This window comes from Nisaea sp., assembly GCF_017640745.1.
Taxonomy (GTDB): domain Bacteria; phylum Pseudomonadota; class Alphaproteobacteria; order Thalassobaculales; family Thalassobaculaceae; genus Nisaea.
Window position 1 is genome coordinate 20,852 of sequence record NZ_JAEPQA010000001.1, and the last position, 55,821, is coordinate 76,672.

The 55,821-nt window shown below is 63.1% G+C and carries 54 protein-coding genes and 4 tRNA genes (1 of these 58 running past the window's edge); 41 read left to right on the top strand and 17 right to left on the bottom strand.

What is annotated here, in order from left to right:
- The first annotated feature begins 35 nt into the window (after positions 1–35).
- From JJ959_RS00115 to JJ959_RS00130, 4 genes are all read left to right on the top strand, one after another.
- Positions 36–112, top strand: a tRNA-Pro gene (locus JJ959_RS00115).
- A gap of 130 nt (positions 113–242) precedes the next feature.
- Positions 243–791: a hypothetical protein gene (locus JJ959_RS00120; protein ID WP_292879244.1), complete on the top strand. Its 549-nt coding sequence runs from the start codon at positions 243–245 to the stop codon at positions 789–791.
- Positions 792–902: 111 nt separating this feature from the next.
- Positions 903–1,217, top strand: coding sequence for an ETC complex I subunit (locus JJ959_RS00125; protein WP_292879245.1), 315 nt, complete (start codon positions 903–905; stop codon positions 1,215–1,217).
- A gap of 16 nt (positions 1,218–1,233) precedes the next feature.
- Positions 1,234–1,310: transfer RNA gene (locus JJ959_RS00130), tRNA-Arg, on the top strand.
- Between the two features lie 12 nt (positions 1,311–1,322).
- On the opposite strand, the gene JJ959_RS00135 is transcribed toward JJ959_RS00130, so the two are convergent.
- The gene (locus JJ959_RS00135; protein ID WP_292879246.1) at positions 1,323–2,909 is read right to left on the bottom strand and encodes an AMP-binding protein; all 1,587 of its coding nucleotides are present in this window, start codon (positions 2,907–2,909) and stop codon (positions 1,323–1,325) included.
- 310 nt (positions 2,910–3,219) lie between these two features.
- Here JJ959_RS00135 and JJ959_RS00140 point away from each other — a divergent pair, with 310 nt between their 5' ends.
- Positions 3,220–3,465 (top strand): helix-turn-helix transcriptional regulator, encoded by a 246-nt coding sequence (locus JJ959_RS00140; RefSeq protein ID WP_292879247.1) that lies wholly within the window; start codon positions 3,220–3,222, stop codon positions 3,463–3,465.
- Here the strand turns inward: JJ959_RS00140 and JJ959_RS00145 are convergent.
- Positions 3,454–4,437: a DMT family transporter gene (locus JJ959_RS00145; RefSeq protein WP_292879248.1), complete on the bottom strand. Its 984-nt coding sequence runs from the start codon at positions 4,435–4,437 to the stop codon at positions 3,454–3,456. The genes JJ959_RS00140 and JJ959_RS00145 overlap by 12 nt on opposite strands.
- A gap of 126 nt (positions 4,438–4,563) precedes the next feature.
- Between JJ959_RS00145 and abc-f the strand changes: the two genes are divergently transcribed.
- Both abc-f and JJ959_RS00155 read left to right on the top strand, forming a co-directional pair.
- Entirely contained in the window at positions 4,564–6,438 is a 1,875-nt protein-coding gene (gene abc-f, locus JJ959_RS00150; RefSeq protein WP_292879249.1) for a ribosomal protection-like ABC-F family protein, read from the top strand.
- Between the two features lie 25 nt (positions 6,439–6,463).
- Positions 6,464–8,053, top strand: a complete 1,590-nt coding sequence (locus JJ959_RS00155; RefSeq protein ID WP_292879250.1) for a rhodanese-like domain-containing protein — start codon at positions 6,464–6,466, stop codon at positions 8,051–8,053.
- A gap of 12 nt (positions 8,054–8,065) precedes the next feature.
- Here the strand turns inward: JJ959_RS00155 and metC are convergent, their stop codons facing one another.
- Complete coding sequence (gene metC, locus JJ959_RS00160; protein ID WP_292879251.1) at positions 8,066–9,391, bottom strand: cystathionine beta-lyase; 1,326 nt, start codon at positions 9,389–9,391, stop codon at positions 8,066–8,068.
- Positions 9,392–9,633: 242 nt separating this feature from the next.
- Here metC and JJ959_RS00165 point away from each other — a divergent pair, with 242 nt between their 5' ends.
- The 4 genes from JJ959_RS00165 to JJ959_RS00180 all read left to right on the top strand — a co-directional run bounded on the left by JJ959_RS00165 (position 9,634) and on the right by JJ959_RS00180 (position 14,167).
- Positions 9,634–10,677 (top strand): amino acid ABC transporter substrate-binding protein, encoded by a 1,044-nt coding sequence (locus JJ959_RS00165; protein ID WP_292879252.1) that lies wholly within the window; start codon positions 9,634–9,636, stop codon positions 10,675–10,677.
- An 84-nt stretch (positions 10,678–10,761) separates the two neighbouring features.
- A complete protein-coding gene (locus JJ959_RS00170; protein ID WP_292879253.1) occupies positions 10,762–11,964 on the top strand; it encodes an ABC transporter permease subunit in 1,203 nt (400 codons plus the stop codon).
- Positions 11,965–11,967: 3 nt separating this feature from the next.
- Positions 11,968–13,323, top strand: coding sequence for an amino acid ABC transporter permease (locus tag JJ959_RS00175; RefSeq protein WP_292879254.1), 1,356 nt, complete (start codon positions 11,968–11,970; stop codon positions 13,321–13,323).
- A gap of 58 nt (positions 13,324–13,381) precedes the next feature.
- Positions 13,382–14,167 carry an amino acid ABC transporter ATP-binding protein gene (locus JJ959_RS00180; protein WP_292879569.1) on the top strand — a complete coding sequence of 262 codons (786 nt, stop codon included), beginning with the start codon at positions 13,382–13,384 and terminating at the stop codon, positions 14,165–14,167.
- 78 nt (positions 14,168–14,245) lie between these two features.
- Here the strand turns inward: JJ959_RS00180 and JJ959_RS00185 are convergent, their stop codons facing one another.
- The 4 genes from JJ959_RS00185 to JJ959_RS00200 form a co-directional block, all read right to left on the bottom strand.
- On the bottom strand, positions 14,246–15,316 hold the full coding sequence (locus tag JJ959_RS00185; RefSeq protein WP_292879255.1) for a GNAT family acetyltransferase: 1,071 nt from the start codon (positions 15,314–15,316) through the stop codon (positions 14,246–14,248).
- Between the two features lie 15 nt (positions 15,317–15,331).
- Positions 15,332–16,186, bottom strand: a complete 855-nt coding sequence (gene sseA, locus JJ959_RS00190) for a 3-mercaptopyruvate sulfurtransferase (RefSeq protein WP_292879256.1) — start codon at positions 16,184–16,186, stop codon at positions 15,332–15,334.
- 23 nt (positions 16,187–16,209) lie between these two features.
- Positions 16,210–17,211, bottom strand: coding sequence for a cysteine synthase A (locus tag JJ959_RS00195; RefSeq protein WP_292879257.1), 1,002 nt, complete (start codon positions 17,209–17,211; stop codon positions 16,210–16,212).
- Between the two features lie 105 nt (positions 17,212–17,316).
- Entirely contained in the window at positions 17,317–17,886 is a 570-nt protein-coding gene (locus JJ959_RS00200; protein WP_292879258.1) for a GNAT family N-acetyltransferase, read from the bottom strand.
- Positions 17,887–18,104: 218 nt separating this feature from the next.
- On the opposite strand from JJ959_RS00200, the gene JJ959_RS00205 reads away from it, so the two are divergent.
- Both JJ959_RS00205 and JJ959_RS00210 read left to right on the top strand, forming a co-directional pair.
- Positions 18,105–18,623, top strand: a complete 519-nt coding sequence (locus JJ959_RS00205) for a histidine phosphatase family protein (RefSeq protein WP_292879259.1) — start codon at positions 18,105–18,107, stop codon at positions 18,621–18,623.
- Positions 18,620–20,197, top strand: a complete 1,578-nt coding sequence (locus JJ959_RS00210) for a CYTH and CHAD domain-containing protein (protein WP_292879260.1) — start codon at positions 18,620–18,622, stop codon at positions 20,195–20,197. Before JJ959_RS00205 ends, JJ959_RS00210 begins: the two co-directional genes overlap by 4 nt.
- Here the strand turns inward: JJ959_RS00210 and JJ959_RS00215 are convergent.
- The 4 genes from JJ959_RS00215 to JJ959_RS00230 form a co-directional block, all read right to left on the bottom strand.
- Positions 20,194–21,282, bottom strand: a complete 1,089-nt coding sequence (locus JJ959_RS00215; protein WP_292879261.1) for a CaiB/BaiF CoA-transferase family protein — start codon at positions 21,280–21,282, stop codon at positions 20,194–20,196. The two genes, JJ959_RS00210 and JJ959_RS00215, sit on opposite strands and share 4 nt — an antisense overlap.
- A gap of 117 nt (positions 21,283–21,399) precedes the next feature.
- Positions 21,400–21,474, bottom strand: a tRNA-Asn gene (locus JJ959_RS00220).
- Positions 21,475–21,650: 176 nt separating this feature from the next.
- Positions 21,651–21,724 (bottom strand) — tRNA-Cys (locus JJ959_RS00225).
- Positions 21,725–21,785: 61 nt separating this feature from the next.
- Positions 21,786–22,862, bottom strand: a complete 1,077-nt coding sequence (locus tag JJ959_RS00230; RefSeq protein ID WP_292879262.1) for a tartrate dehydrogenase — start codon at positions 22,860–22,862, stop codon at positions 21,786–21,788.
- A 135-nt stretch (positions 22,863–22,997) separates the two neighbouring features.
- Here JJ959_RS00230 and JJ959_RS00235 point away from each other — a divergent pair, with 135 nt between their 5' ends.
- The 4 genes from JJ959_RS00235 to JJ959_RS00250 all read left to right on the top strand — a co-directional run bounded on the left by JJ959_RS00235 (position 22,998) and on the right by JJ959_RS00250 (position 28,617).
- Positions 22,998–23,657 (top strand): protein-L-isoaspartate O-methyltransferase, encoded by a 660-nt coding sequence (locus JJ959_RS00235; RefSeq protein ID WP_292879263.1) that lies wholly within the window; start codon positions 22,998–23,000, stop codon positions 23,655–23,657.
- 59 nt (positions 23,658–23,716) lie between these two features.
- Positions 23,717–25,096 carry a TolC family outer membrane protein gene (locus JJ959_RS00240; RefSeq protein ID WP_292879264.1) on the top strand — a complete coding sequence of 460 codons (1,380 nt, stop codon included), beginning with the start codon at positions 23,717–23,719 and terminating at the stop codon, positions 25,094–25,096.
- Positions 25,097–25,190: 94 nt separating this feature from the next.
- A complete protein-coding gene (locus tag JJ959_RS00245) occupies positions 25,191–25,841 on the top strand; it encodes a DUF2497 domain-containing protein (protein ID WP_292879265.1) in 651 nt (216 codons plus the stop codon).
- 133 nt (positions 25,842–25,974) lie between these two features.
- On the top strand, positions 25,975–28,617 hold the full coding sequence (locus JJ959_RS00250; protein ID WP_292879266.1) for a valine--tRNA ligase: 2,643 nt from the start codon (positions 25,975–25,977) through the stop codon (positions 28,615–28,617).
- A 12-nt stretch (positions 28,618–28,629) separates the two neighbouring features.
- On the opposite strand, the gene JJ959_RS00255 is transcribed toward JJ959_RS00250, so the two are convergent.
- On the bottom strand, positions 28,630–29,076 hold the full coding sequence (locus tag JJ959_RS00255) for a thermonuclease family protein (RefSeq protein WP_292879267.1): 447 nt from the start codon (positions 29,074–29,076) through the stop codon (positions 28,630–28,632).
- Positions 29,077–29,094: 18 nt separating this feature from the next.
- Positions 29,095–30,000, bottom strand: a complete 906-nt coding sequence (locus JJ959_RS00260) for an HAD hydrolase-like protein (RefSeq protein ID WP_292879268.1) — start codon at positions 29,998–30,000, stop codon at positions 29,095–29,097.
- A gap of 141 nt (positions 30,001–30,141) precedes the next feature.
- On the opposite strand from JJ959_RS00260, the gene JJ959_RS00265 reads away from it, so the two are divergent.
- Together JJ959_RS00265 and JJ959_RS00270 are read left to right on the top strand one after the other, a co-directional pair.
- Positions 30,142–30,318: a hypothetical protein gene (locus JJ959_RS00265; RefSeq protein WP_292879269.1), complete on the top strand. Its 177-nt coding sequence runs from the start codon at positions 30,142–30,144 to the stop codon at positions 30,316–30,318.
- Positions 30,319–30,356: 38 nt separating this feature from the next.
- Positions 30,357–31,859, top strand: a complete 1,503-nt coding sequence (locus tag JJ959_RS00270; RefSeq protein WP_292879270.1) for a M81 family metallopeptidase — start codon at positions 30,357–30,359, stop codon at positions 31,857–31,859.
- Positions 31,860–31,915: 56 nt separating this feature from the next.
- On the opposite strand, the gene xth is transcribed toward JJ959_RS00270, so the two are convergent.
- Positions 31,916–32,686 carry an exodeoxyribonuclease III gene (xth, locus tag JJ959_RS00275; RefSeq protein WP_292879271.1) on the bottom strand — a complete coding sequence of 257 codons (771 nt, stop codon included), beginning with the start codon at positions 32,684–32,686 and terminating at the stop codon, positions 31,916–31,918.
- A 100-nt stretch (positions 32,687–32,786) separates the two neighbouring features.
- A complete protein-coding gene (erpA, locus tag JJ959_RS00280) occupies positions 32,787–33,176 on the bottom strand; it encodes an iron-sulfur cluster insertion protein ErpA (RefSeq protein WP_292879272.1) in 390 nt (129 codons plus the stop codon).
- Between the two features lie 168 nt (positions 33,177–33,344).
- On the opposite strand from erpA, the gene JJ959_RS00285 reads away from it, so the two are divergent.
- The 15 genes from JJ959_RS00285 to JJ959_RS00355 all read left to right on the top strand — a co-directional run bounded on the left by JJ959_RS00285 (position 33,345) and on the right by JJ959_RS00355 (position 47,383).
- The gene (locus JJ959_RS00285) at positions 33,345–34,553 is read left to right on the top strand and encodes a deoxyguanosinetriphosphate triphosphohydrolase (RefSeq protein WP_292879273.1); all 1,209 of its coding nucleotides are present in this window, start codon (positions 33,345–33,347) and stop codon (positions 34,551–34,553) included.
- Positions 34,553–36,310: an arginine--tRNA ligase gene (gene argS / locus JJ959_RS00290; protein ID WP_292879274.1), complete on the top strand. Its 1,758-nt coding sequence runs from the start codon at positions 34,553–34,555 to the stop codon at positions 36,308–36,310. Before JJ959_RS00285 ends, argS begins: the two co-directional genes overlap by 1 nt.
- Positions 36,307–37,227 carry an SPOR domain-containing protein gene (locus tag JJ959_RS00295; RefSeq protein ID WP_292879275.1) on the top strand — a complete coding sequence of 307 codons (921 nt, stop codon included), beginning with the start codon at positions 36,307–36,309 and terminating at the stop codon, positions 37,225–37,227. The genes argS and JJ959_RS00295 overlap by 4 nt, the downstream gene beginning before the upstream one ends.
- Positions 37,228–37,240: 13 nt before the next feature.
- Complete coding sequence (gene nagZ, locus JJ959_RS00300) at positions 37,241–38,260, top strand: beta-N-acetylhexosaminidase (RefSeq protein ID WP_292879276.1); 1,020 nt, start codon at positions 37,241–37,243, stop codon at positions 38,258–38,260.
- A complete protein-coding gene (locus JJ959_RS00305) occupies positions 38,260–38,967 on the top strand; it encodes a site-2 protease family protein (protein ID WP_292879277.1) in 708 nt (235 codons plus the stop codon). The genes nagZ and JJ959_RS00305 overlap by 1 nt, the downstream gene beginning before the upstream one ends.
- Before the next feature lie 8 nt (positions 38,968–38,975).
- Entirely contained in the window at positions 38,976–39,776 is an 801-nt protein-coding gene (locus JJ959_RS00310; RefSeq protein WP_292879278.1) for a ScpA family protein, read from the top strand.
- Positions 39,773–40,426, top strand: a complete 654-nt coding sequence (gene scpB / locus JJ959_RS00315; protein ID WP_292879279.1) for an SMC-Scp complex subunit ScpB — start codon at positions 39,773–39,775, stop codon at positions 40,424–40,426. Before JJ959_RS00310 ends, scpB begins: the two co-directional genes overlap by 4 nt.
- Before the next feature lie 142 nt (positions 40,427–40,568).
- Positions 40,569–41,651: an ABC transporter ATP-binding protein gene (locus JJ959_RS00320; RefSeq protein ID WP_292879280.1), complete on the top strand. Its 1,083-nt coding sequence runs from the start codon at positions 40,569–40,571 to the stop codon at positions 41,649–41,651.
- Between the two features lie 106 nt (positions 41,652–41,757).
- On the top strand, positions 41,758–41,997 hold the full coding sequence (locus tag JJ959_RS00325) for a twin-arginine translocase TatA/TatE family subunit (protein WP_292879281.1): 240 nt from the start codon (positions 41,758–41,760) through the stop codon (positions 41,995–41,997).
- A gap of 96 nt (positions 41,998–42,093) precedes the next feature.
- The gene (gene tatB, locus JJ959_RS00330; protein WP_292879282.1) at positions 42,094–42,543 is read left to right on the top strand and encodes a Sec-independent protein translocase protein TatB; all 450 of its coding nucleotides are present in this window, start codon (positions 42,094–42,096) and stop codon (positions 42,541–42,543) included.
- 3 nt (positions 42,544–42,546) lie between these two features.
- Positions 42,547–43,368, top strand: a complete 822-nt coding sequence (gene tatC / locus JJ959_RS00335; protein WP_292879283.1) for a twin-arginine translocase subunit TatC — start codon at positions 42,547–42,549, stop codon at positions 43,366–43,368.
- 114 nt (positions 43,369–43,482) lie between these two features.
- Entirely contained in the window at positions 43,483–44,772 is a 1,290-nt protein-coding gene (gene serS / locus JJ959_RS00340) for a serine--tRNA ligase (RefSeq protein ID WP_292879284.1), read from the top strand.
- 14 nt (positions 44,773–44,786) lie between these two features.
- Positions 44,787–45,584 (top strand): 5'/3'-nucleotidase SurE, encoded by a 798-nt coding sequence (surE, locus tag JJ959_RS00345; protein ID WP_292879285.1) that lies wholly within the window; start codon positions 44,787–44,789, stop codon positions 45,582–45,584.
- Between the two features lie 6 nt (positions 45,585–45,590).
- Positions 45,591–46,235: a protein-L-isoaspartate(D-aspartate) O-methyltransferase gene (locus tag JJ959_RS00350; protein WP_292879286.1), complete on the top strand. Its 645-nt coding sequence runs from the start codon at positions 45,591–45,593 to the stop codon at positions 46,233–46,235.
- A gap of 107 nt (positions 46,236–46,342) precedes the next feature.
- Positions 46,343–47,383, top strand: coding sequence for a LysM peptidoglycan-binding domain-containing M23 family metallopeptidase (locus JJ959_RS00355; RefSeq protein WP_292879287.1), 1,041 nt, complete (start codon positions 46,343–46,345; stop codon positions 47,381–47,383).
- Positions 47,384–47,393: 10 nt separating this feature from the next.
- On the opposite strand, the gene JJ959_RS00360 is transcribed toward JJ959_RS00355, so the two are convergent.
- Positions 47,394–48,251: an ATP-binding protein gene (locus JJ959_RS00360; protein ID WP_292879288.1), complete on the bottom strand. Its 858-nt coding sequence runs from the start codon at positions 48,249–48,251 to the stop codon at positions 47,394–47,396.
- A gap of 257 nt (positions 48,252–48,508) precedes the next feature.
- On the opposite strand from JJ959_RS00360, the gene yajC reads away from it, so the two are divergent.
- From yajC to JJ959_RS00390, 6 genes are all read left to right on the top strand, one after another.
- Positions 48,509–48,880, top strand: coding sequence for a preprotein translocase subunit YajC (yajC, locus tag JJ959_RS00365; RefSeq protein WP_292879289.1), 372 nt, complete (start codon positions 48,509–48,511; stop codon positions 48,878–48,880).
- A 70-nt stretch (positions 48,881–48,950) separates the two neighbouring features.
- Entirely contained in the window at positions 48,951–50,525 is a 1,575-nt protein-coding gene (secD, locus tag JJ959_RS00370) for a protein translocase subunit SecD (RefSeq protein ID WP_292879290.1), read from the top strand.
- 12 nt (positions 50,526–50,537) lie between these two features.
- On the top strand, positions 50,538–51,500 hold the full coding sequence (gene secF / locus JJ959_RS00375) for a protein translocase subunit SecF (RefSeq protein WP_292879291.1): 963 nt from the start codon (positions 50,538–50,540) through the stop codon (positions 51,498–51,500).
- A 4-nt stretch (positions 51,501–51,504) separates the two neighbouring features.
- Positions 51,505–51,882 carry an Mth938-like domain-containing protein gene (locus tag JJ959_RS00380; RefSeq protein WP_292879292.1) on the top strand — a complete coding sequence of 126 codons (378 nt, stop codon included), beginning with the start codon at positions 51,505–51,507 and terminating at the stop codon, positions 51,880–51,882.
- The gene (locus JJ959_RS00385; protein WP_292879293.1) at positions 51,875–52,810 is read left to right on the top strand and encodes a squalene/phytoene synthase family protein; all 936 of its coding nucleotides are present in this window, start codon (positions 51,875–51,877) and stop codon (positions 52,808–52,810) included. Before JJ959_RS00380 ends, JJ959_RS00385 begins: the two co-directional genes overlap by 8 nt.
- Positions 52,807–53,655 carry a squalene/phytoene synthase family protein gene (locus tag JJ959_RS00390; RefSeq protein ID WP_292879294.1) on the top strand — a complete coding sequence of 283 codons (849 nt, stop codon included), beginning with the start codon at positions 52,807–52,809 and terminating at the stop codon, positions 53,653–53,655. Before JJ959_RS00385 ends, JJ959_RS00390 begins: the two co-directional genes overlap by 4 nt.
- 1 nt (position 53,656) lies before the next feature.
- On the opposite strand, the gene trmFO is transcribed toward JJ959_RS00390, so the two are convergent.
- A complete protein-coding gene (trmFO, locus tag JJ959_RS00395; RefSeq protein WP_292879295.1) occupies positions 53,657–55,039 on the bottom strand; it encodes a methylenetetrahydrofolate--tRNA-(uracil(54)-C(5))-methyltransferase (FADH(2)-oxidizing) TrmFO in 1,383 nt (460 codons plus the stop codon).
- Positions 55,040–55,208: 169 nt separating this feature from the next.
- On the opposite strand from trmFO, the gene JJ959_RS00400 reads away from it, so the two are divergent.
- Positions 55,209–55,821 carry the 5' portion of a hypothetical protein gene (locus tag JJ959_RS00400; RefSeq protein WP_292879296.1) on the top strand. The gene runs 608 nt beyond the window's last position, so only the first 613 of its 1,221 coding nucleotides appear in the window; the start codon lies at positions 55,209–55,211; its stop codon lies beyond the right edge, outside the window.

The window sequence follows — 55,821 nt, forward strand, 5'->3', positions numbered from 1 at the left end:
GGAGAAGTTAGGAATTCCGCGCTTTTGAGCCATGTCGGGGTGTAGCGCAGTCTGGTAGCGCATCTGCTTTGGGAGCAGAGGGTCGGCGGTTCGAATCCGTCCACCCCGACCATCATGACAATGTGAAGCTTTTCGCGCTCCGGCGTTCCGTGTTCGTGGTATAAATTGAGAATGAGACCTATTATCGTCTCGTTCTGTCCGAGAAGGTCGGCCGACGAACCCGGATTCGGGAGGGACTTGCCATGTGGACCGGTCAACCGTCACGCCCAATGACAGTGTTGTTGGCGATGCTTGGGCTCGCTGCGGTGCTTGGCGCCTGTTCGACGCCGACACCCTATGCGCCGGCAGCCGATCGCTTTGGCTACAGGGACAGCGGCATTGAGCAGAACCGTTACCGTGTCAGCTTCAGCGGCAACTCGGCGACGGACAGGGAAACCGTCGAGACTTATCTTTTGTACCGTGCGGCCGAACTGACGCTTGAAAAGGGACGTAGCCATTTCGTGGTCGTGGCGCGGGACCTCGACAAGAACGAGCGGTACATTCACCATGATTACTTTCCGTTCGGGTTCGGGTCATTCGGCTATTACGGCCATCACGGCCATCACGGCGGATATTTTTTCCGCCAGAGCATGTTCGCCGGACCATCGGACAGCATCCCGATAACCCGCTACGAAGCCATCGCGGAGATCGTGATCGGCGGCCCCGGGCTGAAAGCCGAAGGGGCGGATGCTTACGACGCGCAGGATGTGATTTCCAACCTCGGCCCGAAAATCGTCCGGACCCCCGGCTGAGCGTCAGCCGCATTGACCTTCGCCTGCCTTTGAGCGATACGAAACCGAAGCTGTGACTTCCGGGTACCGAGAAGGTCCGGAGGCATCTCGGGGACGAGGAGAGAGAATGCCATGACCGTGCGGATTTACCGTCCGAGCAAGACCGCCATGCAATCGGGACGGGCCAAGACGAAGCGTTGGGTGCTTGAACCCGAACTCGAAACCGCGCGGCGTCCGGAACCTCTCATGGGCTGGGTCAGCAGCGGCGATACCAAGAACCAGATCCGGCTGACCTTCGAAACCAAGGAAGAGGCGGTCGCCTACGCCAAGAAGCACGGCCTCGACTACATCGTCCAGGGCGAGCACAGGCGCAAGCTGAAGCCGAAGGGCTATGCCGACAATTTCGCGGCCGACCGCTTCGCCACCTGGGGCACCTGGACCCACTGATTTCTGAGAGTTTCGCGGCCCCGTAGCTCAACTGGATAGAGCACCGGACTTCTAATCCGACGGTTGCAGGTTCGAGTCCTGCCGGGGTCGCCAGTTTCCGGACTGTCAGGCGCTTTTGAGCGCCGCTTCCGCCATTTCCCGCAATTTCTGCTTTTGCACCTTGGTTCCGTTCGGACCGGTCACCGTTGCGAATTCGGTGACCGGAAGGACGAGCCGCGGCACCTTGTACTTCGCGAGCTGCGCGACGCAATGCGCGCGCAGCGCCTCGGGATCGGCGGTCCGTCCGGGTGCCGCGATGACGAAGGCAACCGCGACGGGACCGTCATCCGCCTGCACACCAACGACCTGGGCGCTCGCGACGTCCTGATGGTCCTCGAGCACACCCTCGATCTCCCGCGGGCTGACGAGGAAGCCTCCGAGCCGCATGGTGTCGCCCATACGCCCCTTGAAGTGGAACCGTCCGTCCGGTTCCATCACACCCGCATCACCGGCCGAGAACCAGCCGTCTTCCGAGACCGCGGCGGCCGTCGCTTCCGGATCCTCGAAATAGCCGATGAACTGGCTCGGCCCCTTGAACTGCAGTGCCCCCATCTCTCCGGCGGGAAGTTCGGCGCCGGTTTCCGGATCGCATACCCGTGCCTGACCTTCGGAGGACACCGGATAGCCGCCGGGCTTGGCGCGTTCCAGAAGCGGCAGGTTGGCGGGCTGGGCTGCAAAAAGGGCCTGCAGTTCGCTCATGCCGAAGAGACCGCGCAGGATAATTCCGGCTTCCCGCTCGGCGCGCTCAACCAGACCTTCCGCGTTGGTGCCGGAGAACGAGGCGAAGCCGAGTTCTCGCAACGAGGCGAGCTGTCCGGGCTTCGCTTCGTCGAGGAGGCGGACGATCATGTCGTCGGTCGCGTTGAAATGCGTCACCTTGTGGCGCTCGATCAGCTCAAGCGCGCCGCTCGAACTGAAGGCGTCCATCAGGATCGTCGGACGCCCGTTCGCCAGCGCGCCCATGAGCTGGGAGAAGCCGAAGACGCCGCAGAGCGGTAGAGCGCCAAGCATCACCGCATCCGCATCGGTATAACCGAGCGCTGAGCCCGAATCCTTGCCGTGCTGCACGATCGCCTGCTGGCAATGCATCACCAGCTTCGGAGCCCGCGTCGTGCCGGAGGTGGCGAACATGGCGCAGGGCAGGGCGGGATCGACCGGCGGGAAGGCTTCGGGCGCCGTCGCCGCAAGTGTGGCATAGGAAACGGTCGCTCCGACGGGCGCTGTGGCGGGCTCGGGTGAGCAGTTCACGACATGTGTCAGGCTTGAGAGGGACTCGTCCGGCACCGAGGAGAGGATGTCGAGGAACGGGATCCCCCGGAACCCTGCAGCGATGGCGAGCAGCTTCGCACGCGTCCGTTTCAGCAGCTCTTCGAGTTCTGTTTTCTGGTAGCGGGTGTTCACGATCACCGAGATCGCGCCGAGCCTTGCTGCGCCGAAGACCAGCGCCGCCATTGGAATCCCGTTCGGCAGCCAGACGGCGATCCGGTCTCCTTTGGCGATCCCGAGGGATGCGAGGCCTGAGGCGACGCGGTCAACCTCTTCCTCCAGCTCCTTGAAGCTCACGCTGCGGGCGCCATCGACGAGCGCGACGTTGTGAGGCTGTTCCGCCGCGAGGCGGGAAAGGAGACCGGGAAGGGACTCGGCTTGGCTCATCTCGTCTCTCATTCAATCAGGACTTCGGCTCAGTGTTTCCGCGGCACCGGCAATGCAGTCGGATCTCACCTGATCCTCGGCCTTGAGGGCGTAGCTGCATCGAGGACCGGAGGTAACATGCACTTCGGGCAACGACAATTTCCGTCAACGGCAAGGATCCTTCGCGGAGCCGGAACGGAACGTCCGCAAGGAGCCGCCGGCCAGGCCGCTGTCGGCAATCGAGGCGATCTCTTGCCGCGCCGTGCATGAGTACTTTGTGCGCTTACTTCTCCGATTAAAGCGCATATAATGCGCCTTCCAAGGAGGCGGCATGACGTCCGGTGAATTCAAGAAACTGCGCAAATTCCTGAAGCTGTCGCAGAAGGAAATGGCCGAGGCCCTCGGGCTGAAGCGGCGCATGATTCAGTATTACGAGAAGGGCGAACGCGACGGCGAGCCGCTGGATATCCCGAAGGCGGTCGAGCTCGCCTGCTACGCACTGTCCTCGGGCGTACGGGAGTTCACGTTCGTGGCACCGAAGCGAATGTCGAAGAAGGGCAGCGAGTTAGCTCTCTGACCCAGCCGCTTCTTCGGCTCGGCGCACCCGCTCGCGGTGCAGGATATAGAGCCCGCTGCCGATGACCATAACCGTACCGGTGACGATCCAGAGATCCGGTATGTTCCCCCAGACGAAAAAGCCGATCAGAACCGCCCAGACGATGCTGGTATATTTGAACGGGGTGACGAAACCGGCCTCGCTGTAGCGGAACGACTCGATCATCAGGAACTGAGCGGCGCCGACAAAGAGGCTGCTGACCGCCAGCAATCCGGCTTCCTCCAATCCGACAGGCTTCCAGTCGTCGAAGGCCAGACTGGCGAAGCCGGAGAGCGTGACAAGGGTCATGCCCACCGCCAGCATGGAAAAGGTGGTCTCGGTCTTGTGCATTTTCCGCGTGACGATGTCGCGGAAGGAGCCAAGCACGGTTGCCAGCAAGGGCAGGAGTGCCACGGTCGAGAAGGTTGCCGGCGTTGGCTTCACCATGATCAGCACGCCGCAGAAACCGACCAGGATCGCCGTCCAGCGGCGCCAGCCGACCTGCTCTCCGAGGAGCGGCACAACCAGGGCGGCGGTGACGATGGGGCCGGCGAAGGCGATCGCCGTCGCGTCTGCGATTGCCATCAGCTTCAAGGCCCAGATGAAGCTGTAGGTGCTGCCGACGATGATGAAGGCGCGGGTGAGCTGGAGATCCCAGCGGGTCACCCGCAACTGGGCACGCCGCCCCGTCGTGAAGGCGAAGCCGAACAGCAGGATCAGCAGCAGCACGCCGCGCAAGGCGATGACCTGCCCGACCGGATATTCGGCCGTCAGCCATTTCGCGATGCCGTCGTTCAGGGTCACGAGGCCGATGCCGCCGGTCATGCAGGCGGCGCCGTACATCCATCCGAGCCTTGGCGCGGTCTCGGCTTCGGCGGGTTTGACGGGGAGCGGCGTCGCGGACGGGCTGAGCGGCTGGGCGCCGACGACGATGGTTTCTTTTTCTGAAGACACGGGAGGAGTGACCTTTTGCTGCCTTCGACCCTCTACCGCCCTTGCTGTTTTTGCAAGCCTGCTCGCGCGGGATTGGCGTGCTTCGAGGCAAGTGCTATCAGGCGTGCCATGATCCAGATAACCGACATGACGTTCCGAATTGCCGGCCGCACGTTGTTCGAAGCGGCCTCGGCCACGATTCCCGACGGGCACAAGGTCGGGCTGGTGGGGCGCAATGGCACCGGAAAATCGACGCTGCTGAAGCTGCTGACCGATGAGTATCACCCGGACGGGGGCGAGATCCTCGTCAGCGGCGGCCGCGGGGTCGAGGACCCGATCGGTATGGTCAGTCAGGAGGCGCCCAGCGGACCCGATACACCGCTTGAGGTGGTGCTCCGCGCGGACAAGGAGCGCGAGCGGCTCCTGCACGAGGCCGAAACGACCGAGGATCCGATGCGGATCGCCGAGGTGCAGACCCGGCTTGCCGATATAGGCGCACATGCGGCCCCGGCGCGCGCTGCCGCGATCCTCGCCGGGCTCGGCTTCGACGACGCGATGCAGTCAGCGGCAATGTCGAGCTTCTCCGGCGGCTGGCGGATGCGTGTCGCGCTCGCGGCGGTCCTGTTCGCCGAGCCGGAAATCCTCCTGCTCGACGAGCCGACCAACCACCTGGACCTTGAAGCTACGGTCTGGCTGGAATCCTATCTCGCGAAGTACCCGAAGACGCTGGTCATCGTCAGCCATGACCGGGGGCTGCTAAACAAGGCGGTCGATGCGATTCTGCATCTCGAAAATCTGAAGCTGACGCTCTATCAGGGTGGCTACGACCGGTTCGAGAAGACCCGGGAGGAGCGGCTGGCGCAGATCGAGGCACAGCGGGCCAAGCAGAGCGCCCAGCGCAAGCACATGGAAGCTTTCATCGAGCGCTTCCGCTACAAGGCCTCGAAGGCCCGCCAGGCGCAGAGCCGGATCAAGGCGCTCGAGAAGATGGAAAAGTTGCCGGATGCGGTCAACGAGCCGACCACGCGCTTTTCCTTCCCGAACCCCGAGGAACTCCCGCCGCCGCTGGTGACCTTCGACGGTGCGAGCGTTGGATACGAGCCGGGGAAACCGATCCTGAAAGGGCTCGGCTTCCGCATCGACGGCGACGACAGGATCGGACTGCTCGGCCGTAACGGGAACGGCAAGTCGACCCTGGCGAAGCTGATCGCCGGGCGGCTTGCGAAATTCGACGGCGAGGAACACCGGACAGCCAAACTTCGGGTCGGCTTTTTCGCCCAGCATCAGATCGAGGATCTCGATCCCGAAGCGACCGCGGCCGAGCAGATGGCGCGGCTCATGCCGGACGCGCCGCCGGACAGGGTGCGGGCGCGGCTGGGCGGTGTCGGCCTGGTACAGGACAAGCAGACCACGAAGGCGAAGCATCTCTCTGGCGGCGAAAAGGCGCGGCTGACGCTCGCGCTCATCACCTACGACAGCCCGCATATCCTGATCCTCGACGAGCCGACAAACCACCTCGATATCGACGCGCGCGACGCGCTGGTGCAGGCGCTGAACGACTATACCGGCGCGGTGATCCTGATCAGCCACGATCGCCGCTTGCTGGAACTGACAGTGGACCGGCTCTGGCTGGTCGCGAACGGGACCGTGAAACCCTATGACGGTGATCTCGACGGGTACCGCGACTGGCTGCGCCAGGAGGAACGGGCGGCGCGCTCGGGCAATGCCGGCCAGGAGCCGGAGAAGAAAAACGACCGGAAGCAGGCAAGGCAGGACTCGGCGGAGCGCCGCCGGCAGACGGCGGATATCCGCAAGAAGATCCGCGAGGCGGAGAAGAAGCTGGAAAAGCTCGCGGAGCGCAAGGCGAAGCTCGAACAGCAGCTCGCCGATCCCAAGATCTACGAGGGCCCGACGGCGGACCTGAAGCAGGTGATCCTGAAGAAGGAAGCCGTGGACCGGGAAATCGAAAGCGCCGAAGCTGAATGGCTGGAAGCGGAATCCGCGCTCGAAGAAGCAAGTTGAAGAACAAACGGAGGGGGAGGAGGGCATGGCCCGCACGATAACCGCAAGGGAGCTGCACGACGCGCTCTACGGCACGGACGAGATTGCCCTGATCGATGTCCGTCCCGAGGCCATCTATGGCTCCAACCATATCCTGCTAGCGAGTAACATTCCCCTCGGGCAACTCGAACTCCGGGTCGCGGATCTGGTGCCTCGGCTCGCCACGCCGGTCACGCTCTGCGACGGCGGCGAAGGTCTGGCAGAGGTCGCCGCCGCGAAGCTCGCCGGGTTCGGCTACACCGATATCTCCATTCTCGAAGGCGGGGTGAATGCATGGGGCGCTGCAGGGCTCGAGCTGTTCAGCGGTCTCTATGTTCCCAGCAAGGCGTTCGGCGAATTCGTCGAACATGAATACGGAACACCGTCGGTCTCCGCCGAGGAGCTGAAGGCGATGATGGAGTCCGGCGAGGACATGGTGGTGCTGGATTCCCGGCCGATGAGCGAGTTCACCATGATGAACATTCCGACCGGTATCGACATGCCCGGCGCGGAACTGGTGTACCGCGTCCAGGAAGCGGCGCCGCGCCCGGAGACGACCGTCGTCGTCAATTGCGCCGGCCGCACGCGGAGCATCATCGGCGCCCAGTCGCTGATCAATGCGGGCATTCCGAACAAGGTCGTGGCGCTTCGCAACGGGACCATGGGCTGGCATCTTGCCGGCTACAAGCTCGAGCACGGGAATATGCGCCCGCCGCCGGAGGTGAGCCCGCAAGGGGCGGAAACCGCCCGTAGCCGGTCAAGGGCGGCGGCCGAGCGGTTCGGCGTCCGCCCGGTCGACGGCAAGACACTCGAGTCCTGGCGCGCCGAGCGGGAGCAGCGGACGCTCTATGTTCTCGACGTCCGGACTGCGGAGGAATTCGCTGCCGGACATCTGGCTGATTCGCGGCACGCGCCGGGCGGTCAGCTGGTTCAGTCGACGGATGCCTATATGGCCACCCAGCGCGCGCGGGTCGTTCTGGTCGATCCCGAAATGGTGCGGGCGGAAATGACCGGGAGCTGGCTCCGGCAGCTTGGTTGGGAAGAGGTGTACGTGCTGGAAGGCGGGCTGGACGGGGGGCGACTGGAGACCGGATCGCGGCAACCGTCGCTGGCCGGGGACCTGCCCGCCGTCGAGACGCTTTCGCCCGGAGAAGCGAAGAAGCAGATCGATGCCGGTGCGCTTTTTGTCGATCTGACCCGCAGTCTGAATTACCGGGACAATCACGCAGAGGGCGCCCGCTGGTGCCCGCGCGAAGGACTGTCGGCGGCAATCGCGCGGAGCGGGGCGGACAGGGTCGTTCTCATCTCCGCCGACGAGCGGCTGGCCCGGCTTGCGGCGAAGGATCTCGGGGAAAATGGCATCACTGCCTCTGCCGTTGCGGGTGGCACGGCCGCATGGGAGGCCGCCGGACTGCCGATGGCGGCCGGGATGGGCGACCCGCTCGCGGAGCCCGACGATGTCTATATGCGGCCCTACGACAAGGATGCGGGCCGCGAGGAGATGGAGCGGCGGATGAACGCCTATCTGACCTGGGAGGTTGCCCTTGTCGATCAGATTGGCCGTGACGGAGGGATCTCCTTCCGGTCCTACCGCTGACGGGTGTTGAACTCAGGCGAGAGCTTCGAGACGCTTGAAGCCGGCCTCGAGGTCGGCTTTGAGATCCGCCACATCCTCCAGTCCTGCGTGAATCCGGAGGAGTTGTCCCGGTTCGTCCCATGACGTGGCGCTCCGCGCACCGGAGGGATCGCCGGGCAGGATCAGGCTCTCGTATCCTCCCCAGCTGGCGCCCATACCATAATACTCAAGGCCGTCGAGGAAGGCTGCCAGGGCGGCGCGTGATACCGGTTTGAGGACAAAGGAAAAAAGCCCGCTGGCGCCGGTAAAATCGCGCTTCCAGATCTCATGCCCGGGGCAGGAGGGAAGCGCCGGATGAAGAACTCTGGCGATTTCTGGGCGGGTTTCCAGCCATTTCGCCAGTTCCAGTGCGTTCGCCTGATTCTCCGCCAGCCGGACGGCCATGGTCCGGAGTCCTCGCTGCGCGAGGTAGAGATCGTCCGGACCGGAGCAATTCCCCTGCATCATGACGCAATCCCGGATGGCGTCCGCGTGGGCTTTCTTGCTGACGATCGTGCCCATCATCACGTCGGAATGGCCGCAGATGTATTTCGTCACAGCCTCGACCACGATATCGACTCCGTGCCCGAACGCGTCGAAATAAAGTGCTGTCGCCCAGGTATTATCCATGATGACCGTGGCCCCGTGATCGCGGGCGATCCTGGCGAGAGCAGGAATGTCACAGACTTCGAAAGTCATCGTGCCGGGGGCTTCGAGATAGACCACCCGGGTTTCCGGCCGGATCAGGTTGCCGAGCTCTTCCGGCTTCATCGGATCAAAGAACGTGCTTTGCACCCCGAAGCGCTGAAGGAAACCCGAGGCGAATTTCCGGGTCGGAAGATAGACATTATCGGTGATCAGGACGTGATCTCCGGCTGAAACTTGGCTCAGAATCGCTGAGCAGATTGCAGCGAGACCAGAGGATACCGCGACCGAGTCATCGGCACCGTAAATCGCTGCCACCGCCTCTTCGAAGGATCGTGTGGTGGGGGTGCCTCGGCGTCCGTAGCGATATCCCTCGAACTCCGGTTTCCTGGAGGCTTCGAGCGCATCGAGCGACGGTTTCAGAATCGTCGAGGCGTGGAAAACGGGCGGATTGACGACGCCGTGGTTGGCGTGGGGATCGCGCCCGGCATGCGTGATCAGCGTTTTCTTTCGGGTTTTGGCGCCGCGTTTCATGACTTCTCCGGAAATAACGAGTGATCCACTCCTGGCGGGTGCCCGAAATCTTAGGAGTAAAAAACCACGGTTGTCCGCCGAAAATCGGACAGAAGCGCGTTCGCTGCATGAACATATATGTACGGGCAGGTCTTCTCGCACTTGCAAAACACGTCAACTGCGTGTTGGAATTAAATCAACTGCCATGCAGACCGGCTCCATGGTCGCCCAGTATTCGTTCGAGCAGAACGGAGCGAGGCCAAGTCAAAAGCCGAGAAGTCGGGACACATGGCGGTGAACAACGACCGGGATCAACGGGGGCGATCCCAGAATAAATGTCAGGGATTTGCAGACCGGGACAACCGGCCGTCGTTAACCGAAACGAAAACAGGGTGGGTTTCAGGATGAAGAAACTGAGTCTTTTGGGCCTTGGCCTCGGCATGCTTGCCAGCCTCGGCGTTACTGCCGGCGAGGCGGCCGCGCAGAGCACGCTCGATATCGTAAAGCAGCGTGGTGTGCTTCGGTGCCAGGTCGGTACGCCGGCGCCGGGCTTCTATCAGCTTGACGAGCAGGGCAACTGGTACGGCAGCGATGTCGCCATCTGCCGCGCGATCGCCGCTGCGATTTTCGACGATCCGTCGAAGGTCGAATTCCAGTCCGTGACCAGCGCTGTGCGTTTCACCGCGATGGCGAACGGCGAGTCCGACGTCCTTTCCCGGACCACGACCTGGACGCTGTTCCGCGACACGCAGCTTGGCCTCGACTTCACCACCGTCAACTTCTATGACGGCCAGGGCTTCATGGTGCCGAAGGATACGGGCATCAAGAGCTCTCTCGAACTCAAGGGCGCGACCGTCTGCGTTCTGACCGGTACCACGACCGAACTGAACCTGACCGACTACAGCCGGACCAACAATCTGGATATCCAGCCGGTTGTGTTCGAGGATTCCAACGTCCGTGACGATACCTTCGCCAAGGGCGGCTGCGACGCGATCACCAACGACAAGTCCAGCCTGGCCTCCACCCGTGCGAAGTTCCCGAATCCGGGCGACTATGTCGTGCTGCCGGAAACCATCTCCAAGGAGCCGCTCGGCCCGGTCGTGCGTCAGAACGACTCCCAGTGGATGGACATCGTCAAGTGGACCGTGTTCGCGCTGGTCCAGGCTGAGGAAATGGGCATCGACAGCAGCAATGTCGAAGCCATGGCGGCCAATCCGGCCAATCCGGAAATGGCCCGCATGCTCGGCGTCGAGGGTGACCTGAACAAGGGTCTCGGCCTCGAAAAGGACTGGGTTGTCCGCATCATCAAGCATGTCGGCAACTATGGCGAAATCTACGACGAGTACATGGGCGAAAAGGGCAAGTTCGCCATTGGTATCCCGCGTGAGGGCAGCCCGAACGCGCTGTGGACCAAAGGCGGCCTGATGTACTCCCCGCCGTTCCGGTAAGACCTCCTAAGCAGCAGGCCCGGCCCCTGAGGGCCGGGCCTGACTGTTTCTGGGTTTCCATCTCTTACTCGGAGATAGGCTGATATGGCTGTCGTTGACAGAGGGGCGTCAGGACAGGGGTCGTCGTTATCCGAAATCGTGAACGACGAGCGCTACCGCTCCGTATTCTACCAAATTCTGGTGTTTGCCGTTGTGATGTGGGCCGGCTGGTACCTGTTCACGAACACGGCGCACAATCTCGAAGCGCGCGGCATGAGTGCCGGGTTCGGCTTTCTTAACAGTACGGCCGGATTTTCAATCTCGTTTTCGATTATTCCCTACGAGGCCGGAGATAGTTATCTCTGGGTCTATCTCGTCGGCATCACGAACACGCTGCTGCTTTCGTTCATCTCGATCATCGCGGCGACGATCCTCGGGTTCTTTATCGGCGTTCTCAGGCTCTCGAAGAACTGGCTGGTGGCCCAGCTGGCGTCCTGGTACGTCGAAATCCTACGCAATACGCCGCTGCTGCTGCAGATCCTTTTCTGGTATCTCGCTGTCTTCGCAATTCTCCCGCGCCCGAAACAGAGCTTCGATGTTCTCGGTCTGGGCCTGTTCGAACTGAACAATCGCGGCTTTTACTTCCCCGCGCCGGTTCCGGGAGAGTTTTTCGGGGCCACGATGTTGACCCTGCTGGCCGCTGTAATCGCTGCTTACGCGGTCGCTGTCTGGGCCAAGAAGCGGCAGAATGCGACCGGTGAGCGTTTCCCCGCGTTCTGGACCGGCATCGGCATCATCATTGGTGCGCCCCTTCTGGTGTTCTTGGCGACGGGATCGCCGCTGGAGTGGGATATCCCCGAGCTCAAGGGCTTCAATTTCCAGGGTGGCGGCTCCGTGCCTCCGGCGTTCTGTGCGGTCTTTATCGCGCTCGTCATCTATCACGCCTGCTACATTGCGGAGATGGTACGCGCCGGTATCCTGTCGGTCAGCCATGGCCAGACTGAGGCGTCCTATTCCCTCGGTCTCAAGCCCGGTCTGACGCTGCGTCTGGTGATCATTCCGCAGGCCATGCGGGCGATCGTGCCGCCGCTGATCAGCAACTGGATGAACGTGGTCAAGAACTCGTCCCTGGCGATTGCCGTGGGCTTCCCCGACCTCGTCGCGGTCTTCATGCAGACCTCGCTGAACCAGTCCGGCCATGCGATCGAAATCGTGGCCATGGTGATGCTGTTCTACATGACCGTCAGCCTGTCGATCTCCGGGGCGCTGAACTACTACAACAAGCTCGTTCAGCTGAAGGAGCGGTAAGATATGGCAAATCTCGACGCATCGTCCTCGGACGTGACCTTCAAGCCGAAGCCAAGCCTTCCGCCGCCGCCGAATACCGTCGGAGCGATCGGCTGGATCCGGAAGAACCTGTTCAGCAGTCCGCTCAATGCATTCCTGACGATCCTGTCGCTCTATGTGATCTGGGTCCTGGTCTCGAATGTCTTCGAATGGGCCATCCTGAACGCTGTCTGGGAGGCGGAGACCCGACGCGAATGTCTCGACAAGGTCGGGCTCGCGGGTGCCTGCTGGGCCGGGGTGACCCACTGGATGAAGAATTTCATTTACGGTCGCTATCCGGATGCAGAGGTATGGCGGATCAATCTCGGGTTCGGAATACTGATCCTCTGGATGGCGCCGTTCTGGTTCCCCCGGGTGACCGGCAAGATCGCCATCGGCGCCTCGGCGATCCTGATCTCGCCGTTCCTGCTCGGCTATCTGTTCGCGGGCGGAGAGAAGGGGCTGTTCCTGCAGCTCATGATCTCGATCGCGATCACGGCGTTCATCTTCAGCTGGCTGCATGTGCTGGTCTGCCTTTCCAGCGGGTCTACGCTGCGGAACGTGATCGTCTCGGCAACGGGCTTCGCGGCGAAGCCTGACAATGTTCAGAAGTATCCTGTCATCGCGCTCTTCGTCGTGCTGGCGGTTGTCGTCTTCGCTCTGCAGGGGGGATGGCAGCTTGAGGAACAGAACACCAATCTCTGGGGCGGTCTCTTCGTCACTCTGGTGATTTCCGGGATCGGGATCGCGGTCTCGCTCCCGGCGGGGATCGTGCTGGCTCTCGGGCGCCGTTCCAAGATGCCGATCATCCGTGTCTTCTGCGTTGCCTTCATCGAGCTGTTCCGCTCCGTGCCGCTGATCACCGTCCTCTTCATGGCGGTGACCATGGTGCCGCTGTTCCTGCCGGAGGCCATCAATCCGGTGAAGATCGTCCAGGCCATCATCGCGGTCTGCATATTCTCCTCGGCCTATATGGCGGAAACCGTTCGCGGCGGCCTGCAGGCGATCCCGAAAGGGCAGTACGAGGCGGCCCAGGCTCTGGGCCTCAGTTACTGGAAGATGATGACCCTGATCGTCATGCCGCAGGCACTGAAACTGATGATCCCGAACATCGTCGGCAGCTTCATCGGCCTTCTGAAGGACACCACGCTGGTTTCCATCGTCGGCCTCTACGATCTGCTGCTGATGCTGAAGGCCGTCAGTCAGAACCCGCAATGGAACGGTATCCACACGGAGCCGCTTTTCTTCGGTGCGGTCCTCTATTTCGTCCTCTGCTTCATCATGTCGAAATACAGCCAGCACCTCGAACGCACGCTCGGCGCGGGACAGGTCCGGAAGTAATTCCGGACCATCCCCGATCCGAATTCGTGCCTCGAAACAAGGAGTTCAGAACATGAGCATGGACGCTCAGGTTGAAAATATCGAAAGCCACAAGTCGACGAAGAGCGACGAAGTCGTCATCGAACTGCTCGGTGTCAACAAGTGGTACGGCGAGTTCCACGTCCTCAAGGACATCGATCTCTCCGTCTATCAGGGCGAGAAGATCGTCATTTGCGGGCCGTCCGGCTCCGGCAAGTCGACGCTGATCCGCTGCATCAACCGTCTTGAGGAGCATCAGGGCGGCGACATCATCGTCAACGGGGTGACCCTGGACAACAACCTGAAGAACATCGATGCGATCCGCAGCGATGTCGGGATGGTGTTCCAGAGCTTCAACTTGTTCCCGCACCTGACCGTGCTGGAGAACTGCACATTGGCGCCGATCTGGGTGAAGCAGACCCCGAAGGCGGAGGCGGAAGAGCGCGCGATGGAATATCTCCGCCGCGTGAAGATTCCGGAACAGGCGTCCAAGTATCCGGGTCAGCTTTCCGGCGGTCAGCAGCAGCGCGTGGCGATTGCCCGCTCGCTCTGCATGAACCCGCAGATCATGCTGTTCGACGAGCCGACCTCGGCTCTCGATCCGGAAATGATCTCCGAAGTGCTCGACGTGATGGTCGAACTCGCGGACAGCGGCATGACCATGCTTGTCGTGACCCACGAGATGGGCTTCGCCAAGCGCGTCGCGGATCGGGTGATCTTCATGGATTACGGTGAGATCGTCGAACAGAACACGCCGGAGGAGTTCTTCAACAACCCGCGCTCCGACCGGACCAAGCTGTTCCTCAGCCAGATCCTGGCGCACTAGGAGCTTCTACAAGAGGGGGGGACCGGAGGGGGGACCCCTTCGAAGGGCGCGCCGCGAGAAATCGTGCGCGCCCTTCGTCTATCCGGAGGGTTTTGAAACGTCGGGAAGCTTGGCCAGCGCGATTGTATCGCGGAACAGGCTGTCCGGCGCATGACCCCGCGCCTTGGCGGGCGGCGGAGATGTCAGCCCGGCATCGCGGGGATCGGGCAGGATCTCGGTCTCGCGCGCGAAGGGGACGAATCCGGCAGCAAGGTAATTGCCGAGGGCGCGCGGATGATCGAGGTCGCAGGTATGGACCCAGATGCGCCGCGTCTCATGACCCCAGGCCAGGTCGACGGCGGCATCGATCAGATACCGCCCGAGCCCGAGGCCGATGAAACCGGGCAAAAGTCCGAAATAGGAGAGCTCGGTTTCGGTCTTGTCCGAGGTCCGTTCCAGTTCAATCAGCCCGGCGGGCTCGCCATCAACGGTGAGCAGATGATATTCGGCGCCGGTCCTGTTCAGTGTTCTCGCGAGGGTGTCGTCGTCCATCAGGCGCCGCGACACCCAGAACCAGTCGCCACCGATTCCATTGTAGAGATAGCGGTAGAACCGGGTGCTCGGCGTCCCAATGCGCCCCAGCGCGATGTCGCGCCCCGACTCCGGCGGCTGTGCCGCCGGGCGTTCCGGACGCTGAAGCATTTCCATATGGATGACCGTGGTCTCGACCCGTCCGGATTGCCAGTCGGGTGCGGCCCGGAACCGTTTTGACATCACCAGGCGCGGTTCCTCGACATAGCCAAGCCGCGCGTAGAAGGCTCTCACCTTGTCATTCGTCGGTCGGATCATCAGCTGCGATTTGCCGACCCCGCGTTCGATCAGCCAAGCTTCCGCCGCCGCCATGATTTCCCGGCCATAGCCGGCTCCATGACGATCCGGATTGACGCCGACGTAATAATACCAGCCGCGGTGACCTTCGTGGCCGACCATGACCGTCGCGGCGAGGCCCGTGTCGTCGAACCCGAGGAGGATATCCGCAGAAGGGGTTCGCCGGCAGAACCGGATATCCTCATATGGATCGTTGTGCGGGACCGTGAGCGCAGCCGCCTGCCAAAGCGCGACGACCTGCGCGACGTCTCCGTCCGCGATCGGTCTTATTTCGAGGGGCATTGGCGGTCCTTCGGATTATCCGGCTTCGACCGGGGTGTCCGGGTGCCCGCCCCATTCGCTCCAGGAGCCGTCATAGACCGCGACATCCTCCTTGCCGAGCAGATAGAGCCCGAGCGAGAGGATGCAGGCGGTGACGCCGGAGCCGCAGGTCGTCGAGACGGGCTGACCGAAATCGAGGCCGAGATCCTTTTCGAACCGCGCGCGCAACTGGTCGGCCTGCAGGAAGGTCTTGTCCTTGTTCAGGAGATTTCCGAACGGCAGGCTCTTGCTGCCGGGGATGTGGCCGCTGCGCAGGCCAGCGCGCGGTTCCGGCGCGGTTCCGGCGAAACGGTCGGCCGCGCGAGCGTCGAGCACCATGCGTTCACGGCTATCGATATTGCCGAGCAGGGCAGGGACGTCGGTGACAAGTTCCGGCCGGAAATCGGCGGAGAACACGGCGGCCGGAAGCGTCTCCACGCCGGAGGCGACACCACGTCCTTCGGCGAGCCATTTCGGCAGACCGCCATTCAGTACCGAGACACGATCGTGACCGAACAGGCGGAACATCCACCAGACCCGGGCGGCGCTCATCATGCCGTAGACGTCATAGACGACGACATGATCCGCGCTGGAGATCCCGAGCGCACCGACCTTCGCCGCGAATGTGTCGGCGTCCGGCACCATGTGGGGCAGGGGATCGTTCGGATCCTTCACGTCGTCGATATCGAAACGGATCGCGCCGGGAATATGTTGTTCACGATATTCCTGGTCGGCATTGCGATCGACGTTCGGCAGATGGTAGCTGGCATCCAGCACTTTTACCGACGGATTGCCGAGATTCTCGGCCAGCCAGTCGGTCTCCACCAGCGCGTGCGGGTTTGCGTATCCCATGATTTTCTCCCTCGGAGGCGTTCTTATTCGAGCCAGCTCGGCGTCGGCAGGCCTTTTTCCTTCAGGAAGGCCGGATTGAAGATCTTCGTCTGGTAGCGATGGCCCCAGTCACAAAGCACGGTGACGATGGTGTGGCCCGGGCCCATCTGCTTGGCGAGCTTGACCGCGCCGGCGACGTTCACGCCGGTTGAGCCGCCCATGCAGAGGCCTTCCTCCATCAGCAGTTTGAAGATCACATCGAGCGCTTCCTCGTCCGTCACCTGGAACGGCGCGTCGACGGTGATGCCCTCGAGATTGGCGGTGATCCGGCCCTGACCGATACCCTCGGTGATCGAACCGCCTTCGGATTTGAGCTCGCCGTTGGCGTAGTAATTGTAGATGGCCGACCCCATCGGGTCCGCGAGGCCGATCTGGATGTTCGGATTGCGCTCTTTCAGAGCCATGCTGACGCCGCCGATCGTGCCACCGCTGCCGACCGAACAGATGAAGCCGTCGACCTTGCCGTCGGTCTGTTCCCAGATCTCCGGACCCGTGGTTTCGTAATGTCCCTTGCGGTTGGCCACATTGTCGAACTGGTTGGCCCAGATCGCGCCGTTCGGTTCGCTCGCGGCGATTTCCTTGGCGAGGCGGCCCGAGTAGCGCACGTAGTTGTTCGGATCCTTGTAAGGCACGGCTGGAACCAGGCGGAGATCCGCACCGACGAGGCGCAGCATGTCCTTCTTTTCCTGGCTCTGGGTCTCCGGCATGACGATGACCGAGCGATAGCCGAGCGCGTTGCCGACCAACGCAAGCCCGATGCCGGTATTGCCGGCGGTGCCTTCGACGATCACGCCGCCCGGACGCAGCGCCCCGCGTTCCTCCGCATCGCGGATGATCGCAAGCGCGGCGCGGTCCTTCACCGATCCGCCCGGGTTCAGAAACTCGGCCTTGCCGAGGATTGTGCAGCCGGTTTCCTCCGACGCGCGCTTCAGTTTGATCAGCGGGGTGTTGCCGATCGTGCCGACGAAGCCATCGCGAATCTGCATTCTTTTTCTCCGCTCTCGCGTACGGGGTGTTTGCCGGTCGAACTTAGTGATCCGGTCTTTTGGTTACCAGCCCGATCACGCCCGACGGCGCGGATCACGCGGATTTCACCGTTTCTGATCCTGCATAGATCGGCGGAGCGACGGCCCTGCAAGCCGGTAGAGAATCTTGTCGCTCTTCAGCAGCGGGCCGATCTTCTCGTAGAAGGCGACGGCCTTTTCGTTCCAGGGATCCGCCGTCCAGTCGATCTGGGCGACGTCTCCTTCATCGGCCAGGCGCAACAGTTCACCCATCAATGCGCCGCCGACCCCGCCCGCCCGTGCGCGGCGGGTCACAAAAAGGTCCTGGATGAAAAAGCTGCGCTGGCAATTGGCGAGCGCGAAAACCTCGACATAGGCGAGAAAACCGCTCAGGCCCGAGGAGGATTCCGCAACGAGGATCTTCAGATTGCTCTCTCGTTCGAACAACTCGGCGCTCATCACATGCGCCATGTAGGAACGCTGGTTGCGGGCGGGCAGTCCATAGAACGCGAGCAATTCCTGCGCGAGGAGGGCGAGGGCGTCCACGTCTTCCGGCCGGGCCGCACGCACGGTGCCCGTGGCCGGCATCGCCGCGCGAGTCCCGTCCTGTTCCGGATCGGGGAGCGCGGTGGCTCGGCGGAAAGAATCGGCGCTCATACCTGATCCTGAAATGCGAGAGGCGACAATGGAATGCGGTGACGTTCTTGACCTTGGCTGCAGTGCCCTGCGCTGTCAATTTAACGCAGTCAAAAAGCAGGGAAATCAGCGCGAATTGTCCGGCGTGGAAATTTTCTTCGAGATTTGACAGGGTGCTTCCCGCGCCGATGCTATGGTGATTCTTCGATTGTTTCGCTCTTGGTCCAGGGGCCCGCAGTGTGACCACATCCCTTGTATTGCTTCGACATGCGAAGTCGAGCTGGGGCCAGCCTGACCTCAATGATTTTGATCGTCCGCTGAACAGGCGCGGTGAACGCGCCGCGCTGGTCGTCGGCAAGTTCCTGCAACAGGAGGGAATCCGCCCCGACCTTGTCCTCTGTTCTGAGGCACGCCGGACAATGCAGACCTGGGAGGCCATCCGTCCCTTTTTGCCGCGCCGGACGGTACTGGAGACCTCGGCCTCGATTTATGAGGCCGGACTGGATCAGTTGTTCAGGGCGCTCGCCGATTTCGGCGGAGGGGCGAAAACCCTGCTGATGATCGGTCACAATCCAGGTTTCGAACGTCTCGCCCTTGCTCTCTGCCAGGGACGCAGCAACGAGGACCTTCTTCGCCTGCAGGATAAATTTCCGACCGGAGCGCTGGCTTTTATCGATCTCGATACCGAGGAATGGTCCGCGTGCACTCCCCGCACCGGAAATCTGACGCGCTTTGTCACGCCCAAGGATCTCGTATGAGCCGGAAACCCGACGTGCCGCCGACGGAATCGGAACTTCGACTGGCCGTGCCGGAGAAATGGCAGTCCAAACTGAAGCGGCTGCCGCTTCTCGTCGGCGCCGGGACGGGACGGGCGCGGACCACACCGCTCAAGGCGACGTATTTCGACACGCCTGACGGAGCGCTTGCCGCGGCGAAAATGAACCTCCGGATCCGCGAGATCGGACGGCGCCGCGTGCAGACGCTGAAGGTTGGGAGCGGCTGGCAGGCCGGTCTGACGGAGCGGATCGAGATCGAGGGTTGGGTGCGGGGCGACGTGCCCGTGCTGGAACTCGTCCATCTGCCCGAGATCCGCGAGTTCCTGACACGCGACGGGATATGGGAACGGCTGCAGCCGCGCTTCGTAACCGAATTCAGGCGCACGAGCCGGGAGGTCCGCTTCGAGGGCGGGTTTGGGAGCGCGCTTGTGTCCGTCGACCTCGATCACGGCGAGATTCGGTCGGGAAGCCGGTCTATGCCGATTTCCGAACTTGAACTGGAGCTCAAGGACGGCGACTCCGCCGCGCTTTTCGAACTTGCGCTCGCGATCCATCGGGAAGTGCCGCTGAGGCTGGAATATCGCGGCAAAGCCCAGCGCGCGGAACAGCTTTCCACGCCCGCGCAGCCCCTACCGGTCAAGGGGGAAAGGCCGGTGCTGTCCCGTGGCAGCCGCATCAATGAATCCGCCGTCGAGATTTTGAAAGCCACCCAGGCGCAGGTTGCCGCGAACGAGGCGGCGATCCTGGAGACAAACGATCCCGAAGGTCCGCACCAGATGCGCGTCGCCCTGCGCCGCATGCGCGCCTCTCTCGGCATGTTCCGAGCCTTCGGAGATCCAGAGCTGACCGAACATGTCCGCGCGGAGGCGAAATGGCTGGGAAGCGCGCTCGGCGAGGCGCGGGAGTGGGACGTTTATATCGAGGAACTGCACATGCCGGTCGAAAGGGCGCTTGGCACGGGCATTCCCGCATTGAAAGAGCTGCGCGGGCTCGCTGCGGCACGGCAGGAGATGGGATACCGCGATGCGCGGGCGGCTGTTGCATCGCCGCGGTTCACCGACTTGCAGCTTAATCTCGGGCTGCTGATCGAGACGTTTTCCGCGTCAGACGGACGTTTCGACCATCTGGCACGGAGCGAGGAGTTCGCAGCGTCGCGGCTCGAGAAGCGCTTTCGCAAGGTCCGGAAGATGGGCCGTCATGCGCTGCAGGGACCGAGCGAGGCGATGCATGAGTTGCGTCTCGAAATGAAGAAATTGCGCTATGCAGCCGAGTTCTTCAATTCCCTGTTCGAGGCAAAGAAAGCCAAGGCTTTCGCGAAGGCGGCGGCCCGCCTGCAGAACCTGCTTGGCTACGCGAACGATTTCGCTGTTTCGGCGGAACAGCTCGCGGCCTTGCTGGACTCCGGCGGGGAAAGCTCAAGTCAGGACCTCGCCAAGGCGGCGGGCGTGGTCATCGGCTGGCATGGCGCGGAGATGGTGCAGGCCAATCGCGAGATCGAGCATGCCTGGACCCGTTTTCTTGACGCCGGGCGTTTCTGGCCACGGCCGGAGGGCTAGCTCCCGGAGAGTTCGGCGAGGATTTCGTCTCTGTGCGCGTCGCGTTCAGGGGCGGCACGCGGCTTCGGGGGCTGCTTCCCGTCGAAACGCGGGGCCGAGGCTGCCTGCAGGCGGCCATCCTCTTCGGACCAGATACCGCGCGCCGCCATATGCGGATCCCCGGCGGCGGCCTCGGGATCGAGGACAGGCGCGACGCAGGCATCGCTGCCCTCGAACAGCGCGAGCCAGTGCGCACGAGGTTTCGTCTGGAACAGGGTCTCCAAGCGCTTGCCGAGATCCGGCCAAAGGTCCTGCTCGAACTGGCGCGCGAAGTCCGGATCGTCCCCGAGTCCGAGTTTCTCGACGAAAAGCCGGTAGAATTTGGGCTCCAGGCATTGCACGGAAAGAAAGCTGTCGTCGGCGCAGCGATAGCAGCGGCTCCAGTGCGGGCCGTCGAGCAGGCTCTGTCCGCGCTCGATACGGAATCCTCCCGAGGCGCGGAGCGACATCAGGAGGTTCATCATATGAGCCGAGCCGTCCACGATCGCGGCATCGACCACCGTGCCGCGCCCGGTTGCGCGCGCCTTCAGCAGTCCGCTCAGCATGCCGACGGCGAGGTAGAGCGCGCCACCGCCGATATCTCCGACCAGTGTCGGGGGCGGGAAGGGCGGTTGGCCCGCGGGTGATCCGTACCAGAGTGCACCGGATAGACCGATATAGTTCAAGTCGTGCCCGGCCTCCTGCGCGCGCGGACCGCTCTGGCCCCAACCGGTCATGCGGCCATAAACGAGCTTCGGCTGGATCTCAAGGCAGGGTTCGGGCCCAAGCCCGAGCCGCTCCATCACACCGGGGCGAAAGCCTTCGATCAGACCGTCGGCGGTACGGAGCAGCTTCTTAAGAATTGCGAGGTCGCCGGGATCCTTCAGATCGAGGGCGATCGAGCGCTTTCCGCGGTCCAGAAGATTGCGCTCTCCCTTTCCCGGCACGTCCGAGGCCGTCTTCCGGTGCACAGTGATGACATCGGCACCAAGATCGGCCAGCAGCATGGCGGCGAAGGGGGCGGGGCCGAGCGCCTCGATTTCGACGATTCGGATATCCGATAACATGGAAGCGATCCTGTATTGCCCTGGTCAGGTGATCGTTGCCGGAAAGCGGTCCGGCTGCAATGCGGCGTTTTTGGGCAAGAAAAAACGGCCGGAGCAAAGCTCCGACCGTTCTTTGATTGGCTCCCCGGGACGGATTCGAACCGCCGGCCAAGCGGTTAACAGCCGCTTGCTCTACCGCTGAGCTACCGGGGATCAGCGGCCCGCCGGGGTATGTGCCCCGACGAGGAGCCGGTATATAGCAGTGCATTTCCGAGAGTGCAAACCCCAAACGTGACAGTTTGGCAATTTTCCCGGATGCACGGATTTCTCTACGGAAACATGGGGTTTTCCGTGTCGAAGCGGTCGAATTGAGAAGAAAAAGACAAAGCTGGAGGCCCGGGCCGGAATCGAACCGACGTACAAGGATTTGCAGTCCTCTGCATCACCACTCTGCCACCGGGCCAGCAGGGCGCGATAGGTACCGGCACCGCCCCCGCCCGTCAATGCCTTTTCGCCTTTTTCAGTCAGACGTTCCCGCTGGCCAGCGCCGAAAGAACCGCGTCGGTAACCTGCCGCGTCGTTGCGGTACCGCCGAGGTCGCGCGGCATCACGGATCCGTCGGCCGTTACCCGCTCGATGGCCGCCATCAGGCGCGTGGCCGCTGCGACTTCTCCGAGATGTTCCAGCAGCATGGCGCTGCTCCAGAAAGTCCCTATCGGATTCGCGACGCCTTTCCCCGTGATGTCGAAGGCCGAGCCGTGGATCGGCTCGAACATCGAGGGCATGTCCCGCTCCGGCCTGAGGTTCCCGGTCGGGGCTATACCGAGCGAGCCGGTGAGAGCGGCCGCCAGATCCGACAGCACGTCGGCATGAAGGTTGGTCGCGACCACGGTGTCTAGGCTCTTCGGATCCAGCACCATGCGGGTGGTCATCGCGTCCACCAGCATCTTGTCCGTCTCGACATCGGGATAATCGCCGCGAATCCGTTCAAAAATGCTGTCCCAGAACACCATGCCATGGCGCTGGGCGTTCGATTTGGTGACCAGCGTCAGCTTTTTGCGGGGGCGAGACCGCGCCAGTTCGAAAGCGAATCGCTGAATGCGCTCGACACCGGGGCGCGTGAAGATCGAAACGTCGAGCCCGACCTCTTCCGGAAGCCCGACATGCACGCGGCCACCGGCCCCCGCATATTCGCCTTCCGAGTTCTCCCGCACGATCACCCAGTCGAGATCGTCCGAGGTGACATTCGCGAGCGGTCCCTTGATGCCGGGAAGCAGGCGGGCAGGGCGGACATTGGCGTATTGGTCGAGCGTCTGGCAGATCTTCAGGCGCAAGCCCCAGAGCGTTATGTGATCCGGGATCTTCGGGTCACCGGCCGAACCGAACAGGATCGCATCGAAGGCGCGCAGGGTGTCGACGCCGTCCTCCGGCATCATGATGCCATGTTCGCGGTAGTAGTTGCCGCCCCACGGAAAATGTTCGAATGCGAGTGCAAAGCCCGGTTCGGTTTCCGCCACGGCCTGGAGCACCTCCACGCCGGCATCGATCACTTCCGGGCCGATTCCGTCACCGGGGACGGCGGCGATTTTGTACTTTTTCATTGTGGTGTTTTTACGGCCGCTCAGGCCGCTCCTCCGTTCGTGCCATCTCGATTGTGTTCGAAAAACTGGCAAAGTATAACTGCCCTGAGGCCATCGAACGGCCTACCATTTCACATGCTGGAGCATTGCAGCTCGATGTCGGACTTCGCAACTGCACGCCACAACATGGTCGAGAGCCAGATCCGCACGAACAAGGTGACGGATACGTCGATCATCGAAGCGTTCGAATTCGTCCCGCGGGAACTTTTCGTGCCGAAGGCCCTGATGGGGGTCGCCTATGTCGACGAGGACCTCGCGCTCGGATCCGGACGGATGCTGATGGAGGCGATGGTCTTTGCGCGGTTGCTCCAGGCGGCGCTTCCGGACGCGAGCGACAAGGTGCTGGATGTGGCCTGCGGCTGCGGATATTCGACCGCCGTGCTGTCCCGAGTCGCGGGCACAGTATATGGCGTGGAGAAGGACGCCGACATGGTTGCGGCCGCGAATGAGAGGCTCGGTTCGCTCGATGTGGATAATGCCGCTGTCGTCGCGGGAGACCCGCTTCAGGGCTATACTAAGAAGGCACCCTATAGCCTGATCGTCATTGGTGGCGGCGTCGAACGTATCCCGGAGCCGCTGATCGAGCAACTTGGAGATGGCGGACGGCTGGTCACGATCCTATATGAAGATGGTGCTCGGCAGGGGACTGCCGTTCTTGTAGAGAAATTCGGTACGACCGTCTCCAAACGCGTCATTTTTGACGCGTCTGTTCCGCTTCTGCCGGAATTCCGCAACGAGCCGAAATTCGTCTTTTAGCCTCCGGGCTCTGCCTGGCCGGAAATAAGGGAAGTTCTCGGATGTCTCGAAAGAGAGTTATGAAAAAGCTGTATCGCACCGCCGCGATGCTGACCGTGTCGGCATGTATCCTGGGCGTTTCCGCGCCGCGCCTTTCCGCCGAGACGCTGTCCGAGGTGCTCGCATATACCTATCAGACAAATCCGACATTGAACGCCGCACGCGCGAACCTGCGGGTGACCAACGAAGGCGTTCCGCGCGCGAAGGGCGGCTGGCGTCCGACTGTCACTTCGACGCTGTCGGCCGGATACAACAACTTCGATACGGAGAACAATACCAGTTCGGCCGACGGGAATACGACGCCGAAGGACGCCAATATCACAATTACCCAGCCGGTCTATCGGGGTGGACGGACCGAGGCCGACGTCAACCAGTCCGAATACCGGGTCCAGCAGGAACGGGCGAATATGTTCAGGACCGAGCAGCAGACCCTGCTCGACGCATTGACTGTCTATATGAACGTGATCCGCGACCAGTCGGTTTTGGAACTCCAGCAGAAAAACCTCGAGAGGCTACAGACCCAGCTTCGTGCTACACGTGACAGGTTCGAAGTTGGCGAAGTGACGCGTACGGACGTCGCGCAGTCGGAAGCGCGCGTCGCCCGCGCGGAAGCGGATCTGATCCAGGCCGAAGGCAATCTGATCAGCTCAAGGGTGGCATTTGAGCGCGTTGTGGGATTTGTGCCGAAGGATCTGCAGACCCCCGACACCGAGATTGACCTGCCGATGAATCGTGAGAGCGCGGTCGAGCAGTCGGTGTTGAGCAATTTTTTGCTGATCGCCGCGAAATTCGACGAGCGCCGGCTGATTGAAATCATCGACCTTGTCTATGGCGAGCTGCTTCCCACGGTGAACCTGATCGGCAGTGCGGACTATACCGCGGACAGCGGGATCAACGACGACAAGACCACCGAATTCAGCATAACGGCGCAGGTATCGATCCCCATTTATCAGAAGGGGCAGGTCTCGGCCCGGGTGCGGGCGGCGAAGGAAGATGCGAACCGGTCGCGGATCGTTGTCGAGTCGATTCGCCGAGATGTGGTCGATGCGGCGGCGCGTGCTTACGAAGCCTGGCAGACGTCGGTAGCGGCGATAACGGCACTTGAAGCGGGGGTTTCGGCAGCGGATATCGCTCTCCAAGGGGTGCAGCAGGAAGCTACTGTCGGGGCGCGAACAGTGCTCGACGTGCTTGATGCCGAACAGGAACTCCTCGACGCCCAGGTCAGTCTGGTGGCCGCAAATCGCAACGAAGTCGTGGCTGCGTATACGCTTCTGGCGTCGATGGGGAAAATGACGGCGGCAGATCTCGATCTCAATGTCGAGCTCTACGATTACGACAAGCACTACCGTGAGGTGTCCGACCGTTGGTGGGGAACCGAACCCGCGGGTAAGCTGCCCTGAGTCCGGGGGACTACCTGTCAGAGGATTGGCTGGCCTTTCATAGACTTGTAGGATAACCTTCAAGTCTCTTGATTCCTTGTGGGTTTGAGTCCGGATGAGCGATACGGCGCAAGAACCGTCGATGGAGGAAATCCTCGCCTCGATCAGGCGAATCATTTCCGAAGACGGCGATGAGGGCGAAGAAGCCCCTCCACCCGAAGAAGCTGCTGCGCCCGAGCCGGAACCCGAACCGGAACCCGAGCCTGAACCGGAACCGGAACCCGAGCCGGAAGAAGAACCCGAGCCGGAACCCGAGCCCGAGGAAGAGCCGGAGCCTGAGGAAGAGGCCGAGGAAGAGGAAGAAGACGTCCTCGACTTGACCGACATGGAGGACGAGGAGCCGGAGCCGCTCTTCGAGGAGCAGAAATATACAGAGGATAGGCCGGAACCTCCGCAGGCGCCGCCCCCTCCGCCGCCCCAGCCTCAGCCGCAGCCGCAACCCCATCCGAGCGAAGGCCTGGTCTCGCCGCCGCAGGCCGCCGAGACGGTCGATGCTTTCAGCCGCCTGAACGAGAAGCTCAACGAGGATTATCACGAGCTTCCGATCGGTAACGGCGCCATTACGCTCGAGCGGCTGACGCGCGAGCTGATGCGTCCGATGCTGAAGGAATGGCTGGATCAGCATTTGCCGATGATGGTCGAACGGCTGGTGCGAGAGGAGATCGAGCGCCTGGTCATGCAGTCGCAGCGGCGCGATCCCTGGTAAGATCGGTCCGGCCCCGGCTTTCCGGGCTGGAAATCCCCGTTCTGATGGCCTAAACCTGCTCTCCTTTCGGCGGGCCGGCACAGTTTTGTGCGCCCGCCTGTACCTTTGATAGGCATGGCCAAGGGCACCGACGATGCTTGGAAAGACATTCGAAGCGGGCGCAGTCGAAAAGGCGCATTACGAGAAGTGGGAAAAGGCCGGGGCTTTTGCTGCCGATCCGGCCTCGAACAAGGTCCCCTATACCATCATGATGCCGCCGCCGAACGTCACCGGCAGCCTGCATATGGGCCATGCGCTCACTTTCACGATCCAGGACATCCTGATCCGCTTCAAGCGCAAAACCGGGCGGGATGCGCTCTGGCAGCCGGGCACCGACCACGCCGGGATCGCGACGCAGTCCGTCGTCGAGCGCCAGCTTGCAGAGAAGCAGATCGACAGGCGCGATCTCGGCCGCGAGGCCTTCGTCGAGAAGGTCTGGGAATGGAAGGCCGAATCCGGCGGGACCATCACGAAACAGCTGCGGGCCCTCGGCGCGTCGCCCGACTGGCCGCGCGAGCGCTTCACGATGGACGAGGGCTGCTCGGACGCGGTCCTGAAGGTATTCGTGGAACTCTACAAGAAGGGCCTGATCTACAAGGACAAGCGCCTTGTGAACTGGGACCCGAAACTGCACACGGCGATTTCCGATCTCGAAGTGCAGCAGGTCGAGAGCAAAGGCCATCTCTGGTACTTCCGCTATCCGCTGGAAGACCATCCGGAGCAGTTCATCACCGTCGCCACCACGCGGCCGGAAACCATGCTCGGAGACAGCGGCGTCGCCGTGCATCCTGAGGACGAGCGTTACAAGGATCTGGTTGGCAAGCATGTGATCCTGCCGCTGGTCGGCCGCCGCATCCCGATCGTGGCCGATGAATATTCCGATCCGGAAAAAGGCTCCGGCGCGGTCAAGATGACCCCGGCCCATGATTTCAACGACTTCGAGGTCGGCCGCCGGCGCGATCTCGAGATGATCAACGTCTTCGACAGCCACGCACGGATCAACGAGAACGCCCCCGAGGCCTATCGCGGCCTCGACCGGTTCGAGGCCCGCAAGAAGGTCGTCGCCGATATGGAAGCGGCGGGACTGCTCGAGAAGATCGAGGAGATCCAGCACACGGTGCCGCATGGCGACCGTTCCGGCGTCGAGATCGAGCCCTGGCTGACCGATCAGTGGTACTGCGACGCGGTGACCCTGGCCAAGCCGGCGATCGAGGCGGTCGAGACCGGCAAGACCGAGTTCGTGCCGAAGAACTGGGAAAACACCTATTTCGAATGGATGCGCAATATCCAGCCCTGGTGCATCTCGCGCCAGCTCTGGTGGGGCCACCAGATTCCGGCCTGGTACGGCCCGGACGGCGAGGTGTTCGTCGAGGAGACGGAAGAGGCGGCGCTGGCGGCGGCCAAGGTCCACTACGGCAAGGACACCGAGCTGACCCGGGACGAGGACGTGCTCGACACCTGGTTCTCCTCCGCGCTCTGGCCGTTCTCCACCCTCGGCTGGCCGGAAAAGACCCCGGAGCTTGACCGTTATTATCCGGGCGACGTGCTCGTCACCGGCTTCGATATCATTTTCTTCTGGGTCGCCCGGATGATGATGATGGGCATCCATTTCATGGGCGAAGTGCCTTTCAGGACGGTCTATATCCACGCCCTGGTGCGCGACCAGCACGGCGCCAAGATGTCAAAGTCCAAGGGCAACGTGATGGACCCTCTGGATCTGGTGGAAAAGTTCGGCACCGATGCGCTGCGCTTCACGCTCGCGGCGATGGCCGCGCAGGGCCGCGACATCAAGCTCGCCGAGAGCCGGATCGAGGGTTACCGAAATTTCGCGACCAAGCTTTGGAACGCGGCACGCTACGCAGAGATGAACGAGTGCAAGTGGGACGCCTCGTTCGATCCGAAATCGGCCAAGCAGACGGTGAACCGCTGGATCATCTCCGAACTCTCGGCGACCGAGGCGAAGGTTTCGAAGGCGATCGACGAGTACCGCTTCAACGAGGCGGCAGGCGCGCTCTACCAGTTCATCTGGGGGACCTTCTGCGACTGGTACGTGGAGTTCACCAAGCCGATCCTCTCCGGCGCGGATGCGGACGCGGCGGCCGAGACCCGGACGGTCACGGCCTGGACGCTGATGCAGTCTGCGAACCTGCTGAACCCGCTGATGCCCTACATCACCGAGGAGCTCTGGGGCGCGTTCGGCGGCGAGGATCTCCTGATCACGACCGCCTGGCCGCAAGGCCTCGCCGAGGCGGCCGACCCGTCGGCTGTTGCGGAAATGGACTGGGTGGTGCGGTTGATCTCCGAAATCCGCTCGATCCGGGCGGAAATGAACGTTCCGGCCGGTGCCAAGATCGATCTGCTGCTGAAGGACATGTCCGCGGAAACCAAGGCGCGGCTCGAGCGGCATCGCGAGGTGATCCTGCGTCTCGCGCGCCTCGAAAGCGCCGAAGCGACCGACCAGATCCCGTCCGGGGCCGTTCAGGGCGTGATCGACGAGGCGGTCATCGTCCTGCCGATCGCCGACGTCGTCGATCTGTCCCAGGAACGTGTGCGCCTGGAGAAGGATCTCGGCAAGCTCGACAGCGAGATCATGAAGCTCGACAAGAAGCTGTCGAACGAGAGCTTCGTCGCGCGTGCGCCTGAGGAAGTGGTCGAGGAGAACCGCGAACGTCTTGCCGAAGAGCGGGCCCGCAGGGACAAGCTGGCGGCCGCCCTGGAGCGGATCGCCGCGCTCTAGCTGCGCACATATCTATTCGGGAGCATATTCCCAGAGCCCGCGCTTCGCAGCGCGGGCTTTTTCTTCGGCCGGCAGGTAGGCGGTGCCGGCCTCGTCCGCGACGGCCCAGCCGGCACGAACCATCTCGTTTGAAAGGTCCCTGTCGCCGACAATGCAGCGGGCATTGAAACTTTCTACCGCTTCGCATCGTGCCTGCTTGCCGTCGGCCAGTTCGACAAGATAGGTCCGGGCGGCGGCGCCGCAGAGCCAAGGGAGGGAACCGCGCAGACATTTCTGCCGGGGACCGGGGGCCACGATGCCGAACAGGCGGATCACGTTCTTGTCGATCTGAAGGGTGCCCGCATCGATCACGCGCGCAGTGCCCTCAATGATCAGGGGCTTCTTGTCGGCCGCGCCGACCGGTGCGACCGACGTTACAGCCGACAATAAAACCATTGCGATGAGTGCGTTGGCGCGCATGGCGGCCCTCCGCGGCTCTCAGATGGACGATGCAATGAAATCAGGCCAGATTCCGCTCTCGTCCGCAAGGGCGAGGGGATCCTGTCCCCGTGTGAATCCCGTCTCGACCAAGAGGGTCTTCATCCCGAGATGGCGCCCTCCGAGTACGTCAGTATGCAGGGTGTCCCCGACACAGAGCACCCGCTCCGGCGGAACGTTCGGGAAATCGTCTAGCGCCCGGCGATAGACCTCGGGGAAAGGCTTTCCGAGGAAAAGCGGCTCGATTCCAGCTTCGTCCGCGAGCCAATGCGCCAGATAGCCGGGCTCGAGGCTCATGGCGTCGCTGTAAGGCGCCGTCAGGTCCGGATTGCAGACGATGACCGGACGGGGCGAGCGCTTGAAACTTTCCAGCACCGGCCGGAAATCCTCGCGCCCGAAGTTTCCACAATCCATCAGCAACAGACCTACGGCCATGTCGAGGTCGAACCGTTCTCTGGACCAGTTCCGAGCCTCGAACGACGCCGACGGAACGGGGAGGGGATCGAGCCCGATCGCCGCCCAAAGACCGTCCACGGCCTCGCGCGCGGCATCTTCCAGAAGGCTGAGCCCGGCATAGATCTCGTCCGCAGCGAAGTGATAGCCACGGCGGCGATGACTCTCCAGCATCGCCGAAAGTTCCTTCGAGCCGTCGTTTGAGATAACCCGGATCGCGGTACCGGCGTTCCGGATTACCGCATAGGCGGGCGGGCCGGCCGGGATCACCGGCGGGCCGAGGCTGAGGACGCCGAAATTATCAAGAATCACAACGTCGAAATCGCCGATTACCTCCGCAATGCCGGAGATCCGCTGCGGGGTCACCGGGGGCGGGGCCGGAGGCAGCCTGTGGGCCCATTTCAGATATCCGCGCCAGGCGTCCTCGAAGCTGAGCCGTTCCATGTCGGGCATCTGGATCTTGTCTCCAATAGATCGGGCTTCGGAACCGGTCCGGTTCCGAGGGAATGACGGTGCATCAATTGCCATGTAACATCCGGCGGGGCTAGAGTGATCCGACTTTCCTCAGGCAGATAACAGAGGCTGCCGAAGCACATGACACAAGACCGGAGCGAGCAAGGGAACGATGGGCGCCGTCCGTGGCGTCTGGCCGAGTTTCTCGGGCTCGTTTTCTTCCTCCTGGCTGCCGCCGCGGTCCTGCCCATGGTCCGCGACAGCTACATCCTGCAAGACGTCTGGGTCGCGATCTGCGGCGTCATCGGACTGAACTGACTGCCCTCAAACGTTTCTGACCCTTCCGGAGTTGCCCAATGGCGCGGATTATCATCGGCGGTTTCCAGCACGAGACGAACACCTTCGCGCCCAGCAAGGCGAAGCTGGAAGCCTTCACCAGCCCCGGAAGCTGGCCCGCGCTGGTTACGGGCGCGCCGCTGTTCCCGGCAGTGAAGGGGATCAATATCTCCGTTGCAGGATTTATTGAGGAGGCGCGGCGGCTGGGGCACGAACTGGTGCCGACGAGCTGGGCCGCAGCCTCGCCGTCAGCCCATGTGACCGACGAGGCCTTCGAGCGCATTGCCGGGCTGATCGTCGAGGGTATCAAGGCGGCGCTTCCGGCGGACGCGGTTTATCTCTGTCTGCATGGCGCGATGGTGACCGAAAGCCACGAGGACGGTGAAGGCGAACTCCTGAGACGTATCCGCGAGGTGACGGGACCGGATCTGCCCATCATGGCGAGTCTCGATTTGCACGCCAACGTGACGCCGGAGATGGTGGAGAGGGCGGACGGGCTCGACGCCTACCGGACTTATCCGCATATCGACATGGCGGATACCGGCGCCCGGGTCGCCCGGACGCTGGATGCCTTGCTGAAAAGCGGCGGCGGAAGACCGGCCCGGGCCTTCGGACAGATTCCCTTCCTGATGCCTTTGGTCCGGCAATGCACCATGGCCGATCCGGCCGGCCGTCTTTACGGCATGATTCCGGAGATCGAGGCCGAGCATAAGGTCTCCCTGTCCTTCGCGACGGGCTTCCCTGCGGCCGATATCCATCATTGCGGGGCCTCCGTTTTCGCTTATGGCGCAGACGAAGAGGGCGTGAAACGTGCCGTGAAACAACTGGTTGATGAAATCTGCGCAGTCGAGGGGGAATTCTCGGCCGATCTTCCGGATCCGGGGGCTGCGGTGCGCGAGGCGATGCGGATCGCGGCGTCCGCCGACCGTCCCGTGGTGATCGCGGACGTGCAGGACAATTCCGGCGGCGGCGGAGACAGCGACACGACCGGCCTCCTGCGGGCGTTGATCGAGCACGGTGCGGAGGGTGCGGCGCTCGGGCTTCTGGTTGATGCGGCGGCGGCCGAAGCGGCGCATGCGGCGGGTGTTGGGGCGGAGATCACGCTCGGGCTCGGCGGCAAGTCCCGTGTGCCCGGCGACGCGCCGCTCGAAGGCACTTTCCGCGTGGAAGCGCTCTCGGACGGCCAGTTTACGGCGACCGGCCCGTTCTATTCCGGCTCCCACATGCGGCTCGGACCGTCGGCTCGGCTGTCTATCGGCGGGGTGCAGGTGGTTGTCGGCTCGCGCAAGGTGCAGATGGCGGACCGCATGATGTACCGCTTCGTCGGCATCGAACCGGAACAAATGAAGATTCTCTGCAACAAGAGCTCGGTGCACTACCGCGCCGATTTCGCGCCGATCGCCGCGGAAATCATAGAATGTGCGGCGCCAGGACCGGTGCTCGCTGACCCGGGGGCACTACCGTGGAAAAACCTGCGACCGGGCCTGCGCACACGGCCGCTGGGGGAGCCGTTCGGGGGATAGAGCCTCTTCCTGCGGCAGTGGGTCCCGACTTGCGTCGGGATGACGAGGGTAGGCTCTCAGGCCGCCAGCTCGATCCAGACCGGGGTGTGGTCGGAGGCTTTCGGTTTGCCGCGCGGCGCGGTATCGATTCCCGAGGCGCCGAGCCGGTCGGCGGCCTGGGGCGAGAGCAGGAGATGGTCGATCCGGACGCCGTGATCGTTCTGCCAGGCGCCGCCCTGATAGTCCCAGAAACTGTAACGGTGCGGCGCCGTATTGTAGATCCGGTAGGCGTCCACATAGCCGAGATGCAGGATCTCGCGGAAGGCGGCCCGGGATTCCGGCTGGCAGAGCGCGTCGCCCGCCCAGGCGGCCGGATCGTGTACGTCGACATCCGCCGGAATCACGTTGTAGTCGCCAGCCAGCACGACCGGCTTTTCCGAGGCAAGCAGCTCGGCCGCGCGCGCCTTCAACCGCTTCATCCAGCCGAGCTTGTAGGGAAACTTCTCGGTATTGATCGGATTGCCGTTCGGCAAGTAGATGGTTGCGAAGCGAATGCCCCGGATCGTCCCTTCCGCATAGCGCGCCTGTTCGTCGCTATCGTCGCCCGGTAGGCCGGTCATCGGATCCTCGATCTCATGCTTCGAGAGGATGGCGACGCCGTTATAGCTCTTCTGACCATGCGCCAGGATCTTGTAGCCGCGCTCCTCGATCTCGAGGCGCGGAAAATTCTCGTCGACGGTTTTGGTTTCCTGCAACAGGGCGACATCCGGCTGAAAGCCGTCGAGCCATTCGAGGACGTTCGGGAGCCGCGCCTTGATCGAGTTGACGTTCCAGGTGGCCACTTTCATGGGAGAGAACCGTTCCGGGCTAGAGGTGGGCGAGGGGAAGCATACTGCCCCGCCCGCCGCTGCCGGCCAAGCCGGTTCGAGGAAACGCCCGGAAACCGGATCAGATCGAGAAGGAGGTGCCGCAGCCGCAGGACGAGGACGCGTTCGGATTCGTGACCTGGAAATAGGCGCCGAGAAGCTCGTTCACATAGTCCAGTTCGCCGCCGTTCAGGAGATCGAGCGACATGTCGTCCACCACCACTTTGACGCCGTGGCTGATAAAGGTGTGGTCGTCTTCCTTCATCTCGTCGTCGAAGCCGAAATCGTATTGGAAGCCCGAGCAGCCGCCGCCTTCGACGGAGACCCGCATGAACTTGGTCTCTCCGTTCTCTTCCTGCTCCAGAAGCGCCGTGATCCGTTTCGCGGCGCTTTCGGTCAGGCCGAAGCTCCGCCCGCCGGTCGGCGGAACCGTGGAACCGTTCTCGGCAGATGTGTCTTCGGCGAGGCTCATGGCCGCTCCAGCAAGGTTCGTGGTGCGCAAGGCGCAATTATGCACTGTTCTTTGAAAAAAGTAATGTTTCCGCCCGGGAATTCAATACGTTTCCCGGTCGCTGCCATTGCGCCCGGACCCGCCCGAGAGTAGGTTCCGCCCAGTTCGAATCGCACCCGGCCCGTTCTCATGCCCGAGTCCCAGAACTGGACGCTGAAACAGCAGTTCGCTCCCTACGCCGTGGATTTCCGGAACAGCCGCGGCCGGCAGTTTCCGGAGCCGGAGGCGCGTGAGCGCACGCCGTTCCAGCGCGACCGCGACCGGATCCTGCATTCCGGCGCGTTCCGGAGGCTCGAATACAAGACCCAGGTCTTCGTCTATCACGAAGGCGATTATTACCGGACGCGCCTGACCCACAGCCTCGAGGTGGCGCAGATCGCCCGTTCCATCAGCCGCTCGCTCGGGCTCAACGAAGACCTGGCGGAGGCGCTGGCTCTCGCCCACGATCTCGGCCACACGCCGTTCGGGCATGCCGGCGAAGACGCGCTCGACGCCGTGATGCAGCCTTACGGCGGATTCGACCACAATGTGCAGACCGTTCGGGTGCTGACACTGCTTGAGCAGCGCTACGCGGCCTTCGACGGTCTCAATCCGACCTGGGAGACCCTCGAGGGGATCATCAAGCATAACGGTCCGCTGGTCGGTCCCCACGGTGCGGGAGATGTACCCCCGATTATCGCCGAGCTGGACGATAAACTGCATTTGCAGTTGAATGGATATGCCAGCGCAGAGGCGCAGGTAGCGGCCATTTCCGACGACATCGCCTATCATACACACGATATCGACGATGCGCTTCACGCCAATCTGTTCGGAATCGAAACGTTGCTGCAGGCACCGCTCGCGGGCGAGATCGTCGCCAAGGTGCGGGACACCTACGGCGATCTTTCCAACTCGAAGCTGGTGCAGGAGATCGTCCGCCGCCTGATCGGCATTATGGTCGAGGATCTGTTGACGGAGAGCCGGAAAAGGCTGGCCGAGCACAAGCCGCGCTCAGCCGACGATATCCGTCAGGCGCCGGTGCCGATCATCTCCTTCTCGCCCGAGATGGAAGAGCGGAACAAGGCGCTGAAACGTTTCCTGTTCCAGAACATGTACCGGCATTACAAGGTGAACCGGATGGCGAGCAAGGCGCGCCGGGTGGTCACCGACATGTTCGAGCTCCTGATGAGCGAGCCTAATTGCTTGCCGGCACAATGGCAGCGCACCGGCAATGACCAGCCCGGCGATATCGAGGAAAGCAAGCAAGCACGGCTCGTTGCCGACTATATTGCAGGCATGACAGATCGCTACGCGATGATCGAGCATGCCCGTCTCTTTGACCTGAATGCGAAGACCTGATGAACGTTTTCAATCACTTCCAGTCCAAACTTAACGCAGAACTCGAATCGCTCTCGTCGAGCGGAGCACTACCGGCCGGCATCGATGCGAGCCGGGCCGTGGTCGAGCCGCCGCGCGATCCCTCGCACGGCGACATCGCGACCAACGCGGCGATGGTGCTGGCCAAGCCGGCGGGCATGAAACCGCGCGATATCGCGGAAATGCTGGCTGAGCGGATGCGTGGATGGGACGAGGTCACCGAGGTGGAAATCGCCGGACCGGGTTTCATCAATCTTCGGATCGCGGACGCCTTCTGGCGCAGCGCGGTCGCGGACCTGTTGAAAGCCGGCATTGCCTATGGCGCATCCGGTATGGGCAAGGGCCGGAAGGTGATGGTGGAATATGTTTCCGCCAACCCGACGGGCCCGCTTCATGCCGCCCATGCCCGCGGCGCCATCGTCGGCGACGCGCTGGCTTCGCTGCTTGCCAAGGCCGGGTTCGACGTGCTGCGCGAATATTACATCAACGATGCGGGCGCCCAGGTCGATACCGTCGGGCGATCGACGTATCTGCGCTATCGAGAGGCACTCGGCGAGGACATCGGCACCATTCCGGAAGGGCTTTATCCGGGTGAATACCTGAAGGAAGTCGGAGAGGCGCTCGCCAAGCGGGACGGCGACAAGTGGCTCGGCAAGGAAGAGAACGAATGGCTGCCGGAAATCCGTGCCTTCGCGATCTCCGAGATCATGGGCTGGATCAAGGAAGACCTCGGTCTGCTCGGCGTCGACATGGCCGTCTACAGCTCGGAAAAGGCGCTGGTCGAAGCCGGCGCGGTCGATGCCGTCATGGAAACGCTCGAAGGCCGGGATCTGCTCTATACCGGTGTGCTCGAGCCCCCGAAGGGCAAAAAGCCGGATGATTGGGAGCCGCGCCCGCAGCGCCTCTTCAAGGCGACGGAGTTCGGCGACGACGTCGACCGCCCGATCCAGAAGTCGGACGGGACCTGGACCTATTTCGCCAACGACATCGCCTATCACCTGGACAAGTACCGTCGCGGCTATGCCGACATGATCGATGTCTGGGGTGCCGACCACGGCGGTTACGTGAAGCGGATGAAGGCCGCGGTGAAGGCCGTTACGGGCGGCGAGGGCGATCTCGACGTGAAGCTCTGCCAGCTCGTGCACCTGATGGATGGCGGCAAGCCGGTGAAGATGTCCAAGCGCGCGGGCACCTTCGTGACCATGAGGGACGTCATCGATTCGGTCGGAAAGGACGTGCTCCGCTTCATCATGCTGACCCGGCGCAACGACCAGACCCTCGAGTTCGACTTCAAGAAGGTCACCGAACAGAGCCGCGAGAACCCGGTATTCTATGTCCAGTATGCCCATGCGCGCTGCCATTCCGTGCTCCGGCACGCCGAAGAGGCGCTGAACGGCGCCGATCTCTCGGGAACCGCTCTCGCGTCGGTAGTGCTCGACCGCTTGACCGATCCTGCCGAGCTTGGTCTCATGAAACTGTTGCTCGCATGGCCCCGCACGGTCGAAAGCGCCGCCGAGGCGCACGAACCGCACCGTATCGCGTTCTATCTCGGCGACGTCGCCGCCGCCTTCCACGGCTTGTGGAACAAGGGCAAGGAAGACACGACCCTGCGCTTCCTGGTCGACGAGGACAGCGAGCTGACCATGGCCCGGCTGGCATTGGTGCGGGCGACCCAGACCGTGATCGCCTCCGGCCTTGATGTGATCGGAGTCGAGCCCGTGGAGGAACTGCGCGCATGAGCTTGCATTCGGGGGCACCGGAACGGCCGCGGATCATCGATGAGGACGAGCGTCCGGGACCGCCGCCGCTCATGTCGGAAGAGCGCGGCAAGGGGCGGGGCCTCACCATCCTCGCCGCCGTGCTGGCGGTGACAGCATTTGCGGGGGTCGTCTGGTACGCCTACGACCAGGGCCGGCGGATCGGCAGCGAGACGGCGGCGCCCCTGATCAAGGCAGACGAAAGCCCTTCGAAAGTGCGACCGGACTCCCCGGGCGGCATGCAGGTACCGCATCAGGACAAGCTCGTGCTCGACGATCTCGGATCCGGGCGTGGCGCACAGAACGGCGAGGGCCGGGTCGAGCGTCTGCTGCCGCCGCCGGAAACGCCGGTACCGGCTCCGGAGCCGCTCCCTGCCGCTCCCGCCGCTGAAACCCCGACGGATAGCGCAACGGTCGCCGTCGCGCCGGCGGAGACCGCGCCCGCGCCAAGAGGGCCCGAGACAATTCCGCCCGCGAAAGCGCCGGACGCGACGGCGCCGAAAGCGCTTGTACCGCCTCCGCCGCCGGCTCCGATCCCGACACCGGTGCCAACTCCCACCACGGCGGCCGAAGCACCGAAGCCCGCCGCACCGGCACCGACGCCGGCCGAAACGGCCGTCGCAACACCGACACCAGCTCCGAAGGCGCCTGCGGCAGGTGACTTCAATATCCAGGTGGCGGCCCTCAGGACCGAAGCGGCAGCCGAGAAAGAGTGGGCGAGGGTCCAGTCCGCCAACGCGGCGCTGCTCGGTTCCCTTCAGCCGACCTACCAGCGCATCAACACGTCGAATGGGATCTTCTTCCGTGTCCAGGGCGGTCCTCTGACCGAAGCGGCGGCGAAAGCTGCCTGCGATGCGCTCAAGGCCAAGGGCCAGGCCTGCCTCGTCGTCAAACGCTAGATCGGAACCGCCGATGCGCGCCCTGATTCTCGGCTGTGCCGGGCCGGAACTGACCCGGGCCGAGCGCGAGTTGTTCGTGGAAACCGAACCGTTCGGTTTCATTCTTTTTCAGCGAAACTGCGAAAGTCCTGAGCAGATCCGTATGTTGACGGAGGAGCTGCGGGATTGCGTCGAGCACCATGCCCCGGTGCTGATCGACCAGGAAGGCGGGCGCGTGCAGCGGCTGAAGCCGCCGACATGGCGGAAGGCGCCGCCGGCCGCACTGTTCGGAGAGCTGTACCGGAAAGACCCGGTGCGCGCAGAGCAGGCGGCACGGGTGAACGCCCGTCTGATCGCGGCCGAACTGACGGCCTGCGGCGTCGATGTCGATTGCCTGCCGTTGCTCGACGTGCGCCAGGACGGTGCGCATGACGTGATCGGCGATCGGGCTTTTGCCTATGATCCGCAGATCGTGGCGAGGCTTGGCAGGGCGCAGGCGGAAGGCCTCGCCGCCGGCGGCGTCGCGCCGGTGATGAAACATATCCCGGGACACGGGCGCGCGGGTGTCGACAGCCATCATGCTCTGCCGCGAGTGGATGCCGCGCGCGAAACATTGATTGAAGTGGACTTCGCACCTTTCAAGGCGCTCGCAAGCCTGCCCATGGCGATGACGGCGCATGTGGTCTACGAAGCGCTGGACTCGGAGAATGCGGCGACGGTCTCGCCGAAGGTCGTCCGGGACTGCATTCGCGGGGAAATCGGGTTTGACGGCCTCCTGATGACCGACGATATCTCCATGAAGGCGCTCGCCGAACCGCTCGCCGTCTCCTCTGCGCGTGCCCTCGAGGCGGGATGTGATCTCGTCCTTCACTGCAACGGTGATATGGACGAGATGCGGGAGATTGCGGGCGCCGTTCCGGCCCTGTCCGACGAGGCGCTCCGCCGCGCGGAGATGGTGCTTTGCTTCATGGAACGGATCCGACGAGAGGCACAGCCGGCCGACAGGGATGATCTGCTCGCCTCCTTCGCCGAGCTGTCCGGCACGACCTCCTGATGGAAAACTTCGTCTCCGACATTCTCTTTACCGCCTCGATCTGGGCGCTGCCGGTGCTGATCGCCATCACCATGCACGAGGCGGCGCACGGGTTCGTCGCCAATCTGTGCGGCGATCCGACGGCGCGGCTGCTCGGGCGGGTGACGCTCAATCCCTTCGCCCATATCGACAAATTCGGCACCATCGTCCTGCCGATCCTCTGCATCATTTCGGGCTGGGCGCTTGCCGGAACGCCGTTCGTGTTCGGATACGCCAAACCCGTGCCGGTTGCCATGTCGCGCCTCAACAATCCGCGGCGGGATATGATGCTGGTCGCGGCCGCCGGTCCCGGGATCAATGTCCTGCTCGCCATAGCCGCATCCGCACTGCTGCATACTGTCACCTGGTTTCCGGAATGGTTCGGGGCCTGGTGGGAAGCGACGCTGGTCAACGGAGTGCTGCTCAACCTGGTGCTGGCGGTCTTCAACATGCTCCCCATCCCGCCGCTCGATGGCGGGCGAATCGTGACCGGACTGCTGCCTTATGAGCTGGCCCGCCGCTATGTCCGGCTCGAGCGCTACGGGATCTTCATCGTCGTGGGCTTGCTGTTCCTGTTGCCCTTCATCGGGCGGGAGATCGGCATCGAGCTCAATTACCTCATGCGTCTGGTCATGATCGGTGTGCATTATCTGCTACAATTCGTGCTGATGATGACGGGACAGATCTGAGAGAGCGCATGAGCGATACGGGGGCATTCGAGAGCCCGGAACCTGATCACCGCAGGCGGCGTGAGCCGGTGCAGCTCTCGCTGTTCCTCAATATCGACGGTTTCGAGGGGCCGATCGACGTCCTGCTGCAGCTCGCGCGGGAACAGAAGGTGGACCTGATTCATGTCTCGGTCCTGCAGCTCGCGGAACAATATCTCGCCTTCGTCAACCAGGCCCAGAAGCTCAACCTTGAACTCGCCGCCGACTATCTCGTCATGGCGGCCTGGCTGGCCTACCTGAAGTCGCGTCTGCTGCTGCCGCCCGCCGAGAAGGAGGAGGAGCAGCAGACGCCGGAAGAGATGGCGGAAGCCCTCAGGTTCCAGCTCATGCGACTCGAGGCGATGCAGCAGGCCGGCGAGGCGCTGATGGCACGACCGCAATTCGGCAGCGATTTCTTTGCCCGCGGGCAGGGAGATCGTATCTCGGTGCGGCGCCGCGCGGTCTATGACGTGACGCTCTACGAACTGCTCCGCGCCTATGCCGATCACAGGGTCAGGCACGATCGTCTGGCGTTGAAGATCGAGGCGACGCATCTCTATTCCGTCGAGGATGCCGTGAAACGCCTCAGCCGGGTGCTCGGTGCAGTGCCCGAGTGGCAGACGCTGTTCTCCTTCCTGCCGGAAGGCCTCCGAAAGGGAATCCGGATGCGCTCCGCGATCGCCTCGACCTTCGTCGCATCGCTGCAGCTGGTGAAGGACGGCAAGGCGGAGCTCAATCAGGCGGGCACCTTTCAGCCGATCTATTTCCGCTCCCGGGAGGGCGATGCGTGAGTTCCGATCAGACCGAGAATAGCGGGCCGAGCCGGGCCGAGCGGATCGTCGAAGCGCTGTTGTTTGCGAGCAAGGATCCGCTCTCGACCGCCGAAATCTCCGAGCGCCTGCCGGACGGTGTTGCAGCGGAGCCCATTCTGGAGGCTCTGCAGAAGCGCTATGCCGAGCGCGGCGTGCATCTTGTGACCATCAAGGACCGCTGGGCCTTCCGCACCGCGCCGGATATCGGCGAGGCGCTCAGGATCGAGGTCGCGGTGCGCCGGAAGCTCTCCCGTGCGGCGCTCGAGACGCTCTCCATCATCGCTTATCACGAGCCGGTTACCCGGGCGGATATCGAGGAAATCCGCGGTGTTGCCGTCAGTAAAGGCACGTTGGACGCGCTCCTGGAGGCCGGTTGGATTCAGCCGCGCGGGCGGCGGCAGGTTCCCGGCCGTCCGCTGATGTGGGGAACAACCGAGGCGTTTCTCGACCATTTCGGTCTGAGCTCGCTCGCCGATCTGCCGGGCCTCGAGGAGCTGAAAGCCGCCGGGATGCTGGACAAGCGGCCTGGCCTTACGTCCATCGCCATGGGCGACGACAGCGATGACGATGACGACGACGAGGAAGATGACGGCCAGTTCGAGCTGCTCGACGCGGAAGACGGCGCTTGAAGCGGCGAAAGCGTCGCAACCGGTTCGTCTTGAGCCGGCCTGTCGCATCTGATACCTCCGGACCTGCCATGATCACCGAACACAAACGCTGTCTCCCCACAGGTGTGCCACTGCTCCCGAGCCAGATGGACGCAATACCGGAATGACGCCCGTACTTCGCCTAGAGGGGATCACGCACCGCTTCGACGGACTCCCCGTCGTCGACGACCTTTCTTTGGAGATCGCCGCCGGAGAGGTGGTGTGTCTGCTCGGCCCGTCCGGTTGCGGCAAGACGACGGCACTCCGCTTGGCGGCCGGTCTCGAGCAACTGCAGACCGGCCGGGTGCTGATGGGCGATCGCGAAGTGGCGGTGCCGGGGCGCCAGATTCCTCCGGAGCAACGGGGAATCGGGTTGGTTTTTCAGGATTATGCGCTGTTTCCCCATCTGAGTGTGGTCGACAACGTTGCCTTCGGCCTCTCCGAATTTCCGAAATCCGAGCGCCGTGCGAAAGCGCTGACGGAACTGCGGCGGGTCGGCATGGAAGGGGCGGCGGACAAGTTCCCGCACGAACTCTCGGGCGGCCAGCAGCAGCGCGTCGCACTCGCGCGGGCGCTGGCGCCGAACCCGCGCATCATCCTACTGGATGAACCCTATTCCGGGCTCGACACGGCGCTGAGGAGTCAGGTTCGGGACGACGTCCTGCATCTGCTCAAGGAAAGCGGCGCCGCAACGCTGATGGTGACCCACGATGCCGAGGAAGCCATGTTCATGGCAGACCGGATCGCGGTCATGCGGGACGGGAAGATCGTGCAGGAGGGCTCGCCCCACACACTCTACTGCTATCCCAATTCCGCCTTTGTTGCCGGGTTCTTCGGCGAGGTGAATGCCTTCTCCGGGCGGGTGGAGAGCGGTGAGGTCCAGACGCCGATCGGGCATGTCCGCGCCGAAGGACTTCGGGACGGGGACGAGGTCACCGTGATCGTGCGTCCGGAGGGCCTACGGGTCACGACCTTGCAGGCGGGCCAGAGCGACTACACGGCGAGGGTCATGCAGGCCCGGCTGCTCGGGCGCAGCAGCCTCATTCACCTGCATGTCCATTCCGGCGAGAACGGCAGCGGAATCGAGTGGCACTTTCATTCCCGCATGCCCGGCATATTTCTTCCGGAAACCGGAACGCGCCTCAGGATCGAGCTCGATCCGGGACAGATATTCGTTTTTCCGGCAAGGCAAGGGCGCGTGTCCTGAAATAACCTGGGCGCTGGACGTTGCAGTGCACGGGTGAACATGCCTATATACCGCAAAAGTCCCGTGGCGGGGCGGAACGAATTGATTCGAATGGGAGCGTAACCTTATGGGTGCGATGAGTATCTGGCACTGGCTGATCGTGATCGCTGTCGCCCTGCTGCTGTTTGGCGGCGGAGGCAAGATCTCCTCGATCATGGGCGATTTCGGCAAGGGCCTGCGCAATTTCAAGAAGAGCATGAAGGAAGAGGGCGACGAGCAGGGTTCCGAGACGGAAGCCGCCAAGAGCCTGAAATCCGAAGAGTCCGCCGGGACCGAGTCCAAGGCCGATCAAGCTCAGAAAAGCTGAGCGGACTAAACTCTTTACGGCCTTCCGGCGTCTTGCGCCGGAAACGGATGGGCCCGCGAGCGGGCCGTCCGCTCGCGTGACTGATGGTATGCGCTGATGTTTGATCTCGGCTGGCAGGAATTCATGCTGATCGCGTTCGTCGCGGTGGTCGTTGTGGGACCGCGCGACCTGCCGCGCGTCGTGCGATCGATCAGCACCTACATCCGCAAGGCGCGGAGTGTGGCGCGTGAATTCCAGAACTCTCTCGAAGAGGTGGCCCGCGAGGCCGAGCTGGACGAGCTGCGCAAGGAAGCCAAGAGCATCTCGAGCGGGGACCTCGAAAAGAAGGTCAACGACTGGGTCGACCCCGCGGGCGAGACCAAGAAGGAGATGGAGCGGATCGCGAGCCAGGCCAAGGACGCAGCCTCATCGCGCCCGGTCGATACTCCAGCGGCCCCGGGTGCTGCGGGAAAGCCGGAGGCTGCTTCGGAAACGCCAACGGTCGAAGAGGCGCCGACTTCCACTGAAACGAAGAGCGCCGAGAAAAGCGCTGCGGCCGGACAATAATCCATGAGTGACGAAATCGAAGAAAAGCGGATGCCGCTGCTGGACCATCTGGTGGAGCTGCGGACCCGGCTGATTTATTCGTTTGCCGCTTTCCTGGTCGCTTTTTTCGCCTGCTACGCGGTCTCCGAGCAGATCTTTTCCTTCCTCGTCGCGCCGCTCGCGCATCTGACGGAGGGGGAAGCCGGGCGCCGGATGATCTACACCGCGCTGCACGAGGCCTTCTTCACCTACCTTAAGGTCGCCTTTTTCGCCGCCGCCTGCGTCGCCTTTCCGGTGATCTCGATCCAGATCTGGCAGTTCATCGCACCGGGCCTCTACAAGGACGAGAAGACGGCCTTTCTCCCATTCCTGATCGCGACTCCGGTTCTGTTCACGATCGGCGCCGCGATGGTCTATTACCTGGTCATCCCGCTCGCCTGGAAATTCTTCCTCGGCTTCGAGCACCCGGGTACGGATGGCTCGCTGCCGCTGGTTCTGGAGCCGAAGGTCGACCAGTATCTTTCGCTGGTGATGCGGCTGATTTTCGCCTTCGGCGTCTGCTTCGAGCTGCCGGTCCTGATGATCCTGCTCGCAAAGGTCGGGATTGTGACGTCGTCCGGGCTCGCCAAGAAGCGCAAATACGCGATCCTCATCGCCTTCATCGTCGCGGCCATACTGACGCCGCCGGACGTCATCTCCCAGGTGCTGCTGGCTATCCCGGTCGCGATTCTCTACGAGATCTCGATCATCGGTGCCCGCATCGTCGAGAAGAAGCGCGGCTACGATGCCGACGAATTCGAGGATGACGACGACGAGCCCGAGAGTCCGTCTAGCACCGCCACCTGACGCCAGGGCGCGCCGGTAAGCCACCGGCGCCCGCCGCTGGACCCGTCGGGTGGCACTGCCTATAAGAGTTCACCGGGTTTCCGAACAGAATGCCGAACAGAATGGACGTGTGAGATGCACGATATCAGATGGATTCGCGAGGACGGAGCGGCCTTCGACAAGGCCATGGCGCGCCGCGGCTTCGAGCCGCAGGCAGGCGCCATCCTCGAGATCGACAAGAAGTGGCGGGATGCCACGACCGAACTGCAAACCCTGCAGCAGCGCCGCAACGAGGCCTCCAAGGAGATCGGCAAGGTGAAGTCCCAGGGGGGCGACGCCGATGCGCTGATGAAGGAAGTGGCCGACATCAAGGCCCGCATGCAGCAGCTCGAGGAAGACGAACGGTCGCTTTCCGAGAAGCTCGACGCGGCACTGTCCGGACTGCCGAACATTCTTGCCGACGACGTGCCGGACGGGCCCGACGAGACCGCGAATGTCGAGATCCGCAAGGTGGGGCCGGCGGCGCAAGGCAACGCCAAGTCGGCGGATCATGTCGCCATTGGCGAAGGCCTCGGCATGATGGATTTCGAGACCGCGGCGAAGCTCTCCGGGGCGCGCTTCACGCTTTTGAAAGGCCAGCTGTCGCGCCTTGAGCGTGCGCTCGCCAACTTCATGCTGGATATCCACACCGGTGAGTTCGGCTATACCGAGGTCTCGCCGCCCTACATGGTTCGCGACGCGGCGCTCTACGGCACCGGACAACTGCCGAAGTTCGGCGAGGACCTGTTCCGGACGACGGGCGATCACTGGCTGATCCCGACCGCCGAAGTGCCGCTGACCAATATCGCCAACGGCGAGATCCTCGCGGAAGAAGAACTGCCGCTGCGCTTCACCGCTTATACGCCCTGCTTCCGCTCGGAAGCGGGATCGGCCGGGCGCGACACGCGGGGCATGATCCGGCTGCACCAGTTCAGCAAGGTCGAGCTTGTCTCCATCACCCATCCGGACAAGTCCGCAGAAGAGCACGAGCGGATGACGAACTGTGCCGAAGAGGTGCTGAAGCGCCTCGGGCTCTCCTACCGCGTCGTCACGCTCTGTTCGGGCGATACCGGGTTTGGCGCGCGCAAGACCTACGATATCGAGGTCTGGCTGCCGGGGCAGGACAACGGCAAAGGCATGTATCGCGAGATCTCGAGCTGTTCGAACTGCTGGGATTTCCAAGCCCGCCGCATGAAGGCCCGCTACCGGGTCGCCGGCGGCAAGCAGACCGCCTTCGTTCATACCCTGAACGGCTCCGCCCTCGCGGTCGGCCGCACCCTCATCGCTATGCTGGAGAACTACGCCGAAGAAGACGGCTCGGTGTCCGTGCCTGAGGTCCTGCAGCCTTACATGGGCGGCCTCACGCGGATCTCCGCCGGCGGCTGACGGGAGAACGCTCCATGGCCTGGCCGCTCGATCACTCCAAGGCGCGCATCCTGATCTCGAACGATGACGGCTTTTACGCACCGGGACTTCAGGTCCTGGTGCGGATCGCCCTCTCGATCTCGGACGATGTCTGGGTCGTGGCGCCGGAGACGGAACAGAGCGGAGCGGGCCACTCGCTGACCCTGCGCCGCCCGCTTCAGGCCCGGGAGCATCAGCCGAACTGGTATTCCGTGAATGGCACGCCGACCGATTGCGTGTTGCTGGCGGTAAACCTGCTGATGAAGGAAAAGCGCCCGGATATCGTGCTCTCCGGGGTGAACCGAGCCGGTAATCTGGCCGAGGACATGACCTATTCCGGGACCGTGTCCGCGGCCATGGAAGCGACCATTCTCGGCGTCCCGGCCATTGCCTTCAGCCAGGAAGTGATCGACGGCGAGGCGGCGGACTGGACGCCGGCAGAAACGTACGGCCCGGATTTGCTGCGGCGGATCCTGAAGCAGGGTTTTCCCGCTAACACGCTGCTCAACGTCAACTTTCCTCCCGTCCCGGCGGAGCAGGTTAAGGGGATCCGGGTGACGGCCCAGGGGCGCCGGAAGAATGGCGACGATATCATGGAGGTCATCGATCCGAGGGGCGCGACACATTACTGGATCGGCCATATGCAGAGCATGCGGCCCTACGCGCCCGGGAGCGATCTCGAGGCGATCGATCATGGATATATCTCGGTCACGCCGATCAAGATGGACATGACCGACAACGAGACCCTTTCCGACCTTCAACAGGCCTTTGCGCCCGAGCGCGCAACCGGATGAACGGCCATGACGCTTGAGGAAAGCAAGATCCGCCTGATCATGGAACTGCGCCGGGAGGGTATTTCGGACGCGGCCGTGCTCGGCGCGATCGAACGCATCCCCCGGGAAATCTTCATCCCGGCACCGATCAAGACCTTCGCCTATGACAACCGGGCGCTGCCGATCGGTGCGGGGCAGACCATCAGCCAGCCCTATGTCGTCGCCTACATGACACAGGCACTGAAGCTGGACGACCGGTGCAAGGTGCTGGAAATCGGGACCGGCTCGGGATACCAGACGGCGATCCTCGCCAAGCTCGCGCGCCGGGTCTATTCCATCGAACGGCACAAGAGCCTCTCGGAAGAAGCGAACGCGCGCTTCAAGCAGCTCGACCTGCACACGATCTCCACGCGGATCGGCGACGGCAGCAAGGGCTGGCCGGAGCAGGCACCGTTCGACCGGATCATCGTCACTGCGGCCTCCGAGGACGTTCCGGAGCAGCTTCTGGAACAGCTCGCCATCGGCGGCATCATGGTCGTCCCGATCGGCCCGCAGGAAGGGACCCAGCATATCTTCCGCTTCACCCGGACCGAGGAGGGAATCGAGCCGGAGCGAATGCTCCCGGTGCGATTCGTTCCGTTGATCGAGAGCGAGGCGCGGGACAGCGCCTGAAATGTCCGGTGCCGCCGCAAGTTAGCGGTATCCTTCCTCCGTTGCTTGAGCCCCGGGTTCGCAAAACCTAAACTCGCCCCATGGCCGAAAAGCGTTCACGATTTTTGGTGGCGGTCGCGCTCCTGCTGCTGACCGGTCTGCTCGCCTCCTGCAGCGGAAACGCGCCGCGCCTCGCGAACTCGCGTCCGGATGCCGGCGTGCGCCTTGCCATTCCGCCCGGCGGCAGGATCAGCGCCGGCCCGAACGACACTGTCTACGAGATATCCCGGCGCTACGGCGTGCCGGTGCGGGACATCATCATCGCCAACGGCCTGCAGCCGCCATACCGGCTGAGTGTGGGGCAGGACCTCCGTCTGCCCGCGCCGAGCAATTATCTCGTGCGACCGGGCGACACGGTGTTTTCGATCTCCCGACGCTTCAATGTCGACATGCGGACGGTCGTGCAGATGAACGGGATCGCAGCGCCGTACCAGATCCATGTCGGCCAGGAATTGCGTCTTCCCTCGCAGGAAATCGCCGCAGCGACGCCGAATGTCGCTCTGCCGGAGGGACCGGGCGCGCGCGGCAGCCGGACCCGGACAGCTTTGCTGACCCCGGGAACCGTGGCGCTGCCCGAACCCAACCCGCGCAATCCTGTTGGGGCAGCGCCGGCCGTTTCCAATGTCAGGCCCGCGCCGGCACCTGTCAGTCGGCCTGTCGCTCAGGCCCCGGCCCCTGATGCGAAGACCGGACTCGAAGTCGCGAGAATCCGACCTCCGGAACGGACCGGTTCCAGCTTCCGCTGGCCGGTGAGGGGAAGGGTGATCGCCAATTTCGGGCCACGTCAGGGCGGTTTGCACAATGACGGGATCAATATCGCCGCGCCGCACGGCGCCCCTGTCGTCGCGGCCGAGAACGGGGTCGTCGCCTATGCCGGAGACGGACTTCCCGGCTTTGGTCGGCTTCTGCTGCTGAAACATTCCGATGGCTGGATCACCGCCTACGGCCATACAGACAAGCTGCTGGTGAAGCGCGGTGACGTGGTTCGCCGGGGTCAGACCATCGCGACGGTCGGGTCCACGGGCAGCGTCGACCGCCCGCAGCTGCATTTCGAGATCCGCAAGGAAAAGCGCGCGGTCGATCCGCGGCAGTATCTGGAAAAGATCTAAGCCGTCGGGCTCAGTCGAGCTTCTTGCCGAGATCGCCGGCCAGATCCTGGATGAACTGCCAGGCGACGCGGCCGGAGCGGGCTCCGCGAGTCACCTGCCATTCCTTCGCCCGCGCGCGCAGGTCCTCGGCGGAAATCGGTAGGTCATAGGCACTGACATAGCCTTCGATCATGGAGAGGAAGGTATCCTGGTCACAGGCATGGAAGCCGAGCCAGAGACCGAAACGGTCAGACAGCGAGACCTTCTCCTCGACGGCCTCGCCGGGATTGATCGCGGTCGAACGTTCGTTGTCGATCATGTCCCGCGCCATCAGGTGGCGGCGGTTGGAGGTCGCATAGAACAGCACGTTGGACGGGCGGCCTTCGACGCCGCCTTCAAGAACCGCCTTGAGCGACTTGTAGGAATTGTCCGCAAAGTCGAAAGAGAGATCGTCGCAGAACACGATCAGACGCCGCTCGGTCTCACGCGCGAGATTGAGCAGGCGGGGCAGGGTCTCCAGATCCTCGCGATGGATTTCGACCAGCGCCAGGATCCCGTCGCGCTTGCTGTTCACCTCGGCATGCACGGCCTTGACCAGCGAACTCTTGCCCATGCCGCGCGAGCCCCAGAGCAGCGCGTTGTTGGCCGGCAGCCCGCGGGCGAAACGGTCCGTATTCTCGTAGAGCTGTTCGAGCTGCGGGCCGACGCCTTTCAGAAGCGAGATATCGACACGGTTGATCTGCCTTACCGGATCGACCTGGCCGGTCTGCGCATTCCAGACGAAGCCCTCGGCATCGCCAAGGTCGGCGGCCTTCGCCGGCGGCGGCGCGATACGTTCGAGGGCGTCTGCAATACGGGTGAGAATCTCGAGTTCCCGGGCGTCGGACATGTCATTGAACCTTAAGAAGAGTATCGAACCAGGCCCGACCGCCAGGGGGCTGGGCGGCGGGAAAGTATCACACGCCGCCGCTCCGTCAATTCAATGGGGTTCCGGCCATTGAAATTGCCGGGCGGGGCTTTATAGTCCGCCGTTCCGAGTTTTCGGCTGCATCCGGCGGAAATGGCTGGCAGCAAGGCCGTGAAACGACTATGTGAGCGGGGTATGCGCAGAGCCGCAATTGACCCGTGGCAGTTTGGGAGAACTTAATGCTCATTTCACCGGCCTATGCACAAGCGGCTGGCGGAGCCGGCGGTGGCTTCGATCTGATGGCGTTCCTGCCGCTGATCCTGATCTTTGTCGTCTTCTACTTTCTTCTGATCCGTCCGCAGCAGAAGCGGGTCAAGGAACACAAGGAGATGCTCTCCAAGGTTCGCCGGAACGACGTCATCGTCACGAATGGCGGCCTCGTCGGTACGGTCACCAAGGTGATCGAAGACAAGGACGAGCTGCTGGTCGAAATCGCGGAAGGCGTGAAGGTCCGTGTCGTGCGCAGCATGATCACAGATGTCCGCGCCAAGACCGAGCCCGCGAATACGGATTCGTCGGACAAGAAAGCGGCCTCCGAAGAGAAAAAATAAGACGGGATCGGCGCCGGCAACGGCGCCGAACGTCGTTCAGACTGCCCGATCCGGCTAGAGGCACTAGAAGATGCTCCAATTTCAGCCCTGGAAGATCACTGTTGTGGCGCTGGTCTGCGCGCTTGGCGTGCTGTATGCCGCGCCGAACGTGATCGAGCGCGACCTGACGCAGGACCTTCCTTCCTCCTGGCTTCCCGGCAAGAAGATCAATCTCGGCCTGGACCTACAGGGTGGATCGCACTTGCTGCTTGAGGTCGACGTCGACGTGGTCATTGCCGAACGGCTTGAGTCCATCGTCGACCAGGCCCGGCGCAATCTCCGGGAGGAGCGGATCGGCTATCGCGGCCTCGGGGTTTCGGGCGATACGGTCCGCTTCACCGTGCGTGAAGCTGAGGAACTCGATAAGGCGCGCGATATCGTGCGCCGGATCGATCCGCAAACCGAAACGCAAACCGATGTCGGCAATGTCGTCCGGATATCGCTGACCGAAGTCGCCATCCGCGACCTCAAGACCCGCGCGATCTCCCAGTCGATCGAAATCGTCCGCCGCCGCATCGACGAGACCGGCGTGCGCGAGCCGACGATCCAGCGCCAGGGCGACGACCGGATCCTGCTTCAGCTTCCCGGCGTCGACGATCCGGAGCGCATCAAGGCGCTGCTCGGCCAGACGGCCAAGCTGACCTTCCGTATGGTCGATACGACGGCCTCCGTTCAGGACGCCCTCCAGGGCCGGGTCCCGCCGGGCTCACAGCTGCTCGAAGCGGCCGACGAGCGCTCGGGGGCACCGCGGCACTATGTCGTGAAGCGCCGGGTCATGGTCAGCGGCGAGAACCTCGTCGATGCCCAGCCGAGCTTCCAGGACGGGCAGCCTGTTGTCAGCTTCCGGTTCGACAGCGTCGGCGGCCGCCGCTTCGGCCAGGCCACGTCGGAGAATGTCGGCCGGCCTTTCGCCATCGTGCTCGATGGCAAGGTGATCAGCGCACCGGTGATCCAGACCGCCATTCTTGGCGGGGCCGGTATCATTTCCGGCAGCTTCACGGTGCAGGAAGTCCAGGACCTTTCCCTTCTGCTCCGTGCAGGTGCGCTTCCCGCACCGCTTCAGGTCCTCGAAGAGCGGACGATCGGCCCGGGACTTGGCGCGGACTCGGTGGCGGCCGGCAAGGTCGCCAGCATGATCGGGCTTCTGCTCGTGATCGGCTATATGGTCGTCGCCTACGGCTTTTTCGGTCTCCTGGCCAACGCCGCACTGTTCTTCAACATCGCCCTGATTGTCGCCGTACTGTCGACACTCCAGGCGACCCTTACGCTTCCGGGCATTGCCGGCATCGTGCTGACCATCGGCATGGCCGTGGATGCGAACGTGCTGATTTTCGAGCGCATTCGTGAGGAAGTCCGGAACGGTCGAACGCCTATGGCGGCGGTCGAGGCCGGATATCAGCGTGCGTTCCGGACCATCGTCGACTCGAACCTGACCACGTTGTTCGCGGTCGCATTCCTTTATTTCGTCGGCTCCGGGCCGGTGAAGGGCTTTGCCGTTACGCTCGGGATCGGGATCATATCCTCGATGTTCACCGCGATCATGGTGACCCGTCTCCTTGTCGTGCTCTGGCTGCGTCGCAGCCGCCCGAGCGAACTGCCGATCTGAGGGAACTGAGAGATGTTCAAGCCACTTCGCATCGTTCCCCACGGAACCAACTTCCCGTTCGTCGCAAACCGCACGAAGGCGTTTGTCTTCTCGATCGCGCTGGTGCTGGCGAGCTTTGGCCTGATTCTCGTGAACGGGCTCAATTTCGGCATCGATTTCCGCGGCGGTATCCTGATGGAGATCAAGACCGAGGGACCGGCGGACATTCCGGCCCTCAGGTCTCAGCTCGGCGCTCTCGATCTCGGCGAGGTCGCGATCCAGGAATTCGGCGGGGAAAACGAAGTCCTGATCCGGATCCAGCGACAGGACGGCACCGAGGAAGAGCAGCTTCTCGCGGTCGAGGCGGTGAAATCCTCCCTCGGCGACAAGGTCGATTACCGCCGGACGGAGTTCGTCGGACCCACGGTCGGCGCGGAACTGATCGAGGCCGGTATGCTCGCCATGCTGGGCGCGCTCGGGGCGATCCTCGTCTACATCTGGTTCCGCTTCGAATGGCAGTTCGGCGTCTGCGCCCTGATCGCGCTGGCCCACGACATCATATCGACCTTCGGGCTGTTCGCTCTGAACGGGCACGAGTTCAACCTGCCGACGGTCGCCGCGATCCTGACCATCGCCGGTTACTCGATCAACGATACCGTCGTCGTGTTCGACCGGGTGCGCGAGAACTTCCGCAAATACAAGAAGATGTCGCTCGCGGAGCTGTTCAATCTCTCGATCAACGAGACCCTGTCCCGCACCACCATGACTTCCTTCACGACTTTGCTCGCGCTTCTGGCGATCTACTTCTTCGGGGGAGCAGTGCTGGCGGACTTCGCGCTGGCGATGATCTGGGGCATCGTGATCGGCACCTATTCCTCCATTTTCGTCGCGGTTCCGTTGCTGCTCTATCTGCAGCCGCGACGGGGCGACGAGGAGGACGAGGACCTGGGCGCGCCCGGGACCGTGCCGCAGGGAGCCGACGGACCGAAGGACTGATCCAATGGATGTGACGCCCCTGATCCCGGAAGGCCGCCAGCTGATCGAGGCTTACGGCGACGGGGCGTTCCGGATAACGGGCGAGCGCCATGCCGGCGCGGTGATCGTGTTTCCGGAAGCGACCTTCGCCTGGAACTTGAGCGGAATTTCGGGACTCTCGCTCGACGATTTCTCACTTGTGACCGAACGGGAGCCGGTTCCGGAAATCCTGTTGCTCGGAACCGGCGCGCGGACAGAGTTCGTGCTGCCGTCGCTCAGGGCGGCCGTGAGGGAAAAGGGGCCTGTGGTCGATATCATGGATACAGGGGCCGCATGCCGGACCTACAACGTGTTGCTGGCGGAAGGGCGCCGGGTCGCGGCGGCGCTGCTGCCCGTTGACTGACCGCGCCAGAGAAAGCGATATCGCTTTCTGCCGAGAGATCGCCGGTCGGGCCAATGCAAACCTGCTTCATGCGGCCCGTCTTCTCCCGCCTCCGCGCCAGGATTTCTTCTTCGCGAGCTACGCCGCCATGCGCCTTATCGACGATAGGGTCGATGACGATTTCCTGATGCGCCCGGCGCCGGCACGGACCGAGACCCGCGAGTTGATGCTGCAGGAGATCGATGCCTGGGAAGGGCAGTGTCTCGGCCACGCGGAACAGGGACCTCTCCCAGACCCGGTCCGGCGCGCAATGCAGGACATCGTGCTCGTTTCCGACCTCGGCGAAACGCCATGGCGGGGGCTTGCCGATGCGATGCGGCGCGATGTCGAAGAGCGGGAAATGGCGGATTGGGAGGATTTCCTGTCCTATGCCGAAGGCGCGACCGTCGCGCCAGCGACCGTCTTCATCTATCTCCTGGCGGCACAACCCGGTCGGACAGGTTTCCACTGCGATTTACCGGAGGCGCCGGTCACCTACGCAGTCGATCTCGGAATCTTCTGCTACCTCGTCCATATTCTGCGCGATCTGGCGAAGGATGCGGAGCGTTCGGACCGGCTGGTCACGATCCCTCAAAGCCTGCTCGCCGAGGCCGGGCTGGAGAAAAGCGGTCTCTCCGAAGCCGTGCGGGCTCGCGATCCCCGGATCTCGCAGCTGGCCGTATTGGTCCGCGCCAGGGCGAACGGGCACCTGGAGCTCGGACGCCAGTCGCTTGCTCGCCTGAAACCATTTCTTGGCCGGCGCGAGTATTTCGCGCTGTCGGGACTGATCCGGATCTACGAGACGCTGTTCGAACGGTTCAGCGCCGATTTCTTCGAAGGACTCGCCGCGGCGCCCGAACTGGAACTTTCGCTCCGCGCTGACCTTCTGAACGCGAGGGCCGAACCGTGACAGGCGACGGTAGCAGATTGACCGCTCCGGCGGCGATCCTCCGACAGCACGATCCGGACCGGTTCCGCTTCGCGCTGTTCGCTCCGCGGGAGTGCCGCGAAGCGCTTTTCACGCTCTATGCCTTCAACCACGAGGTCGCGAAGACCCGGGAGAGCGTCAGCGAGAGCATGATCGGCGCGATCCGCCTGCAATGGTGGCGCGAGAGTATCGAGGGCATCTATGCAGGCGAGCCGCGCCAGCATGAGGTGGTACTGCCGCTCGCCGACGCGGTGGCCGCTTACGATCTTCCGCGGGCGCCGTTCGATGCCCTGATCGACGCCCGGGAACGGGATCTCGAAGACCGCCCCATGAAAGATCTCGAGGAGGCGGAACGTTGTCTCAGGGCAACCACGGAACCACTGGTACGGTTGAGTGCTGCCATTCTCGATCCGTCGAACAGCGCCGTTCTCGAACCTTTGGCGGATATCGCCGCGGGACATGCTTTCATCGGCAAGCTGCGCGCAACGGCACACTTGGAGGCGCAGCGCCGGCCGTTCTTTCCGCGCACGCTGCTGGAGAAACATGGAGGCAGTCCACGCGCCTTTTCCGAACTGAAGGCGGACGAAGGCGCGCGCGCCGCCGTCAGGGAGTTGGCGGATCGTGCAAGTGCTTTGACGAGGCGAGGGCTCTTGAAGCTCCGGAAGACGAAGCGGATCACGCCACTGCTTTTGCCGGCGCGGCAGACCCGCTCACGGACCGACATGCTGAAACGGGTCGGCCACGATCCGTTCACCCAGTCTTTTGCCGCGCCCGATCCCTTCGATGTCTGGCGTTTCTGGATCGCCAGTCTGACACGCCGGTACTGATCTATTCGGCCGCCAACCGGTCGCCCGCGATCCAGCTGTCGAGGTCGCGCAATGCGCGGCCGGCCATGGCTGCCTTGCGGTCGCGGCCTTTCAGCTTGCGGCGCTTGCCGTTCGGCGTGATCTCCGGCTCGACGGGCGGGAAGAGGCCGAAATTCACGTTCATCGGCTGGAACGTCTCCGCGTCCGCGTCACCGGTGATATGGGCGAGGAGGGCGCCGAGCGCCGTGGTCCTCGGCGGCAGGGAAAGCTCCCGGCCGAGCCGTTCGGCCGCGGCGAAGCGTCCTGCCAGAAGCCCGATGGCGGAGCTCTCGACATAGCCCTCGACGCCGGTGATCTGGCCCGCGAAGCGCAGGCGCGGCAGGGCCTTCATGCGCAGCGTGCCGTCCAGCAGGGTCGGGGAGTTGATGAAGGTGTTGCGGTGAATGCCGCCGAGGCGGGCGAATTCCGCTTTCTCAAGGCCCGGAATGGTGCGGAAAACCTCGACCTGGGCGCCGTAGCGCATCTTGGTCTGGAAACCGACGATGTTGTAGAGCGTCCCGAGCGCATTGTCCTGCCGCAGCTGGACCACGGCATGAGCCCGCGTGCCGGTGCGCGGATCGGTGAGGCCGACCGGCTTCATGGGCCCGAAGCGCAGGGTCTCGCGGCCGCGCTCCGCCATCACCTCGATCGGCATGCAGCCGTCGAAATAGGGCGTGTCCTTCTCCCACTCGCGGAATTCCATCTTCTCCGCGGCGAGCAGCGCGTCTATGAAGGCCTCGTACTGAGCCTCGTCCATCGGACAGTTGATGTAGTCCTTGCCGTCGCCGCCAGGCCCGACCTTGTCGTAGCGCGACTGGAACCAGGCAACATCGAAATCGATGCTTTCCTTATGCACGATCGGCGCGATCGCGTCGAAGAAGGCGAGCGATTCCTGGCCAGTGAGTTTAGCGACCGCTTCCGAAAGCCCCGGCGAGGTGAGGGGACCGGTCGCCACGATGACGGAGTCCCATTCCTCGGGCGGCAGCCCCGCGATCTCGCCGCGCTCGACGGTGACGAGCGGATGTTCGGTCAGCGCTTTTTCGACGGCATTGGAGAAATGATCGCGGTCGACCGCAAGGGCGGAGCCGGCGGGAACCTTGTGCTCGTCAGCGGCACAGAGGATCACGGAACCGAGCCGGCGCATTTCCTCGTGCAGCACGCCGACGGCATTGGCCTCGGCATCGTCGGACCTGAAAGAGTTCGAACAGACCAGTTCCGCCAGACCGCTTGTCTGGTGGGCCTCAGTCTTCCGCTCCGGGCGCATCTCGTGCAGGACGACCGGCACGCCGGCCGTTGCCAGCTGCCAGGCCGCCTCGGATCCGGCAAGGCCGCCGCCAATGACGTGAACCGGGGAAATCTCGCTCATAGGGCTTCCAGTTTTCGCATTTTGCGCCAATTGGCGAAGAGATAGACTCTATGATCGGGAAACTCAACGTGCGCTCAATCCTTGCCTCGATGTTAACCAGTTTTTCAACTGTTCTCGCGAAACTGAACGGCAAAGCGGACCCTCATGATCAACGCGTTGTAATCATCCGATGAGTGACACCGGCTACTTCGAGAGTTTTGACCGACAGAAACTCGATCCGACCGACAAGAACGGCTTCAAGTCCGCGATGGTCGACTTCTGCCGCAACAACAAAGTCGCGGCCGAAGCCCTCATGGCCGGGAACGTCGAGATGCTCGGTCTCGAAAACCTGAAGGAAAAGTTTGGTCCGAACTGGACCAAGGTACGCGGCAAGGTCCATCTGCTGACCGAGACCATCATCAAGAAGATCATCACGCCGCACGACGTCTATGTGCTTGCGAATGCCGAGCAGTTCATCGTCCTTTTCGGCAAGGACGACCGCAAGACGGCGTCGCTGAAGGCACAGCAGATCGCAAAGGAGGTCAACAGGCGGCTCCACGGAACCGGGACGGAGGCCGGCTTCGAGGGCGTCGTGGTGAAATCCATGGTCTTCGAGGTGCCGCGGGACGAACCGGAGAAACTGACCGGCGTCAAGGAACTCACCCAGACGGTCGAGGAGGCCCGGGAGCAGAAGCAGGCGGAGGAAACCGAAGCCTTCGAGAAGGCGAAGGAGAGCATTCGTCTGCATTACTGGCCGATCACCAATATCCGCAAGCGCCTGGTTTCGATGTACCGCTCCGAAC

Bases quoted from the DNA above. Each gene is read 5' to 3' on its own strand.
- JJ959_RS00235 (WP_292879263.1), top strand. From the start codon at position 22,998: ATGTCGGACTTCGCAACTGCACGCCACAACATGGTCGAGAGCCAGATC.
- JJ959_RS00320 (WP_292879280.1), top strand. From the start codon at position 40,569: ATGACGCCCGTACTTCGCCTAGAGGGGATCACGCACCGCTTCGACGGA.
- JJ959_RS00265 (WP_292879269.1), top strand. From the start codon at position 30,142: ATGACACAAGACCGGAGCGAGCAAGGGAACGATGGGCGCCGTCCGTGG.
- surE (WP_292879285.1), top strand. From the start codon at position 44,787: ATGGCCTGGCCGCTCGATCACTCCAAGGCGCGCATCCTGATCTCGAAC.
- JJ959_RS00165 (WP_292879252.1), top strand. From the start codon at position 9,634: ATGAAGAAACTGAGTCTTTTGGGCCTTGGCCTCGGCATGCTTGCCAGC.
- JJ959_RS00325 (WP_292879281.1), top strand. From the start codon at position 41,758: ATGGGTGCGATGAGTATCTGGCACTGGCTGATCGTGATCGCTGTCGCC.
- erpA (WP_292879272.1), bottom strand. From the start codon at position 33,176: ATGAGCCTCGCCGAAGACACATCTGCCGAGAACGGTTCCACGGTTCCG.
- JJ959_RS00255 (WP_292879267.1), bottom strand. From the start codon at position 29,076: ATGCGCGCCAACGCACTCATCGCAATGGTTTTATTGTCGGCTGTAACG.
- trmFO (WP_292879295.1), bottom strand. From the start codon at position 55,039: ATGAGCGAGATTTCCCCGGTTCACGTCATTGGCGGCGGCCTTGCCGGA.
- JJ959_RS00140 (WP_292879247.1), top strand. From the start codon at position 3,220: ATGACGTCCGGTGAATTCAAGAAACTGCGCAAATTCCTGAAGCTGTCG.
- sseA (WP_292879256.1), bottom strand. From the start codon at position 16,186: ATGGGATACGCAAACCCGCACGCGCTGGTGGAGACCGACTGGCTGGCC.
- nagZ (WP_292879276.1), top strand. From the start codon at position 37,241: ATGCGCGCCCTGATTCTCGGCTGTGCCGGGCCGGAACTGACCCGGGCC.
- tatC (WP_292879283.1), top strand. From the start codon at position 42,547: ATGAGTGACGAAATCGAAGAAAAGCGGATGCCGCTGCTGGACCATCTG.
- JJ959_RS00250 (WP_292879266.1), top strand. From the start codon at position 25,975: ATGCTTGGAAAGACATTCGAAGCGGGCGCAGTCGAAAAGGCGCATTAC.
- JJ959_RS00125 (WP_292879245.1), top strand. From the start codon at position 903: ATGACCGTGCGGATTTACCGTCCGAGCAAGACCGCCATGCAATCGGGA.
- JJ959_RS00245 (WP_292879265.1), top strand. From the start codon at position 25,191: ATGAGCGATACGGCGCAAGAACCGTCGATGGAGGAAATCCTCGCCTCG.
- JJ959_RS00360 (WP_292879288.1), bottom strand. From the start codon at position 48,251: ATGTCCGACGCCCGGGAACTCGAGATTCTCACCCGTATTGCAGACGCC.
- JJ959_RS00200 (WP_292879258.1), bottom strand. From the start codon at position 17,886: ATGAGCGCCGATTCTTTCCGCCGAGCCACCGCGCTCCCCGATCCGGAA.
- JJ959_RS00310 (WP_292879278.1), top strand. From the start codon at position 38,976: ATGAGCGATACGGGGGCATTCGAGAGCCCGGAACCTGATCACCGCAGG.
- JJ959_RS00240 (WP_292879264.1), top strand. From the start codon at position 23,717: ATGAAAAAGCTGTATCGCACCGCCGCGATGCTGACCGTGTCGGCATGT.
- JJ959_RS00135 (WP_292879246.1), bottom strand. From the start codon at position 2,909: ATGAGCCAAGCCGAGTCCCTTCCCGGTCTCCTTTCCCGCCTCGCGGCG.
- JJ959_RS00270 (WP_292879270.1), top strand. From the start codon at position 30,357: ATGGCGCGGATTATCATCGGCGGTTTCCAGCACGAGACGAACACCTTC.
- secD (WP_292879290.1), top strand. From the start codon at position 48,951: ATGCTCCAATTTCAGCCCTGGAAGATCACTGTTGTGGCGCTGGTCTGC.
- abc-f (WP_292879249.1), top strand. From the start codon at position 4,564: ATGACGTTCCGAATTGCCGGCCGCACGTTGTTCGAAGCGGCCTCGGCC.
- JJ959_RS00210 (WP_292879260.1), top strand. From the start codon at position 18,620: ATGAGCCGGAAACCCGACGTGCCGCCGACGGAATCGGAACTTCGACTG.
- yajC (WP_292879289.1), top strand. From the start codon at position 48,509: ATGCTCATTTCACCGGCCTATGCACAAGCGGCTGGCGGAGCCGGCGGT.
- JJ959_RS00170 (WP_292879253.1), top strand. From the start codon at position 10,762: ATGGCTGTCGTTGACAGAGGGGCGTCAGGACAGGGGTCGTCGTTATCC.
- JJ959_RS00195 (WP_292879257.1), bottom strand. From the start codon at position 17,211: ATGCAGATTCGCGATGGCTTCGTCGGCACGATCGGCAACACCCCGCTG.
- JJ959_RS00185 (WP_292879255.1), bottom strand. From the start codon at position 15,316: ATGCCCCTCGAAATAAGACCGATCGCGGACGGAGACGTCGCGCAGGTC.
- tatB (WP_292879282.1), top strand. From the start codon at position 42,094: ATGTTTGATCTCGGCTGGCAGGAATTCATGCTGATCGCGTTCGTCGCG.
- JJ959_RS00380 (WP_292879292.1), top strand. From the start codon at position 51,505: ATGGATGTGACGCCCCTGATCCCGGAAGGCCGCCAGCTGATCGAGGCT.
- JJ959_RS00180 (WP_292879569.1), top strand. From the start codon at position 13,382: ATGGACGCTCAGGTTGAAAATATCGAAAGCCACAAGTCGACGAAGAGC.
- JJ959_RS00155 (WP_292879250.1), top strand. From the start codon at position 6,464: ATGGCCCGCACGATAACCGCAAGGGAGCTGCACGACGCGCTCTACGGC.
- xth (WP_292879271.1), bottom strand. From the start codon at position 32,686: ATGAAAGTGGCCACCTGGAACGTCAACTCGATCAAGGCGCGGCTCCCG.
- serS (WP_292879284.1), top strand. From the start codon at position 43,483: ATGCACGATATCAGATGGATTCGCGAGGACGGAGCGGCCTTCGACAAG.
- JJ959_RS00175 (WP_292879254.1), top strand. From the start codon at position 11,968: ATGGCAAATCTCGACGCATCGTCCTCGGACGTGACCTTCAAGCCGAAG.
- JJ959_RS00295 (WP_292879275.1), top strand. From the start codon at position 36,307: ATGAGCTTGCATTCGGGGGCACCGGAACGGCCGCGGATCATCGATGAG.
- JJ959_RS00230 (WP_292879262.1), bottom strand. From the start codon at position 22,862: ATGAAAAAGTACAAAATCGCCGCCGTCCCCGGTGACGGAATCGGCCCG.
- JJ959_RS00215 (WP_292879261.1), bottom strand. From the start codon at position 21,282: ATGTTATCGGATATCCGAATCGTCGAAATCGAGGCGCTCGGCCCCGCC.
- JJ959_RS00260 (WP_292879268.1), bottom strand. From the start codon at position 30,000: ATGCCCGACATGGAACGGCTCAGCTTCGAGGACGCCTGGCGCGGATAT.
- JJ959_RS00350 (WP_292879286.1), top strand. From the start codon at position 45,591: ATGACGCTTGAGGAAAGCAAGATCCGCCTGATCATGGAACTGCGCCGG.
- JJ959_RS00120 (WP_292879244.1), top strand. From the start codon at position 243: ATGTGGACCGGTCAACCGTCACGCCCAATGACAGTGTTGTTGGCGATG.
- secF (WP_292879291.1), top strand. From the start codon at position 50,538: ATGTTCAAGCCACTTCGCATCGTTCCCCACGGAACCAACTTCCCGTTC.
- JJ959_RS00285 (WP_292879273.1), top strand. From the start codon at position 33,345: ATGCCCGAGTCCCAGAACTGGACGCTGAAACAGCAGTTCGCTCCCTAC.
- JJ959_RS00305 (WP_292879277.1), top strand. From the start codon at position 38,260: ATGGAAAACTTCGTCTCCGACATTCTCTTTACCGCCTCGATCTGGGCG.
- argS (WP_292879274.1), top strand. From the start codon at position 34,553: ATGAACGTTTTCAATCACTTCCAGTCCAAACTTAACGCAGAACTCGAA.